The sequence below is a fragment of the Bdellovibrio sp. BCCA genome, assembly GCF_037996825.1.
Lineage (GTDB): Bacteria > Bdellovibrionota > Bdellovibrionia > Bdellovibrionales > Bdellovibrionaceae > Bdellovibrio.
In genome coordinates this window covers 108767-166437 of sequence record NZ_JBBNAC010000002.1, presented here as the reverse complement: position 1 = coordinate 166437, position 57671 = coordinate 108767, and the positions used below count along the sequence as shown (strand labels likewise).

The following is a 57671-nucleotide window of genomic DNA, read 5'->3' as shown; positions in this document are numbered from 1 at the left end:
TCATAACGGGAATTCTATCGCCTGCTAATGCCGCAGAAAAGCGGTATCCAGAGGTGTATGGTCTCGATGAGGCTCTTGATATTTGCAAGAAGTCTAAGGATGCCTTTCATATGATAGTACCCATCATCAACCCAATGGTGATAGGCCTTGAAACAATGAAGGCTCCACAATACGACTATTGCGTAATGCTCAATGATGTCGTCCGCGACATTGAATATGCGCGTCAGCTTCAAAAGAAGATGAAGACCATCTCCTTGAATGAAGAAAAGATGAATCAGGCACACGCCCTGGCATTGGCAACTTTTGCGTTATCTCAAAGTCCAGTCGACTTTAGCGACATTAACGCTAAGGATGTTGCAGAAATTCGTCGCAAACGTGCCGGAAAGAAAATGGCAAGCTTCTATTCCGTTACTAAAGGCATCAATATTGTCGACCCAAATTATACTGGCAACGAGAATGTTGAAGATGCCCAACGACTTACCCAAAACTTTTCTGATCTATCTAGAAGGCGTGGTGTTTTACGAGAGCTTGTAAACTGTCCGGTTCCGAACAATGAGGCCGAGAAAACTGATGCCATTAAAGTAAGTGCCGAAATTGAAGAGGAAGATACAGCTCGTGAACTAAGAGAGTTGTATTATCAAAAGCTCACCGATGCCGGGAAGCTTTTTGATAGGGAATATCGCAAAGATTTAAAGGCACTACATAGACGAGCATCTGTTATTAAGGTTGAAACGAAGACGACTGTTGAAAACAATCTCCACACTGATACCCAAGTGTTCTATCCGTTGATTGATCAAGATACTCGAATGTTTGACGTGTTTGCAGAGAAGTATGACAAAAGATGGACACAAATAATTAAGGGTGTTCGCAGTGGAATTTTTAATTCGATGGAATCTGCCACTCGATGTGATGTGATAAAAACAAAAGTGGATTTTGATTTAAAGAATCGTTCTCTTAAAGATTTTAGCAATAAATGCTTGATGGGGTATGTTGAAAAAAGCGATGGATATCAACTTCAATACTTTCGCAACAATCTTGCACAGTACAGAATGTGGACGATCACTCAAATAAAGCTTAAGGCCTCTATTCTTACTCGTGAATCTGAAATTCTAAAGGCTCCGATATTTTACTCTGAGTCAGTAACCAACGGACAATCAACGGTTCCAAAGCCTGGAACAATGTGTGATCGAGAATTGAGTTATGCGGCAATGCAAGAAGCACGGCTAAAATCAAAGGCGATCTCTGTAGAATATCGCGCGGTGGCCGCAGAAATGATTTCTCGAAACATGACCATTGAGCAGCTAAGGCAGGAGCGTGCGCAGAAAGAAGCAGCAAGGGCTGAAGAGGAGCTACGAGCAAGAAAGAAAGATCCTAAAGCTTACTGGCAAATGTTCATGGACCTAAAGAGCCTTCAGAAGGTCTATTAGCTACTCGAATATTTAGACGCCCCATTTATATAATAGAGGTCGAAATGAGCAATATTAGAGGTTCATTTAAAGTAGTTTTGGCGGTCCTTGTAACAGCATTGATTGCAGGCTGTACAAAGGAAGAAGACGGAGGTCTTGAGGATCTCTATTCTCCACCTATTGTGAATGAATTCGACGCCGAATGGGCATTTCCTGCAAATGACCTCACTGAGCCATGTCAGGGTTCAAAGGAAGTTTCCGGAACTCTATTCCGATGCTTTTCAATTAAGTCAAACATCACAGTTCCGAATTCTAACTGTTCTGGATTGGAGCCTAAAAAAATCAATCACCGCTCACCAGCTGGAACTTTATTGAACCAAAATATTACTTGTGGAGCTGTAACTTGCGGCGTTCGCACAATGACTTGTGACATCGGCGTTACTACAGGTCCGTACACAATCACTTGTCATAATGGCTATCACGCGGTTGGTGCGACTTGTATTTCCGATATTGCGATGTGCACATCGGCGGAACTATTTGAAGCTAATGCTACTGTCGGAACAAAGCTTTGGGAGAATGGCGCATATACTCGCTGCACTCCTGTAAGTTGTACGAGCGGATACTATATGGTGACTGATGGAATTGGTCAAAAAAGCTGTGTGGCAGTCGGATACAATTATTATTCATTCGGCGAGACTGATCGTCGTGCCTGCCCAGTGAATTCCTCTACGGCTGGCGATAAGTCAGTTTCAATTGATGATTGTATTTGTGATCGCCATTACGAAAAGAATGACAGCGTCTGTGCACCCGTTGCAGCTCAACCACCAAAAGTTATTCGTTTGAATGATGCAATTGAAGGAATTAATCGCTTCTTCGCGGCTGATACTGGTTACGAGCTTGTTCTTGAAGCTCATCCAAGTTCGCAATCATCAATTCGTATTTTTGATAATCCGTCTTGTGGATTTAATGGTGTTCCACCTATCGGCAATCTCGTTATCGATGATGGAATGACTTCAGCAAAACTTAGTCTTTATCCATATCCAACAGTTACTACAATCTACGCTGTGGCGGTCACTCTTGCTGGAGTTACTTCAAGCTGCGTGGAACTATATGACCTTGAGCGTGATGCGGCTCCTCCTGCTTTGAATATTGTTGGATTTGGTGATTCTTCGTCCGGATACATCGATCTTTCTGACAATAAATCAGGAGTCAAAACACCTCTCGCTACCAACCTAATTTCAGCGGTTGCTAATTTCGCTTCTATTGGGCTGATTGGTTCAGAAAATGTAATTTTCTCTGTGACGGCAGATAATACACCAGGAGCTGAGCGAAGCAATATTGTCACTGGAGGGCCTAGCTTCTTCACGAATATCAACATTGATCTATCCATTCCCTTTGGTTCGTTTGAGGATAGGGTGGGAAACAAATCTGAAGAACTAATTACCACAATCCCAATGAAGGCATTCGGTGCCAAAAAGATTGTTTCCGGTGATGACTTTATTTGCATCCTTACTCACGGCGGAGATGTTCGTTGCCACGGAAGTAACGTATATGGACAGATTGTACCAAGTTCTTCTTCGACATACATTTGGCCATCCGTGAGTGCTTCACCAGTTGGTGTGAAAATTACTGATATTGCAGCGGGAAGTAATCATTTATGTATGTTGGGTGATGATCTATTAATTCGCTGCCAGGGAAACAATTCAGAACTTCAAATTGGATCATCTACCGTAACTAATAAAACATTTATGGGAGGCATTCCGTTTACATCAATTTACGCCGGATTTAATAATACGTGCGGAATTAGTGCAAATGATGGCTATTTATATTGCTGGGGAGCAAATGCTGCTCATCAGATCGGTAAGATTTCAGGAACTCCAGCAGTCAACAAAACACCTAAGGATTTTGCGACTAGAGCCAGAGCTGATAGTGGGCACGGAGTTATTTCTCAAATCAAAGATGTTTCTGTGGGTAATGGATTTATGTGTATAGTAGCGGGTCCTCTAGGCTCTGAGGAAGTTTATTGTGGAGGTGCGAACGATGTAAATCAGCTTGGGCTAGTAACTCCTAAAACGGTTGCGACACAGGAAGCTGATGGCTCGTGGGGTATCAAATACAATCTAACAGATTCCTCAAATGCGACAATTAAGCCAGTACAGGCTGTCTCGGTCAATACAAGCGGTGGGTGCATTTTAGTCGGAACTCCCGATAAGAAGCTTTACTGTTGGGGACAAGAATTAAACGACATTTACAACTTCAGTGGAACAAATACTAACGTCAGCCGGGCGACTGAGATGCTTCTAAACACTAACGGTTATTCTGATCATCCTGTTACGTCGGCAAAGGCTCTTTACCTGGACAAACGCGGCTATGGCATGTGTCTGGTTTCCGCATATCAATCGACCTGTTGGGGAGGGCCTGTGATCGCCGGAAGCGGCTATTACGGGAATCCGACATTAACTCATGTTGTAGGGACGGATGCCTATTTAACGGATTCTCGCCCGACGCTCATGAATAAGATCGTTGGGTATGCCACGACCCAGAAAGAGATGTGCGCATTTGCTGAGGATGGCTCAGTAAAATGTTGGGGTTCATTTGGTGGAACTTTCCGCCCCAATTCTGGAACTGGGGACTGTGGGACAAATTTGTCTGATTCTTGTTTAACCCCTCAATATCTTTTGCGATAAACTGACTAAAGTTTTCCATCAAATTTACGATATCAAATAAACCTGGGTTTGATCGGCAGACCCAGGATCTCTCTTTTTGAGACACTTTAATCTGATAACTTGCAAAACATGGTAAACATGGTAAACTGTTTACGAGACTGTGACCATTTAAGTAGGAGGAATAGATGAACAACCTAACAGCAATCAAAACCATGTTCTTGATGATGCTTGCTTTTTTGGCCGTGTCTTGTTCTGGCGGAGGAGGGGGCGGTGGAGGTTCCTCTGCGGGTTCATCATCAATTTCTTACACAAACACGACGGTTACGATTAATGAGAACTCCATTAAAGATGGTCGTGAGATTCAAGTAATCGTTTCTCCAAAAGGTACGGACGGCAGCGCCTATAGTATTGAAGGAAAATACGACCTCAATATTCAATTTTTACCAAGCTCAGGAACTACATTCAACTTAACTCAGGCCGACTTCCAGAAAGTCGGTAACACTTATGTCGCCCGCATCACTCCTGATGCTTCAGCGGATGCATTGTTTTATCTGGTGTTGAATGGCGCTGCCTATGGTAACGCCAATCTCGGCGACATCAGCAATCCAAAGCTATCTTCTGAAAAGTGGACTGAGTGCAAAGATCCATCTCCAGATTCCGCAAATACGACGCAAATTTGGAGAAAGCGCAATGGTTACAATTTGATTTGTGATTATGATGACCTCGCTCGCTTATATTACAACGGGCAAAACGACATTTCAGGTCTTACTATCACAGTAGATAAATATCTTGTATCTGGTAGTTATGTTTTTGATCGCGAAGGACTATCTTCGCAGTCAAGTAATCGCAGAACAGCTTTTCAAAACAGTTTCACTGAAGACTTCGTTCTGATGATTGACGTGAATAACTTTTTGAATCCAATTTACAACAATGGTACTGACAGTAATCGAAACAGATTCTTTACTGAGTGGAGAACTGGCCGAGTATATCTCAATGGTAAGAATGGAAATAACAGCGTGATTTTTGGTATCTCTGTAACACCGAATAGTTATGAGCCAAACTTGTTTAATCCTGCAAACATCATCTCAGGAGTTCCCGTTGGTTTCTAACAACAAGGAGGACTAATAGGTTCGTAAAACTATCATCAAAATTTGATATTTCTTTCAGAAGGTCCACTAAAAAGTGGACTTTCTTTTTTGAAAAATCAACTTTGGACGTGAAGGTCTTTGGAAGGGTTGTTTCGATCATTTTTTAGGTCGATCCATTTATATCGTATGGAAACAAAATGCTCGCCTTTTAAGTATTTGAAACTCTTCGTTTTGGTTGTAATAGCCGCAATGACGCTCGTCTCTTGTCAGACCGAAGAGAAGAACGAAGATTTGGTGCCTCCGAAGTTCTTTGATCGAGACGTGTACTTTGGTGTCTCAGATCTATCCATTTCAGGCAACGAAAACCGAAATCATCCAGCACATCAAGAGATAGTAAAAGCCGCACTTACAGAATTGGCCGTCAACACCAGACTCGGAGAGAAGTATTTCCGTTTTCACGAGATCCCTGAAAATCAACTCTCGATCATCACAAAAGTTTCCGATGGCGCGACAAACTTCAAATCGTTCGTTATGATTTATCCAGCTGAGGTTTTCCAAAATTTCGTTCTGCAAAATTTCGGTTCTTCAAATCCTGATCCTCATGCAGTACTTGTTACAAACTCTCTCAATAAGAGACAGTTCTACATTATTTTTAACGCTGCCTGCTTTAGCGGAACAACAATTTGCGGCTCTGTTTCTCTTCAGGGAATGTATGCGTTGGTGTTCAGACAAATGGGCTTTTTCACGGGCTTCGGTGGGGTAGATTGTAACTCAAAACCCAACAGCATGATGTGTATCGCCCCATCAGACGTTCAGTATAACTTCAAAAAATCTTTCTTCCTCGACTTTGATAACATGCTTCAAACAATCGAAGAAACAAAAGATTTCTATTCATACTAGGTGGTCAGTGTGAAGGTATTGCTTTTGCTGACAGCATCTTTAACTCTTCTTTCATGCGTTTCAGCGCCGACCAGGGAAACGAAGATTGAAGGTTATGACTTGAACGAATTTGTTCAAGATGAAGGTAATCAATACATTCAGGCTCAAAACAGTATGATAAGTGCATCGGCAGCTCCGGAGCTTTTCGATCCAGCAAGTCCACCTGAAGTAAAAGTTAACCCAATTAAGAAGTCTGCCCTCAAATTGCACCTGAAGGCCACCGGGTTCTTTGAATGGCCAATAAAAAAAGCAAGGTACATTCGAGGCTTTCAACCTTTTGCAAAAGAGGGTGATCGTCACTTCGGATTGGATCTAGCGGCTCCCAAGGGAACCCCAGTGTATTCAGCAAAAGACGGGGTTGTCATCTATGCTGGAGCCGGGTTTACTGGATATGGAAAAATCGTCATTATTGAGCATTTAAACGGACAATACGCCACTTTCTACTCACACTTAAGCCTGATCCATGTCCAAGAGGGGGATGAAGTTACAGTCGAAGATGAGCTTGGGGAGGTTGGATCTACCGGGCGCTCAACCGGGAATCATCTCCACTTTGAGATCAGATCGATTCAAGATGGGCCACTTGACCCCCTAGAATTCTTGAAAAAGTAGTTTCGAAAAAACCGACCTCGCACTTAAGCCTTTGTATGGCAAGAGTTAATCTAAAATCTAAAGAAGTTTGGCTCCTGGATGGTGGTGAGGCAAAAAAGCCCAGCTACATCGTTCGGGTTACCCATGTTGGCTATCAAATTCATTATGAGAAGAAAGATGGATCGGAGCACGTTGCGTGTGCCAATTTATCGGACTTAAAAGACCTTGAACGCCAAGTTGCACGGATCAGGAAGTATGGCGGAAAGGTTGTTAAAACCTGTCGTATATTGAAGGATCGCTTTCTTGTGCGTCTATATGACCCATATTTCAGAACTGTCCTAATGAAATCTTCTCTCTTGGAATCGTTCCCCACTGATGGCATCGCCGTAGGCTATAAAATGCTTAAGGAGCGCGAAGCTGAAATTAGCCACAGAGAATATGGCTACATCAATCCAGCACCATTTCAGAAGGCAGGAAGACGCGGATCCCACGGGTAACTATTGATCGTTTTTTGACTCGAGCCATTGAGTATTAGAGGTATCAAATGAGTGAAGCTAAAAAAACAAGTTCCTCTCTGTTATGGGTTGTTTTGATTTTAATCACCATCGGCGGACTTGTCGGTGGTTCTCTTCATTTCGAAGGAAGGATCACGGAACTATTCAGCACTTCAATGTTCAAGCTTGAAAGTGTTAAAAAAGGTGACGTGATCTCCATCACTGGTGTTTGTGAAATCATGGGGGACATTCGACATCCACCATTTCTTACGACCAACGTAAAAGTCACAAATATTGACCTTATGAAGAAAACTGTTAGTGGGGTGGTTGAAGATACTCTTGAACCAATCGACTGCAATCTGGAAGTTGTCAATGTTGAGGCTGGTAAGGTTTTGCCTCCGAACTATGAAAAAATCAAAATTGGTGAGCGTATAAAGAAGAATGTTCCCGTGGAAGTGCGCGTGGATGTCTACGAGCACATCGGTCGCGATGTTATCGTGAATGGCATTTGCAAAGGTCGCAATGACAAGGAAGATACTCTTGTTGATGCCAAATCCGTTGTAGTCGGCGCTACAAAAATTGGAGAGGTATGGGAACTAAAGATCGTTTCCAAGACTCGCAAGGATAACTTTACATGCAGAACTGATTCTGCCGCCATTCAGCCAATCGTAACCGATGAGCAAAAGCAGGCGAAGGAAGAGGTTGTTGATTATATCAATAAGTATCTCATTGTAACTGGTGACTGCCCAGTTGTGACGGCTCAATTTAGAAATTTAAAAAGCAATGAGAAAGTTGTTACCGATGACAGCGTCTCAACAGAGACAATTGCCGCGTTAACCACTTCAAAAATTCAAGTCAGGTCCCAAGTAATAAAAGAAGGAAAGCTTGCTCGTTTTACGGGTTTATGGCGTGAACGAAAAGATGGCAAAGGCGATCCGCTGATCGTGGATTGCGATCTTGAGAAAGACCCAAGTATTCGTGTTGTTTTAGACAAAAAGTAATCAAGGAGGAATTTTATGAGCGATACAAAAAATGTTGAAAATAAAGAAGGTTTAAAAGAACTAACGAAGGGGCAAGAGATTGTTGTGAAGGTCGCTGAACATGCTGACGTTTACATTCTTTTAATCGTAGCGGCAGTGATGTTCACGGGCGGCGTCACTATGTCTCACGTTTTGATCGGTGCCCTAGTGGTAACTAAAATCTTGCGTGAAGAGATGGGTGGTGGGAGTGCCGTGAAGAAAATCACGAAGGCAGCTAAAGACACTTATCAAGTTGCCCGCAATGTCGTTTTGATTGGCATTGAAGCCAAGAAAAAACGAGACGTTGAGAAGGCCTCTAAGGCATCCGGGCAAAACAGAGTAAACGTCGTAAATGAAGAATTTCACCAAGTCAAAAGCGACAACACTCAAGTGTAATTTCGAAAGGGGTGGAAACACCCCTTAGCCAATATAAGGAACAGAATTATGTCTGAGAATGATCAATATGAGCAAAATGGTTTTGGGATGGATCACGACATTGCAGAGGTTGTGGCTACCGAGGAATCAAGTAAAGCTCTTCTTTATGTGATCGCGATCACAATTGCAATCTCCCTGGCAGCAATTGCGATAAACGTATCTCAGGCATTCTATTATTCTTCAGATGAAACCATTTCCATTGTTGAAATGCCAAAAAGATCAACAAATGATTCTGTGGTTCTTGCAAGACCAATTGGTATGTGGAACGAAAAGGAGCTCACTCGTCACATCAAGGCTTTCATTCGCACATATATTCGCGCTCAATTTCCTCAATCAGGCGACGAAGTAAAGCAAAAGTCAGAGATGCTGGTAAATATGTCCAGCGGAAGCGCATATCGCGAATTCCGCCCACGTCACCTTCTTTCTGATGAGTTCGTAAGGTCCATTCAGTTAAAAGGTAAAGAAACATTCTATCCAGATTCAATGCTGGATAAGGTTTACATTAAGAAAGTATCTGGTTTCACTGATGAATGGGAAGTCCGCGTTGAAGGATCAATGATTAAGGTTCTAAAAGGTGTGGAATACAGAAGTAAGCCAGTGATCACGTACACAATTCAGAAAAAGAATCCGACGATTCGGAATCCTTGGGGATTGACCGTTACGAAAGTATCGGTCTCTACAAGAGGGGGAAAATAAGATGAAAAACGTCATCAAATTCTTCATTTCACTGTGTCTGCTTATGTCGAGTGTGACATTTGCACAGAGTGCTGATCATGATCGGCTTAAAGCGCTATTACAGAAGGAAGTGGAATCACTTCAAAGCGGCAAAGGCCCCCTCCAGTCAGCTGAGGAAAACGAGAAAATCAACCTCACAAACAAGGTTGGTGCCATGGAGGCTCATAGGCTAATGACTGAAGCAGTCCTCGCTGTAACTAAAAGCCCACAATTGAAAGAGGTCAACGAATTCAGCAAGCAGATTGTAAATTCAACTCCTCCACAGAATCATGTCGAGAAGCCAAAAGAAGATCCAAACAAGCCTCAATCTGTAAAAGATGTTGTTGCTAATGCTGATTTGGAATCTGAGGATGAAGATGCCGAAGCAAAACCTGCACTAAAAGCAGCCTCCATGAACAGTCCGAACTTCAGTGAGGAAGAAAAAAGTAAGATGCTGAAAAAGGTTGAGAAACCAGCAGCGAAGAAGACGGAATCAGTAGCAGTTGGCAGAGATGTCGCAGTAAAGTTTGTCGCAACAAAAAACAAGCTATACGAAGGTGTTCCAAAAAATGGAATCGAGAAATCAGAATTTGGTACTGAGCTCACCAGAGGCAGTATGAACGTAGTTTACGACGCGATGAGTGTCAATGATGATTTCACAATTCATACTTGCGTAGACTCCGCCGTATCTATCTATTTTGAGACAAAGCGAATGGCGATCATGGATATTCACCTGGTTGACAGAGTATATTTTGACGCTGAAAAGAGAAGCGAGAAGCTGATCATGCTCCGACAGATTCAATCTGTTAAGAAGGGTTTCTTCCGAGAAACAACTCTGTTTGTTTTCAGACAGATTGATCAGAAGCCATACATCATTAAGGTTGTTGGAAATCCGTGTCCAGCTGGTTCCATCAACTATCCTAACATCATTTATTTAAAAGATCGCGATGATAAGGAAAACGAGCTTAAAACCAAGGTTCTACCTGCTGAGGACATGACCGTATCACTTACAAAGGGCCACCGCAGGGTGGATGATGCTGAATTCCATGTTTATGATTTCATGAGTGATTCAATTTCAGCTAAATCTATGCTTGCCATTGAATTAGTGAGTGAGAAGAAGCTTGATGTCGATAGTATGGAATTCAAAATCTCCAATAACACGGGCACCGAAGAGATTGAATTGAACCCATTAACTGATGTTGCTTATCTGAAGGCTTCTTCGGAGATTAAATCTAGGCAGGAAAAGAAGTATGTCTACCGATTCTTGATTTATCCGAAAGTCGCCAAGACGTATATCGTTCATAAAAGACACATCAACTTGTTCATCATCAACAATAAATCATCCGAATACCAGCACGTTCAAATCGACCTATTGCCACTATACAGTTCCCAAAGGTCTGGGGGGTAGTATCTATGGAACAAGGTAAGCACGGCTTAAGTAAGCTGTTCAAACAAATGAAGAAGGCACTCATTTGGGTTTCTGAGAAGTCCAGATGGATTTGGGAGGCTATCTCGAAGCACTTCTTTGATAAGCGCGGAAAACCAAAGGTCGGATACAACACTAACAAGCTAATGATGGTTTCAATTGCGTTTGTTTTCGTGTTGAGTATGTTCGCATATTCAGTTTTTACAGACAAAGTTTCAAACTTCGCCTCTTTGACAAAATACGAAGAACAAATGGCGGAGACTGATGGAATGAAGGGGAGAAAGATCACGAAGGATCCAAACTCCCTTAATACATCAGTAAGTGAAAAGGTCGGCACAATGTATGGTGCTCAGAGTGGATCTCTTCCAGTGAATTCTTCAACTGGGACTGCAGGGCAAACATTTACTAGATCTCTTACTAAGGAAGACTGTTTGTCATTAATCGAGCGAGCAGCGAAAAACGAAGAGTTAAGCTTGGCGCAAAAGGATGAGCTTTCGACATGCATCACTGAAAACCCAATGGGTTGGGACGAGGACAAGTTAGCAAATGCTCGAATTTTGACAGGTCCTAATTCTCCACCTGAAGCTAAGAAGCTTGCCCAAGATGCTATCCTCGGTAAGGGACCAAATGTTCTTGATGGAATTAAGCCAGAGCTGGAAACTTCTGGCATTTCTTTGCCAGACATTTCTGGACCTGATTTAAAGAACCTATTTGACAAGAACGGGAAACCAAAGAAAGGTGCCGTTGCAAAACTCGTAGAAGAGAAAAAGAAGCAAGATGAAGCTGTAAATAGTTCGTCTATCCCAACATTGCCGAATATCGGTGATTTGCGTGACCTTGGAGATAAGATTGATCAGAACAATCGCGATGCACGAAAAGTAAAAGAGGAAAAGGATAGAATTCAAAAGAACCTTAAGGAAAACGATACGAAAAACAATCTTGCAAATGGCGGAGAACTTTCTCCTGAAGAAGTTGCAAATCTTGCCAGGCTAAATGAGCTTAACGAGCAGATGAAGAATCTCGAAAAAGAGAGAGCTGCTTTATTGGAACGATTTGGTGTAATTAAGGCTCAAATTGACGATTTGTCGACGGATGCGAATTTGATGAATGAGGAGATCAGTGAAAATGGCTATCTCATCACTCGCACTGTAAAAACTGACAAGCGCGGCAGTGGAGTGGCGTCTATCGAAGAAGTTCCATTAAATGGATCTTCCACTTTGAATCCGATTGATGTCCTAAGCAAGAACGATAAAAAGCTCAAGCGAGCAGCGCTTCGTCGACAAGAGCTTGATGACAAAGTTAAGCTCACAGTAGCTGCTGGGTGGGTTACTAATGGACTAGAAACTGGTTCATTGCAGATTGCTAAAACTAAACGCATCGCTGGAATTATGGAAAAGTTTGAATACTGCACTGATGCTAATGGGTTGCGTATTCGTGCTGTTATCCTAGAAAGCATCATAGACTCGAGAACTGGTCTGATCGCAATTCCCAAGAAATCGGTTCTTGTAGGTCAGGCTGGGTCATTCAGTGTTGAAACTGGAAGAATGAACATCATCTTTAACGAAGTGTGGATGGGACAGAAATCCATGAAGGTGAATTTCACAGTTGGCTCCGGTGACGGCACTGTAGGGTTGGCTGGGGATATTTACGATACTCGCGGCAGAAAGCTTATTGCAACGTGGATCGGTGCATTTACTTCGGGGGTAATGTCTTGGTTCTCTGAGGCTGTATTGCGTGAGTATGAAGACACCAAAAACATGACTACGGCGCTCATTGGAGCGACAATGAATGGTCTTAAAGACGTAGCCGAGAAGCAGACTCAAACAATGATGTCTGATCTAAACAATGCTCCGGTATGTTTCAGACTACCTGCCCATACTCCAATTGTTCTATTCCCTTAATCTTTGATGGGTCCGGTAAAACTCGGACCAATTGGAGGATCCATGTTTAAAAAGAAGCGAAGACAGCCGGAAAGGAAGAGAATCATAGATCATATTCCTTGGTATGCGCGTCCCTTTGCTTCATTCATCAAGAAGGTGGATATCGGTGATGGTAGGTATCGAATTGAGTACCATCTTTCTAATGTGAAGATAAATCACGCCCTCTCTCCAATCTACGCAATCATCATTTGGTTAACATTACACTTCTTTTACAGTACTTCGCTTGTTGATGCTCTCATACTTTCGGCTATTTCCACTGGTTTCTACTATTGGACGAGTATTTTCTTTCAGCCTGACCTGGATCAGCCTGCAAGGCTCCACTTATTTCCTTTGAATCTCGAGGCGAACCTTCGCAAGAGAAAGGTTAGTTCATTCATTCCTTTTCTCGGGCGAGTCGGGAACTTCAGACTGTTTGAATTTCTTCATTTGATAACTGGGCCTTTGCGATTCGTATGGAGTATGATCTGGATCCCTTTTGCTTCGTTTTTCACACATCGCGGAGTTATCCATTGGCCACTAATTGGTGTCTGGTTGAGAGTTTACTGGTTGGTTATGATTCACTTCATTGTGCTATCAGTTATGTCGGTGATTGGGGTCGAGCCAACCTGGGTTAATGGCGCCATCCACTATTGGTGTATGGCATTCTTTCCGTGGAGCTACAATTTTGGTGGTAAGGTGTTTTTAATGTATTGCTTCCCGGTTTACATCAGCGATTTCTTTCACTCGCTGGTAGATTATTTGGAATCTAAGAACTCAGGGAATCAATTTTGCGGCCCATCTCAAAAAAGAGGACTTTTCGTCAAAGCTTATAGATTTTGCATAAATGGATGGAAAGAAGTCGTTAAGAGGACTCAAAAGTTCGACCAGTAAATCTACCATGATAAACTGGTCGATCAGAATTTAAGCGCCCGTGTCCAAGGCAATTCTTCGCCCGAAAGTGCGCCACTTATCTAATAATTCAACCATTTCAGATTCGCTTATCTTGTCGCCGTAAGCAACCTTCAGTCGTTCTCTGATATCATTTTCTTTTTTGTCCATATAAGCATTCACGATGCCATTTGCGCCGCTGAATGCATCAATAGTCTCACGTTTCGAGTCACTCTTGATCACTTCAGTCGTGATAATTCCGCGATACCCTGACGGGGTCTTATAGCCAGCGAGCTGTTCTTCTGTGCCACGGATACAAACAACAGTTTCAACTCCCATTTGGTATTCCCCCTCCGGAATCTCCGGAAGAGGATCTCCAACATCAATTTTATAAGATTTGTGCATTGTCAGACCAGTTTCGATCAGTTCCATTTCGAATGTGTCGAAATCGAAAATGCCGAAATATTTGATTTGGTTCGCCTCCCCATGATCAACGGTTGCTGGTGAACCGAGATAGGTGATTTCGATTCCGTTCATTTTCTTTACTTGGTACTTATGCCAGTGCCCTGAATAGATCTTCACGAGACTCGACAGCTTTTCAAAGATCGAAGCGTCACACCAAAGGTCAACTTCTTCGTAACCTGTGCCGAGTTCAAATTCATTAAGAGCGAAATGGCCAAATAGAACCTTGATGGTGTCCATGTTTAGCGAATCCAGGTTCTCATTGAATCGCTCAAGCGTTCGAGCATATCCCATCAGGCCGACTTTCTCGGTGATCATGAGTGATGAAGCGACGACAGTGACTTTTGGAAACTTGCTTTTGTCTTCGAAGTGATGAAGTGAGTGCAAAGTATGCTCAATACACCAGTCGTGATTGCCGGGGGCGATGTAGATGTGGATAATAAAAGGAAGTGCACTAACTCTCGTTAAGAACCAACCGAATTGAGCTTTGACGCTCTCATAGGTGGCATCTTTTGTGTGGTTGATGTCACCCGGAATAATTACAATCTGAGGTTTATGTTCAAGAATTGATTCAAAAGCTGTTTCCAGGAGAACTGCGTTGAAGCCATAACGAGTCTTCATTAAATGAAGATCGTTCATCACAAAGGCTTTCAGTGATTCCCCAGGCTTTAAAAACTGTGCGTACATACTTTGGGAAAGTGCAACAGCATTTGCCAAATTTTCCTTACTCACAAGTCCTCCGGTCCATAGTTAAATGATGTCACTACCATAATATAACTCCGTTAATGCGGTAAACAAGGTAAACCTGGTAGTGTGTAAAAATGATTCAAATGAAACTGAAATTTGTCTCGTTACTGTACAAATAGAGATTTTCTTCACATCTTTACTAGAAATCTATGTCTGGATTGACTGAATCACCTTTTCCTGGGGCACTATCGCCCTCCTCCTTAGTAGATTTTGGATCTGTGGCGGTCTCATCTTTAGAATGAACCTCAGCGCTGGCCTGTTGTTGAACGTCTTTAGATGTCTCAACGACAACATTTGGTGGGTTAAAAGGCTGCGCCTCCGCAGCCCGACCAAATCGAACGGCATAGGCCATCAATCGAGTTTCAAGCATGGTTGCATTGTAGTTGTCGATTTCAGGCTTCGTCTTAGCACCTTTCTTCAAGTCCTTATTCGACTTTGTCATTTCCTCAATCAGAGCCTCTGTTACTTGTGGATACAGAACTCTCGCCAACTCGCGAGCGTCCCGTAGTATTGGGCCGATTTCTTGTTTTAAGTTATCAAGAAGCATTCTCTCTGCGCGATATTGTTCAGAGTGCCTGTCATCAATGGACTTGATGATCTCCTCGGACTTCTTGATATCGCTTCTGAGAGACACAATCTTTGAATCAAGTTCGATCAGCTTTTCTTTTGCTTGTGCCTCACTGGTAGGCGCATTTTTACGCTCTTGATTACCCTGTTGTGGGTTGGGGCGGACATCTAGGTCCATTGCGACAGCCATTGGATTGTAAAACTCACCTGTAATGAACACGGATTCCGCGAGGCATGTTTTAACACCAACTACAACTCTTGACTCACCCTCGCGAGTTTTAACAAGTGCAATCCTTCTCAGGCCCTTCTTAAGTTCCTCCTCAGTAGCATTAATACTAATGATCGCAGCAACTACATTCGGAATCTCTTGCGAGTTACCAACGTCGGTCAAGTTCATTACGAAATCCTCGGGAGCTTTTGTTGTCTTAGAAGTTCCATTATGAATCTTTTGAGCTTCACGAGTAGCCTGCGATGGACTCACCATGCAAATATTGTTTTTTGCAGCGCACGACTTTAGTACGTTCGCGACATGACCAAGCAACTCATTCTTTTTTGAAAAGAATTTTGTAGAACCGAGTTTGTCGAGATAGTCTACGATAATAATGTCAGGCTTCCATTCCTTACAAAGCCTGTTCATATCAAGAACGATTTCTTCGACTGGGTCTGGATAAGAGAAGTCTTCGATAATTCGAAGGTTGTCTTCCGTAATGGTCTCCGCAGCTTTTTTAACCCGAGCCATCTGCTCCGCAGTAAGCGTTTTACGTGTAATACCCTTTAATGGCACTCTAGCAGCATTGGCTGCTGCACGCCTGGAGATTTCATTTGGCGCTGAATCCAGGGCATAATAGGCCACTTTAAAACCCATTGAGGCCCAAACACGGGCTCTTTCTACGGAAAATGCTGTTTTGCCGACATTTGATCCGGCGAGAACTAGGTTGAACGTGCCTCTGGCAACGCCACCAGACAGTTCCTCATCGATTTCTGGAATTCCAAGAGGAAAAGTTTGAACACTTTCATCTTCGAAATAGTCAAATACTGAAGCAATGGTTTTATAACTTTTTTGTCCCAGTGCGATGGAGTTGAATTCTTCAACTCCAATGTTCCACATTCGATGAACTGCGCGATAGTCTTTCTTACCAAATAGTTCAGAAGAGATAACGAAGACATTAAGAACCGTCATCATCTCAAGATATTTTTGAAGATGGTCTTTATAAACTTGAGGTTCAGGAATCTCCAGACGCTTGATCTGATCAAAGACCTTTTTTGCATTCTCTGCTTCAGTTGCAGAGTATTGATCATTGATCCATTGTTTTAAGGCACCCTCGTCAATTCTAAAGATGTCGTTTGAGCAGAAGTGATACATTGCTGCCCAAATATGACTTAGCTCAGTGCTCATAAAGAACTCGATGTCATTCGTCGTCGAATTCTTCATTGCTGTACTAATCTTCAGTCTTTTAAATGAGAAATATACTCTTGCCAGGACTTTTTCGTCCATCCAACAAAGCTTAAGGACACCTTTTTGATAGTTGATATCAAGCTTTGGGACCTCGTTATTTACGCGTTCTTTAATGTTCGCTTTAAATTGATCTATATGAGGGGTTAGCGATTGATCTTCGTGCTGGCTCATTACTTCGCCCCCTCGGAAGAATCATCACTGGTAACGATGAGTTTGATCTTTTTATTTGAGGCATTATGAAGGGTGACCTTCTCTCGTTTGAGAGTCAGTTGTTGGCCACTCTTTAAAGTGACACGAAGGCCCTTTTTATTGGGTTTGGACATCTTATCCTCGCCTTTCAATACATTTAGATGCAAGCAATCTTGCTTACATAGGCCTTAATCCCCATGTCCGTTTTTCCATGAATAAAAAGTTTTGAAAATAATGTTCTCAAAAAACGCCCTTTGTGAATGAAGGAGATTTGTAAGGGTCATTCGATGATGACCTTCGGGGGTTCCATGAACGGAAAAGAATCTAAAAACGAGCACAATATTCCAGAAGATATCATAGAAAACTATGGCAGTCGGAAGATGAGTGACATCCAATTTCGAGAGCTGCTTCTGAAAAAAGTTGCGAACTACGAACGCCGTCTGCGCGTGAAACGTGAAACGAAGGCGAACAGAAAAGTTGTTGAGGGCATCAGAGCTGTCCGAGCAATTCTACGAAGAGCAACTAACAATCATAAGATTCTTATGGATGCTGCGAATAGAAATGTTTTGAAGAGAAACATGAAGCATTCAACGGAATTTGAGCGTCTTATAACTCATATCATCATGCAACTTGAAACCAATGAGCGGTATCCAACGACTAAAGCTTATCAAAATGATATTGAGACAGCTTTAAAGTCTATCAATCTTCGTACTATTATCATTGCAGATGCATTCAAATTGGCACAACTCAATGGACATCTTCCGAACCTAATCGATCTCGCTAAGTATATGCAGGAGCCGCGTTCTACGTTGCGTGAATACTTCAAGGACAACCATGAGCTTTATGCTGGCATGAAGGAATCAAACGCAAAAGAATACAATACGTTCTTTACGGATGAATACTTCAGTACCGATAATCAGCGCGAGCTTCTTGCGAAGCTAAGAGGGAAAAAGAGATATTTTATTACCTCTGTTGCTTGTGGAGGGGAAGTTAGTCACAACGGCAAGGTGCTGAGCTCGATTGAGAAATGGGCCAAAAAACGCGATGCCGAAGTGATTTTAATGCCTTACGGAAACATCGGAAATGATCTCCTGAAAGTTCATCGTGCTTTTAGAAAGTTCAATTTGATTGTGTCTGAGGTTCACTTAAACACGAATTTAATGATCATTCCATTTCAATCCACACTAACACTCTACAACCCTCAAGCTTCACTCTTTCGTATCGCTTCACGATACAAGAGCTCTCTGATTGCTCCAGCACCTAAGCTTACCAAAGGTGCCGTTGCAACAGATATTGGGAAGTTGGCCCACAGAACGTGGACAACTGGATCAATTACTGAGCCACGCTATCGTACTGGCGACAGAATTCTTCCAAGCAAACACCAGCATTACGCTGGAACAGAACATGAAATTTCAGGGATGATTGTGGAGATTCGTGATCAAAAGATCTTCCACACGAAGGAAGTTATGTTCGACTTGGATGGTTCTTTCGTTGAATTAAGGCAGAAAGGTTCATTCCGCTATTTCCCTGATGGGAGAGTTGAAAAGGAACAGATGATTCACTTCTCAGTTCCAGATAGCCATGTGGAAGAATGCGATCCAAAAGTTGAAAAAGGATTTATGGATATCGCGAGAATTAACAAGGTAAAATCTGTTACTCTTCATGATGTGATGTCATATCGCGGTCCAGGTCATCACACTCCATCTTTGGTAGATCAGGCGAAGATTATTGAAAGTGGTTGGAACTACAATGAAGACATGAAAATTCTTGCAAGTTTCCTGAGTAAATGGAGCAAGATTGCCGATCATGTTCGCGTTGTCCGTTCAAACCACGATGAGCATCCAATTAAAGCACTGAAAGGCAACCACCTTAACAACCAGGCTACACTTCGACTCCACTACAAACTAGGGTTGATGGAGCTCGATGGAAAGCACGTATTGGAAGAGTCATTGAAAGAAATCGGATATGAAATTCCAGACAACGTGATCTTTCTTCGTAAACGTCAGCGATACATCTTACGCAACAAAATCGGTGATATGGCCATGCATAACCATGGAGACAAAGGATCGAACGGGGCAAGGAGTGGCGCCGGAAATACTAAAGCCAGCCTTTCAATGAGCGTTGGCTGTGGTGTTGCGGGTCATACTCATGAGGACGCAATTTGGCCAGGTGGCTCATTTGGCGGTCTTGGTAACGGCGGAATGTGGTTCAATGGAACAACTGACCACCTTGGAAAGCTTGCTCCCGACTATCAAGAAGGTCCATCAACACATGGCAATACTGGAACAGCGGTATATTGCCGTCCTGATGGTCGATTCCTGAGAACACAGGTGTCCATCGTCAACGGCAATTACTGTCTCGATTAACGACAAAGGGGTGAAGAAAATTCACCCCTTTTTATCAAAAAGGGACACTTTTAATTCTTTTCTCCAATAAACAGATATACCAGGGTATATTATGGTAAACATGATTACCATGGTAGTTGCGTAGATTATCAATATTTTCAAAAAGAGGGGTACTTTTTGGACAATATTAACGAATTCACAATTAAATCAGCACGCGCCGAACGCTTTCTTCGCTTTGTTAAGATCGAGGTCGGACAGAATGACTTGATTCATCCTGGACAGGTTGGCGCCATCTTCGCTCGCGATATCACTCTCAATACTGACAACGGTATCGGTAAAACAACTTGGATGAGGATTCAGTATTACACCATTTATGGCAAAGACATTTACGGCGTAAAAGCTGACGATTTGTCTAATGACGACATCAATGGCGGTCATTTCACAGAAGTGATTTTTTCCTCAAAAGGTAATGACTATCTTGTGCAGAGATTCTGTGACTGGGTTCCATATACTGGTGGACCAGTTATGGAGAATTCAGAGAAGAAGAATCGTCAATCTGGTGTACGCTTCTACCTCGTTAAGGGACATGATCTTCTTCCGCTGCGCGGAGGAACGGATAAAGAAACTCAGAAAATGATCGATGATATCGTAGGCTTTTCAGCTGATACGGCTAAAACGATCTTCATGACAGCGCAGGGAGAGAAATCTCCACTTCTTGAAGCTACGGCAGCTAAGACTCAAGAAGTATTGATGGAGCTATTTCCACTTGAATTCGTTGATCAATCTCACGATAAAGTGAAAAAGCTTGCTGACGAACAATCTAAAGTTGTTACTGAAATCAAGCAGGCAAAAGAACGTCTTGACGAGAATCTGTCTGCAAAAGAGTCGGATGTTGCTAAGTATGAGGAATTGAGTCATAAATTCGCTCAAAATATCGCTGTCCAGATTGATGAATTACGTCAAAAATTTCGCGAGCAAAAAGAAAAGAAGGAAAAACTCGACGCTCAGATATTAAATTCAGGAATTAATGAAGAAACAAGAGCTGAGTATAAGACTCTTAATGAAGATCTTGTAGCTCTTGGTAATAATCCTCGCCTTATGGAGCTTCCTGATCTTTATCGCACAAAGCAAGACGAATATAGAGAAGCTAATAAGCAACTTAATACAATCAAAGATGAGTCAAGAACTTTGGAGACTGATGTTAAGGTTATGGAGTCTGAATTGGTCCTTGCAAACAAGTCAAAAGTCGCTTCTGACCTTGATGAAGTTCGTAAGATGATCAAAGAGAATCCTGAAAAGATTCGCGCGGCAGAATTGCGCAGAAACGAAATTGATAAACTTATCAGTGAAAATAATCTTTCGTTGGCCGAGATCAATACAATCAAAAAACAAATTGAAGGCCATAGCGATTCCCTAAAAGTACTTATTGCAAAACGCCCAGACGTAGATCGTCTTGAAACAGAAGATGTGGATTCGCTTAGAAAACAACTCGCTGAAATTGAAGCGAAAAACCAGCTTGCTAAGTCTGAACTTTCAGATCTTGAGAAGAGTTTGAAAGAAACGCAAGCTAGTCTTAGTGTGCTTGGTATTGCGGAAACTGAAGACCTCGCTGTTGCGGAGAGTTCGATTGAATTGAAGCAAAAACGCGATTCTGTGTTGGAGAATCTAAATAGTAAAAAGCATGATCTTGGCCTCAAAAAAGCAATGCTGACACTTCAGCAAGGTGAAGTCGATAAGCTAGCCAAGAAGCCTGAGGGCGATGTTGAATCCTGCCCTTATTGTGATCGTCCATATGGCGAACATGAACACACAAACCAGCAGCAGGCCAAAGAGAAGGCTGAAAAAGCAGTTTCGGACTTGCAAGTACTTAAAGTTGAAATTGAATCGCTGAACTCTGAGATGGATAACCTGAAATTAAGCTATGAGGAGATTGATAAAAAATATCTTTTTACAGAAAGAGTTGAAAAAGCTCTTGTCCTAAAAGGTCAAGTAACAAAGATCTCCGCGAAGATTGTAAGTTTAAAAGTGGATCCAAAAATCGAAGAGGATCTGAAAAAACGAATTGCCATTTCGGTCGATGTAACTACTTTCAATGATTTAAGTCATAAGATTGATTTGGCCAATAAGGCACTTAAGAGCCTCAAGTATGATGAAAATCTTTCTTCAAAGTTGATGATTGAAAGACAAGAACTTTCGTCGGTAAGATCAATGGAATCATTGGAGTCTGAAGAGAAAGATCTTTCTGCAAAATTGGATGTTTTAGTTCAAAAAGAAAAAACATTGTCAGAGCTGAAAGACAAGCAGTTGTCAGTCTTGAAATTGTTAAACACGAAAACGGAAGAGCTTCAGAAAATTACCGACGATGGAAAATTACTATCAGCCGAACTAAAGGAACTTGAAACGCAGAAGGCAGAAAAGACTGCGAAGATCCAAGTTCGCTTAGCTGATTTGAAGCCGAAAATTGAGGCGGTCGAGACTTTGGAAGAAGAATCTCGCAGCGCCCACCGAGAAATGTTGTCTCTAGATGCACAAGGTAAGGCAAAGAAAGCTGAGAAAGACCCTTATGCTGAGCTTATTACTCAATCAAATGATAAAATTGAGGAGATTAAGGCTCGCATTAAAGATACCGAAGATCGTCTTCTAAAAGCAGAGCTTGAAATGGAAATGTACAACTTTTGGCTTGAGGGATTTGGAAGAAAAGGAATCAAGGCATTCGTATACGACGACACTATCAAGGTTCTAAATAGCCGCATTCATACAAAAATGTCGAAGTTCGGCTTTGACGGCGTGATGTCTGTAGAATTTGTTCCTGAAGTTACGCTGGCTAATGGATCTGTTAAAAACGAGATTCGGAAGGTCTTTAAATTGAATGGTCGTGAAAAGCCATGGCATTCGTTTTCTGGAGGGCAGAAGGCTCGTTTTATCTTTGCGACTAATTTAGCGATCCGTGAAGTGGCAGAAGAAAGATGTGGGGTTCGTTTCAACAACCCATTCTTCGATGAACCATTTGATGGATTATGCTCTACAAGCCAGCAGATCGCAATGCGCTTGTTGATGGATGTTGCTAAGGACCATACTGGCGTTAAGATCATCACTCACGACACGGGCCTTCAGGCTTTGTGTACAAGAGTTTTGTATCTACTGAAGAAAGGAAACTTCTCATATAAAGTTTCAAAAGAGACTTTTGAGAACCCTATGACCTTCAGTCCAACTCCTCCGGATCGAATTGAGGAAAAGGTTCGCAAGAAGAAGGCTGCTACTCAAGTCGAGTCAAATCACAATGAAGAAGACGTGGCAGGTTAGCCATGTCTTTCTTCGATGAGGTTGTACCGGAAATTAAAGTGTCAGCAGTTCCAGGGAAGATAGTCTTTTCACCTGAACAAGAGGCAATCTTTTCAGCAATTTCGAAGACATCAAGATCATTGATTGTTATTGCCAAAGCTGGATCGGGAAAAACATTTACTATTCTTGAATCTGCAAAACGAGTCCCCGCTGGACAAAAAATTGCTTTTATGGCGTTCAATAAAGATATCGCTGATGAATTAAAGAGACGCATTCCTCGTGATGTTGCTACCGCTGTAACTATTAATTCGCTTGGAAACTCTTCAATAAGAAAAGCAATGCCTAAAGCGGAATTCGATGAATTGAAGCTATTTAAGCTATATTCAAAAGTTGAGCGGCTTTTGGGACTTTCAAAAGATTTCTCAAAGAACAACAAGAGAACAATTCTCAATCTTGTAAAGATTGGTAAAACCAATGGAATCACGCCTAATCTAAAGCTCATTAAAAAGAAGTTCCTTGAAGATACGCCACAAAACTGGAAGAAATTCTTCTTTGAGTACAGTTTGAAATGTGAAAATGGTGATCTTGATAAGATTGTCGAAGTAGCGTCAGTTATCACAAAAGAATCACTGAAGATTGCGCAAAACATGACTTATGATTATACTGATCAAATTGTTATGCCAGTTCTTTATGGTTGGGAGTGTCCTAAGTTCGACATTATCTACCTAGATGAGACTCAAGATATTTCCGACATTAAGCTTGAACTTGTTCTATCAGCTCGTCACGAAAAGAGTCGCATTATTGCTGTTGGGGACCCGAATCAGTCAATATATGGTTTCGCAGGGGCTCGCAGGAGTATACTTGATAAAATCAAGACTCAGTTCAACTGCCTTGAGTTCACTTTAACCAGGACTTTCAGGTGTGCAAAGAGCATCGTACTTGAAGCAAATCGCGTCGTTCCTGATATTAAGGCACTTGATACAGCTCCGGATGGACTTGTAAAGGTGATTCCCGATGCTGATCCCGAGAAGCATGTGTTGGTCAATGACATGGTAGTTTGCAGAACGAATGCGCCATTAATGACTCTTGCAATTCGACTATTTACCATGGGAACTCCATTTAGTTTCCGTGGGAACGAAGAATTTATCCAAAAAGCTCAAGAAATACTCAAGGGCGCTCGCGGTATGTCAGGAAGCCAGGTGGCTGAGGCCTGCAAGGAGACTATCAAAGCACTTAAAGAATCACTCAATGAAGGTGTGAATGTCTCCGGCGATTTAGATGTTGCCAACTTCATTAAATCAATCGGTGAGGCAAATCCAACTCTTTCTGAGACTCAGTTGATCAGAAAAATTACCGAAGTGTTTTCATCAAGCAAAGCTGGCGGGAGTGCGGTTCAGCTTTACACTATCCATAAAGCAAAAGGTTTGGAAGCTGATCGTGTTTTTTTCTTAAATGCCCACGAAATCCCTCATGAGAGAGCAAAGTCAGAGTGGGAACTTGAACAAGAAGAGAATATGAGATACGTAGCAATCACAAGGGCCAAAAGAGAACTTTATTACATTAAGATCGATTCTGAATAGTGCGGATCCCCTCCTTGGTTTACCCCACTTGCTGGGGAGGGGATTCTTCCTTAAATCTTGTTTTGTTGTAAGCTCTGACTTCACCGTCGTCAGCAACAATGTAAAACATATGGCAAAGTTCTTCCACAACCTGATAGACCTTACCTTCTTTTAAATGTGGTAGCATGGTCTTTATACAGACCGCTCTCCGCTCACTTGAAATTACATTTAATAGAGCATTGGTGTTATCGCAATGGTTCAGATCTTGATTCGTGGACTTCTGTTTGTTCATGTCTTAATACCTTTTCTTAAAAGGTCTGCTCCCGAATTTCTGACGTGTTTTGATTAGTTCGGTGATCCGGTCGATGATCTCAGGTATTGGCTTATTAATATAAGATGCAGCACTAACTTGAAATTTAAGTTCAATTTGTCTCACGTATACTCTCAGCATGTCCTTTTGCATTGAAAGTGCTACGCCGCGAGGAAAGAATGATTGGACTGTCAGTGACTTATCAATCTTCTTGGGTTTTGCTGCACTAAGCACTTCTTTAAATAAGGTGTCTTCAACCCACTCACGAGTGGTAGCGTAAATCTTTTGTTCGGGCATACTTCCTCCGGATGCATCTTATGGCCCGTCATGGGCCCTCAGACTTTAAATGGGAGGACTTGAAAAATGAGTTGATTATTTACAGCGGGAAAAGACGAATTTGTTGCTCTTGCCTTGGATTTTGCTGACGATTGTTTCTCTTTCGCATTCCCAATCTGAAGGTGGGTAGGTTTTATCCCAGGCCTCCACAAGCTTTCGATTTTTGGTGGAGATAATTCCGTGTCCAGGATATGCATCATCCATGTACAGGTATACTCTCGCCACTAATCCCTTATTTAATTGAGGCTCAAACTTTTTATCCTTAATCTTCGCCTTGCAGGATCCGAAATCATAATTACTACCTGAGAGTGCGGCGATAGGAAAGTTACTGCGGAGACCATTCAATTCACCGATTTCAGGCCAAAGATTGTGCATATCTCCTTCAATTTGAGCAAACCTATCGTTGTTCTTTGCGCATGTCCGGCCTTTCTTTGAACCACATAATGCCTTATTCCCATTGCGCCATTCCGAAAAGGACTGACCAATAGCACTGATCGGGACAATGTGTTCCCACTCAAGTCGCGAGGCCCTTTTCGCGTTCTTTTGGGTCTTATATCCACAAGACTTCAAATCAATCTTGTTTCCACTGTATTCACAACCACAATAAACGGTTTTTTGCTGGTCGTGATCACGATGGATTTTAGAGAGCATTTTCTTGGCTTCTTGGAAGTCCAGGGCGTGAGTGGTATTTCCAAATATAATGAAAGAAATGAAAACGACACATTTCCTCATGCTGCCATCACCTTCTTGTGAGCCTCGTTCGCCGGACTCACTGTAATCATTCCGAGATTAGTTTGAATAATTTCAACTTTGGTAAGATTCCAAATTGCGTCAGAGATCTTTTCCATCACTTCGTTCTGAACGGCTCTTTCCATAGGGCGAACACCCATATTTGTGGTAATGGTGCTATGAAGAATGTATTCCTTGATTTTCGAGTCGACTGTGAAATTTACGTGGTGATTTTCACGAATAGCAACCTGATATTTCTTAATTACGACATCGAGAATGCGACGCATGTCATCCTCAGTGAGAGAGCAGAAAGTTAGGACTTTAGAAAAGCGATTTACAAATTCGGTCTTGAGGGCAAGATTAACACTCTTCTTAATATCCGAATCAATTGAGGAGGAACCTTTCATGATCTCAATTCGATTTCCAGTGGCTTCTTTAGCGCCAAGATTTGTGGTAAAGATGAAAATAGACTTAGAGAAGTCAATCTGTTTACCTTTACCATTTGTGATTGTTGAGTAGTCCAGCGCTTGCAGGAAGATGTCCATAACGTCCTCGTGCGCCTTTTCCATTTCATCAATAATGATGACGTTAAAGGTATTCGAACACTCGTCAAGTACGCCAGCTTCGCCATGGCCGATGTATCCATTCGGAGCACCAATGATCCGAGCGACGTTATGCGGTTCTCTATATTCGCTCATATCCAAACGAACACAGTTAAATCCAAGCGATGTGGCTAGCTCTAGGCCGAGCTGCGTCTTTCCAGTTCCGGAAACTCCTGCGAAAATAAATGACGGAGGATTTTTGCTATTAAGATTCAGCCTTCGATATTTTAGGACCTTTATGACTTCGTCGATGTTCTGATCGTGCCCGATCACTTTTGATTTCAAATCCAGTGCAAGTAGGTCAAAGTCAGTTTCTTGCATGACTTGCGAGAACTTGATCGTGTTGGTGTCTGGCTGATTTTTTGGTAGGACTTTCGCCTTAGCAGTATCTTCAGAGGGGCCGCGCTGGATCTTGTTTTTGATCATGTCCGTGTAAGGATTTTTTGGAGTTGATTCTAGGTAACGGAATGTTTCTTTTTCCGTCTCGTTACACCTGTTCACAAATGTATTGAAGATTTGATCAAACACTTCGCGATAGAGATCAATTGGGCGATACTCTGTTTCTTCAATGTATGCTTCGTTGCTAGTAATGAAGATCATTTGATAGCCGTCGCAATATACCGGAATCACAGCTTCGTCGACGATGAACTTGGCAGCGATTTCCACATGTGTCTTTATAGCATGTCGGACCTCGTCGGGGAGTGAATTATTCGGCCTCACCGGAGGGTGTAACATAAACTTTGTTAAATCATGGCGGTAGCTGTTCTTATCTCGAATAACGACAGCTTTGTCAGTATTCAGGTCCTCTGCAAAGAATGGGAGTAGAGCACGAGTCTCCAGATGCGTTAATTTCCCGTCTGTTGTGATCATTAGATTGAACTTAGGCTCAACATAGTCATTTAAGTGAATCGAAACAAGATCTCTGATCGTCAATTTACCCATTATTACCCCGCCTGATCATACTACCATGGTAAACATGAATAACATGGGAAACTAGAAAAACGTGAGAATTGGGCTAAAATGATACACAACATTTTCTTAAAAAAGTAAGGCCCGTATTGCGCGGGCCTGGTGGATTAGGCGGTTTTATTGAGGCAGTTTGCATGTTTCCTTAAATATGTTGGAAATTCCTTTTCTGACTGGTCAAGCATGATTTTCTCAATAAGTTCTTTTACTCCAGATTTATAAGCGCTGTATTCCTCATTGATGATGGTGTGATCGCAGCCTTTGCCCACTTCAAGCACATTTTTTTCGGAAGGATGGGCGGATTCAAGATCTTGAGGTGTTTTGTCGGGCCTTAGAATATGAACGGAGGTAAAATCATATTCGCCATTTTTAAACCACCCAAGCTCATTTGCAAATCGGATATCTGTTACGATGTTGATTTTAAACTGATCCATTTTTTCAATTGCTTTTTTAATGTGAATATCTGGGTCGATACAGTCGCGCATGACTTCAGTACCAACAAATTGAGCCATTCTTCGTGGGGTAGGGAGACGATTGCCAATGGTGTGTTTGGTTTTTTGGAAAGACTCCTCGTCTGGATAACCAAAGATCTGAAGGATCACACGAAGTCTTTCTTCAGTAAGAAGGTCTGCGTCTGGACCAGGATTTTCGAAGATCGCAGGCTTTTCTTTGAAATTCTGATCATCGAAATGATTTAGCGGCACTCCGAAAGCGACCGAGCAAGCTTGCTTTAGGCGACCCGCAAGCATGATTTCCTGTACTGGATACAAGCTTTGAGCTACGTTAAAAAAAGTCGATTTACCAGACTCCTTCAGGGCTACAAGCCCAACCACCATTAAACGCATGTCAATGTCCTCTTTTCTTCTTTTGATTTTTCAGATTTTTGTTGTTCAGACACGGTAATTGAGGAATCTGCTTTGATGACAATCTTCTTTCCTCGGTACAGAAGTGGATTGAAATGGACCTCTTCCATTCTTCTTTCGATTTCAACTTCAAGGCCTCGTGCGCCAGTTTTTCTTTCCATGGCGTCAGTAACCACTGCTTCGATAAAGCAATCGCTGAATTCAATTTCGATATCATCTTGAGCGAGGATTTTTCGTTGATTATCTAGGGGGCTTCCTTCAACGTCCAAAAGAACTTTGATAAGATCATCTTTTGTGAGGTCCTCAGTTCCGCAAACAATACTCATTCTTCCAATAAGTTCCCTTAGAAAGCCGTACTCAATTAGATCATCAGTAGTGACTTGACGATTTTTGTTGTGTGGAGTTGGTTCTTCACTCGCAATGCCGATTACCGGACGTGCCTCATCTTTTCCATCCAAAAGGCCTTCACAGGCGCCCGATAAGATGAATGTGACGTGAGTGGTGTCGAACATGATGTTTTGTCCATCTGTTCCTTTTTGTGACAAATTTAGTGTTGTACCTTCAATGATCTTTAAAAGTTGCGCTTGAACGGTAACGCCAAGTCCAGATCGCTCGGCAGAATACTTTTTTGTAAATTTATCCACTTCATCCAGGTAGACGACGCCTTTTTGAGCTTTTGCAACATCTCCCCCTGCTGCCATAACAAGCGCCTTGAAGATAGATGTGAATGAATCACCTTCGTATCCGTTAGGAGTGAGTTCCGTTGCAGAATATTCAACAAATGGAATCTCAAGTGTTTCCGCTGCAACCCGTGAAATCAGGGTTTTACCAGTTCCTGATGGTCCGTGAATGAAAATATTTGTTTTCTTAATGGAGGTGTCGTTCATCACTTTGTGATGTCGCGCGATTGCTTGAGCAATGCCTCGCTTTACGCGATCTTGGGAGACCGCTCGTCGATTTAGGTGGGCGTAGATTTCATTAGGAGTGTCGTGCAGTAGAGTCACCTTTGCTGGTTTATCCACCGTTTTCGACAACAGGCTTTTCAGGCAGTTGTAGCAGACAACAACATCTTCACCTTTGGTAGTTTTGAAAAGTGCGACAGGGCCGCTTTTCTCGTTTTGATTCACTTCTCCAGGGCAAGTACAGCATTTTTGTGACATCTAGTTCTCCCGTTGCATGGTCACTTCTTACTGCCTTAGCTATGTGCGCTGGTTTTTCCGGAATAAAAATTTCTTATTGTATCCATTCTTTGGTTTTTCTCGTTGTTTACAGAATTCGTTCCTATTTAGTCGAGTTAGGAGCTTAAAGGGGTGTTACACGCCCATCGTGGAGAGCTTTAAGTGTTATACGAGATCTATTCAATTATTGGAGATCCCGCCTTCGGGATTATTGTCACCACTTCAGTGGTGCTTTTCTTACTGATTCTACGGGTTTCCTGGGTTGCCATTTGTAAACAGGAAGCGTCGATCCGTAGTGATCGCATGAAACGACGAAAATGATGAACTGAAAATCTATCTCGTCCCTATTTACTGTTGGTCGCAAAAGAAGCGTCAAATTTTATTCATGGAGGAAAAATGAAGGTAGTTAAGAGAAGCGGTAAAACAGAAGAGATGAGCTACAACAAGATCACTGCGAGAATCAAGAGGTCTGCCAACGGTCTAAAAATTGACTGCGCTCTGCTCGCTCAAAAAGTTATCAATGGAGTACGCGATGGAATTTCCTCGCGTGAAATTGACGATTTAGCAATTCAGGAAGCTGCCAATTCAATTGGTTTAGACCCTGTATTTGGGCGACTAGCCGCAAATCTTCTATCTTCAGTGATTGAAAAAGAAGTCGCATATCAAGGCATCTCAAGCTTCTCTGGGGCTATTAAAAATGCCTTCGAAAACGGTCTAATCAACGAAGAAACAATGAAATTTGTTGAAGAGAACATGATCAAGCTGGATCGTGCAGTTAACAAAGAGGCGGATGGCAACTTTGAGTACTTCGGACTTAAAACAGTCTATGACCGATACCTTTTAAAAAACCCTCAAAGTCGTCAAGTAATTGAGACACCACAATACTTTTTCTTGCGCGTAGCTTGTGGTTTGGCGAAAGATGTTCGTGAAGCATTGGAATTATACGGCCTTCTTTCAAGCCATTCTTACATGGCGTCTACGCCAACACTGTTCAATTCCGGAACTCGCCATCAACAAATGTCCTCTTGCTATTTACTTGATTCTCCACCTGACAGCCTTGACGGAATCTATAAAGGCTATGCTGATATCGCTCGCCTGTCTAAGTTCGCTGGCGGAATTGGGGTATCTTACAGTCGCGTCCGCGCCGATGGTTCCTTGATTAAAGGAACTAATGGTCACTCAAATGGCATTGTGCCATGGCTGAAAACGCTTGATTCTAGCGTAGCGGCTGTAAATCAAGGTGGAAAACGTAAAGGTGCTGCCTGCGTATATATCGAGACGTGGCACGCGGACATCGAAGATTTCCTTGAATTGCGCGACAACACAGGTGACCACAACCGAAGAACTCATCATATCAATATCGCAAACTGGGTCCCTGACCTCTTCATGAAACGCCTTGAGAAAAGTGCTTCTGGAGAGAAGGTACTTTGGTCGCTATTTGACCCAGCCGTGGCTCCTCAATTGGTTGACCTATATGGCGATGAGTTTGAGACTGAATACGAGCGTCTTGAACAAGCTGGTTTGTACAAAAAACAGGTTGATCCGTCAGATCTGTATGCTCGCATGATGAAGACACTTGCTCAAACTGGCAATGGTTGGATGAACTTTAAAGATGCTGCAAACAGAAAGTCCAACCAGACAAAGAACAAAGAGAACGTGATTCACTTATCAAATCTCTGCACCGAGATTTTGGAAGTGACTTCAAACTCCGAGACAGCAGTATGCAATCTGGGATCCATCAATTTGTCTAAATTTGTTAGCTCAAAAGGAAAATTCGATTTCAAATCACTGGAAGAGACAGCGAAGACTGCAATCAAGTACCTTGACCGTGTGATCGACATCAACTTCTACCCAATCCCTGAAGCAAAGGAGTCGAACCTCAAATGGAGGCCTGTAGGTCTAGGTATTATGGGTCTTCAAGATGTTTTCTTCAAAATGCGCCTGCCGTTTGATTCGGCGGAAGCGCTTGATCTTTCCAACAGGATCCAAGAAGTTATTTACTTTTCAGCACTTCGTCAAAGCTGCGATCTTGCGAAAGAACTCGGTGCTCATCCAAATTTTAAAGACACCCGCGCCGCTGACGGCGTTCTGCAACATGACCTTTGGGGCGTATCTTCTGTCACCAAGATGGATAAGAAGGCACTTAGAGATGACATTAAAAAGCACGGACTTCGCAACTCATTGATGATCGCAATTGCTCCTACTGCAACGATTGCTTCAATCGTTGGTGTTTATGAGTGTATTGAGCCACAAGTGTCGAATCTCTTTAAGAGAGAGACTTTGTCCGGTGAATTCATGCAAGTGAATCGCTATTTAATTGAAGATTTGAAGCGTTTAAATCTTTGGAATGAAGACATTCGCATTGAGATCGTAAAGGCTGACGGCTCCATTCAAAATATTGAACAAATTCCTGGCGATTTGAAGCTGCTTTATAGAACAGCGTGGGAATTGAAGATGAAAAGCGTGATCGATCTTGCTGCTGGAAGGGCTCCGTTTATTGATCAGTCTCAGAGTCTGAATCTGTACATTGAAAACCCAAAAATGGGTCAAATTTCATCCATGTACGCGTATGCATGGAAGAGGGGATTGAAAACGACATACTATCTTCGCAGTCGTGGAGCTTCGAAGATTGGTAAGACGGTGGAGACAAGCACAGGAAAGCAGTACACGGATTCTGAGGCGGTTGTTTGCTCATTGGAGAATCCTGAAGCGTGCGAAGCTTGTCAATAGTAGCCTTCTGCGGGCGCCTAACTTATGGGCGCCCGACCTGTTTAATCTTTTTATATGGTGAAAATCAATGAATAGACAAAAAATTATCGTATGCATCACAGGTGGCCCAAGTTCTGGAAAATCGGGCACTGCTCATTCACTTACCGGATACCTCAAGGACTGTGGAGTTTTTGCTGAGATTTCTCAAGAAGAATTCAAGAATTGGGTTCTTGAAAAGCGTCCTTTTCACCCCGGAGATCAAAGCTATGTCTTCGAGGTCCAAGCGAAGAAAGAAAGACACCTCATGGCCAGTGGCGTGGGTGCAATCGTGACTGATTCTCCGCTCATGCTCGGAATCCTTTATGGTCGTTTGAATGATCCATATGAGAGAGAATTTAAGGTGTGTGAACTTTTATTAAAGAAACATCATAAGATCGCCAAAGATCATGGCTACAAAGTGGAACATTATTTTATGATTCGGCGTGAAAATGACTTTGAAGACGAGGGGAGAATTCATGATCTCAAACAAGCAAAAGTTATTGATAGTGATTGCCTAGCGTTGATGAATGAACTCGGAATAAAATATAAGTCAGTAAATGGCGCATCAGATATTATTGAAGATTTGAAGGAGAAGGGCCTAATCTAGGCCACTTTCTCTCTCCATTTTTCCGCCATGTGATGAATCGTTGGGTCGTTGTCATAAAAACCTTCATTGCCGAGCTCTGGAGCCAACAGCATTGTTCTTCTGTAAGTTCCTTTTGGTTGAGAGCCGATTATTAGGGCTGCCTCTTCATACCGACACACTTCAATTGTCGTAAACTTAGAGATCTTTTGTCGTAGTAGTTGAAGCTCCATTGATTCTATCATCGACACGTTGTCGAGGATGATGAGGTCATTCAAGTCAAAATCATCAACGGTTCGTGGAACAGACTTTTCTGTATCAATTCGGTGACACTTAGGCAACAAACTCCACCCCAGTAAGACTTTAACGGCAGCGATAAAAAATCTGTAAAATACAGTCATGGATCCAAGAAATACTTTCTCACGTTGAGTAACAAGTGCCTCAAGGAATGGATCCAATTGTTTTCTGTTTTTATAAATGACCAATATTCTGGAAGATACTGCCATGTTTACCTCCGCAAACTAATAATATCATGGGAAACATGGTAAAGATGGTATTTAATATTTATGTGTCTCATAGTGATCGATTTGATGGTTTGAAGGCTTGTTCCTATTTACCAAAATGCGGAAATGAATGTCTGAAATCCGAAGATATTGGAGTTAAGGAATATGTCACGATCATTCAGGATGCCGATTGCAACCCATGGATACGGCTCAAAATGGAAATCTAAGGCAAAACGGTTGGCAAATAAGGTGGTTCGTAAAACACAAGGAGCGATTTCGGACGGTGGTTCATTTAAGAAAGTGTTTCGTTCCTATGCAATTTGTGATTTCAAATTTGAAATCATGGGAAATCAAACTAAGGCACGAGCAAAGTAAAAGGGGATATTGATGAGCAAAAAGCATAGCATTCTTGATCCAGGGTTTGATCTAACACTTCGTCCAATGAAATATCCATTGTTCTACGAAATGTACGAAACTGGAATTAAAAATACTTGGCATGTTGGTGAGATTAGTTTCGAAACAGACATCAAGGATTTGCGCGGAAATGCGATGACTGACAGACAGAAGCACCTCATTAAGAGGCTCGTTGCATTCTTTGCTACGGGTGACACAATTGTCAGTAACAACCTTGTCTTGAACCTATACAAGCATATTAACTCACCAGAAGCTCGTATGTATTTGTCTCGACAATTGTTTGAAGAGTCTGTTCACATTCAATTCTATCTCACACTTTTGGATAATTATATTCCAGACCCTAATGAGAGATCGCAGGCTTTTGCAGCAATCGAGAATATCCCTTCAATCAAAAAGAAGGCAGACTTTGCGATGAAATGGATCGACAACATTAATGATCTTTCGGAGATAAAAACGGACAAAGACAGAAGGCAGTTTCTTTTGAATTTGATCTGCTTTGCTGCGTGTATTGAGGGATTATTCTTCTATGCAGCTTTTGCATACGTTTACTTCTTGCGTTCAAAGGGGCTGTTGGCTGGTCTTGCCTCAGGAACAAACTGGGTTTTCCGAGATGAAACCTGCCACATGGACTTTGCTTTCGCCGTCATCCGCGTTGCGAAGAAAGAATATCCAGGGTTGTTCGATGAGGACCTGATTAAAGATGTTAAGGAAATGTTGGCTGAAGCTATCGAATGTGAAATGGCTTTTGCTGAGGATGTTCTGAAGGAGGGTCTTACTGGCATGTCCATGAAGGGTATGCGAGAGTACCTTGAGTACTGCGCCGATCAGCGTTTCACGGCCCTTGGTATTGGCAAAATCTACAATACTAAAAATCCTTTCTCATTCATGGCACTTCAAGATGTGCAGCCTGTAACGAATTTCTTTGAGAGGAAAGTAGCTGAGTATCAGGTCGGCATGGAAGGCAAAGTTACGTTAGAGGAGGATTTCTAATATGAACAATAAATCGAAGAGCGAAAGTGAAAATCAAGGAGGTCAAGATGAATAGACTTGCTGATGTGATAAACCAAGCAGTTATTCGAAGGACCGTTCGTGATTTGGGTCCTGAACGCTTAGAAGAAATTCTTGAGCAGCATGGTAAAGATTGTCTTGATAATGTTACTGCCGATGATGGTTGGTTTGAGTTGAATGCCAAAATAGAGGACGTATCTCATCAGGAGTTCATTGTGGATGCTATTGCTGCCGCTATGAATGTTGATCCTGAGCACGTCGTCGTTGAAAAGGAGGACGGCGTACTTGTTGCGCGGTCTGAAATGACATGTGGATCGAGTGAAGAGTGGGCGTGGCCATTAACTGCTCTTCGAGATTTGGAAGCTGCGCGTTCGAATCTGGGATCGTTATCCCATTTAGTCAAATTGGAGTTCTAATAGTCATGAGATCAACTGTGCGCGTGAAAGATGTTTCACAACCGGAGATCGGCCCAGGTAGATTTACCTGGGATCTTTTGTTCGCTAAAACGTCTGAGATCATCACCAATGCGAGCCCAGTGCCTTCCGGTAAGCTTCAAACGGACGCCGGAGAATTCTGGTTTACGGACAAAACAATTATCAAGCTCATTCCTAACAAGGAACCAAGCACCACTTTCGGTTTGCACCCAACGGTAGCAACCGTGAATTCCACAACTAAAGAAGTCATCGAAGTGGAATTTGTCATGAATGCTGCATAAGGAGTAGGTAGTGCTTTACGCTGGAATCGGTTCACGTAACATCTCCAAGAGAGCTGAGGAAGCTATCGAGGCACTTTCTCGTTTTCTAAGTTACGAAGGTTTTGTTGTTCGTAGCGGTGGTGCAAGAGGTTCAGATAGTGCATTCGAAAGTGGCAGTAGAGGAGAAGCAGATATCTATCGCCCTGAGGGGGCGACCGAAGAATCTATTGATTATGCTGGCAGATTTGCAGACAACTTTTCACATTTTAAAGAATACACGAAAAGGCTTTTTGGGCGGAATGCACAGATAATTCTCGGCGCAGATCTTAAGAGTCGTGTTGACTTCGTTATTTGTTATACCGAAACACCTGATGCTGGTGGCACTTCTCATGGTATTAGAATAGCCAAAGCCAACGGCATCAAAGTTTACAACCTATTTAACTTTGAAGATTTTGTATCCCTTGAGTCAGATTTAGGTCTCAACTTTATAGACCTTTATCCAAAATTCGACGGGGTGAATCACATTAATGTATATTCCAAGGGAAGCACTGAGCTCGGAAGATTTCTGTCGAACTTTGAGCGCACTGAGATCAATCTTCCCGAAGGTAGATTTCAGAGTCTGGAAGGATACTGGTACTATCTGAACTGTCCAGATAGCGAGGGTAGAGAAGTACTGAGGGGTCTGTATGGATATGATGCGAAAAGAATCGGGAGAGAGTTAAGAGCTACCGACTGGAACAATGATGCCTCTTTCAAGGCCAAGATAAAGTCGGCAATGTATGTGAAGGTTTGTTCTAATCCATTGTTCTACAAAAAACTATGCGAATGTAAATTGCCTCTTAAACACTACTATCTCACGGAAAATGATAAAATTGATGTGCCGGAATGCGATTGGATTATGGAGGCTTGGGCCGTGATTCGAAGTCACGGCCTCAAGAGGTTAAGATAGTCTTATTCAAACTGACTTCTTATTTTCTCTTTAATTTCTTCGATTTCTTCTTTTGTAAAGTAACCTTTATCTCTAAGGTCATCAAGTATGTCACCAGCTTTCTCAGCTGTTTGGAACTTGATATTCAGCTCACCCATGAGATCGATACAATTTTGGTCTAGATTCTTTGCCTCACTTTCAGTTTGATATCTTCCAGCGGGGTTATAAGCTCGGTTGCCCCGGTGTATAAGATAATGCTCCACTTTATATCCATGTTTTTTACAGAAGTCATGGTGTTGAGCAAGCATCTGCTTACAGCTCGCACCGTCTTTATCGAAAGGATCGTACTTTCTGGCGTACATGATTGAGAGAGCCATAGGTGAGTCGGTAATGATAACTTCGACACCCTCTTTCATTAACATTCTCTCTACACGGGATTGCTTAGCGAAGATATAGTTCTGATCACCTGGTTGAATTGCTCTACCTTCCCAAACCCATGGTTTAACGTACTCCCTGTTAAGCTCAAGGTTGTAGGACGCGGTCTTAAAGGCTGCGCCTAGTGCGAGATTGGCCGTAGTTTTACCGGATCCTGGACCTCCCCAGCAACATATAATCAGTTTGTTTTTTCCTCTGTTTCCTTTACTCATCTAGAAACCACCCTTCTGCGCTTTTTTAATGATTTCAACTGTTCGACATGCGTAAGTCCTGGACCGTACCGATACTCTGCTTCAATGCGCAATTCCCTAAGGTTATCAAGATGTGAAAGGTATTTGATCATCAATGGTGTCTTAGAGTCGATAGCTCGCATCTGACTTATCGTCAAATTGCCAAAACCGTTTTTTATTAGCGCTGTTTCAAATTTTCTGATTCTTCTTGAAATTCTATTGTATCGTGAGACAAGAAGGGAGTTGGATATCTCACCAACCCCCTTGTCATTGTTCTTCTCAGAGCTGATATTAAGAAGCTTTTTTGTCTCTGACACGAATCTCTGCCTTGTTGTAAATTTCTATTGCCTTCTTTGATACTTTTGCGGTTACTACACCAGTATCGTCGATAAGATCATAGAGTTCCTGAACGCAGTCTTCGAGATGACGTTCTCGAATTTCCGCATCATCTTCTGAAGTTTTGCCATTTTGTTTTTGCCCGTCTAACAACGTAGGAGGAATGTCTGATATACCCTGTGCGAGAACAGTTCTTTCTGAATTTGTGTCGCGATTGATAGCCTGAGACTCACTGAATCCACCATTTTTATATCGCTTCAAAATTAGCTTCTTCGAGTTTTTAGCCATAATAACTTCATATCTCAAATTCAAGAGATCGAACAAATTTGAGCTGTACCAGAAAACATCCCCGAACTCTTCGCCGATGTTCACCAGATCTATCTCGCCGTTATGCATGTACTTAACAACTGACTCCATGATTTCCCCAGTTTCAGTTCCTGCACCCATCGTATAGTGAATGACGGCAGAAAGGACGCCATCAATCTCGAAATTACCGTTTTTGTCTTTTTCGAGAATTTCAAGAATGGCTTGTTCAAGGAAGAGTTCACCAGCCTTGTATGCGGCTGCTTTCTTTTCGTACTCTGGCGTGCCTGGGCCAGTGCCATAATATATTGTTCGTTTTACCTTCAAGTCCATTTGATTGGCCGCTTTAACAAAATCAAGGAAAGAGCAAAGCATCGATTTAAGGTTCTCTTTGATTCGCTTTTCGAGAACTCCAGTTCCGTAATCCTTTCTATCAGTGGCTTTACTTAAGGCAATGTGCATGTCAGGGGTGATTTCGTCGGTGTTACTGATTAATTGAACTGTTTCTTCAAAAGGCATAGGCATACGATTGAGTTTATCGTTCATTTGTTCTCCTATTAGTCCGTGCAAACTTTCGACTTTAAAAAATTTTCCGATAGATCTTAAGTTTACCCGACCATGGTCCGATATGTAAACATGAAAAACATGGTAATCATGGTAACTATGATTATGGCGGTAAAAGCAGTATGAAAAGCACTACGCGATATTTCTTTACGGATTTTGAGCGAAAGCAAATGGCAGAAGCGACTGGGGATTTTAAAGTTGGTGATATGGTTGTTGTTTCAAAAGGATACGACTCTAACAATCCACATTGGCGCGGCACATATCGAGTGTTGGCGATCCGCGAGTGTTCCGAATACCCAATCATGTTACAGAACGGCGAAAGGGAGCTAAGAGGCTTTAATTGTAAGGAGCTATCAAAGGCCATAATCGAAACTATTGATGAATCAAAGACATTTTCTGCTAAATAGTGCTCATTTTCAATGTCACCCCATTTAATCAAACAAGGCATGTAAGTAGGGGGTCGGATGATAAAACGGTTTTTCAATACACCATGGGGTAAAGCTGAGACACAGGAACTATTGAGTGTGCCCGACGTTTTCGTCGTGACGGCAGAGGGCGGAACTGGCGTGTACATCCCTAAGAAGTACTTCAAATTTCTATCAGAGAATTGCATCAACAATTTCGCTTACAATCCTGACATAAACGCTGAAGGAATGTGGTTTCCGGAATCCGTCGCGCAACGGCCAATGCTTGAAATCAAATCACATGTTGGGCAGATCGACCCTGAAACTCTTGGATCAAATCTTCGAACTATTCTTTTCAAAGATCTTAGCTTCATAGAAACCTCCCATCCACTTGCTCGCGAGATTAATACTCAGATTAGCCGTGGAAATAGGGATGTAATTGCTGCCATAAAAGATCTTCAGAACCAAAACTAATTTTCCGTCATGGAGGACGCCTATGTTTCTAGAAAAGAAGCCAGAGATTATTGACGCTCTTGAAAGACACGAACTGACAGAAGCTATGCTTCGAGAGCAGTTTGGTTATGAAGGTGGGGAAAAAGGTGAAACTGATCTGGTCAATTTCGCTATCAATAATCACCTCGTCATTCAAAAGATAAATAAAAAGGGCGAGAGATTTAAACTTGCCGAGAGTCCCGGCGAAGAAGTTCAACTCATTATCGGGATGGATGAGTCATTCTATCGAGAACGTGGTTTGTTGGCAGCTGATGAACAGTACAAAGCTCTATGTAACCGCATTCTTCAAGAAGCCAAGGAACGGAAGGATCGAACAGGGGTAGGTACGCTTTCTGTATTTGGTCACCAGATGAGATTTGATTTAGAGGCAGGTTTTCCTTTGTTGACAAGAAAAAGGGTTCATTTCCCTTCAGTTCTTAAAGAGTTGCTATGGCTTATTAGTGGATCTACAAATAATAACGATCTCCTTGCACGAGGCTGTACTATTTGGAATGAGTGGGCAAGAGAAGATGGCGATTTGGGTCCCGTTTACGGTAAGCAGTGGAGGCGATGGCAAGATAAAGAAGGGAAAGAAATTGATCAGCTTGCACAGGCAATTTCAGCAATTAAAAACAATCCGACGAGTCGACGAATCATCGTTAGCGTCTGGAATGTGGGGGAAATTGATCAAATGGCTTTGCCACCATGTCATTCATTCTTCCAGTTCTATGTAGATCCAGAGGAAAGAACTCTTAGCTGTCAGATGTATCAAAGGTCTGCTGACGTTTTCCTTGGACTTCCATTTAACATTGCAAGCTATGCGCTTTTGACAATGATGGTGGCACAAGTCTGTGGCTTAAAGGCTAAACATCTCGTACATACGATTGGAGATGCTCACATTTATTCAAATCACATTTCACAAGTTGAGATGATGATCTCACGTAAAGCCTCGCCAATGCCCGCTGTAACAATTAACCAAAAAGTGGTCGATATCGACCAGTTTCAGGAAGAAGACATAGTTCTGAAGGGGTATCTTCCTAGGCCAACAATTAAGGGAGATGTTGCAGTATGAAGAAGCAGTGGAGAGTTCTTTTCTCGTTTTTTGGATTCTATCTTGTTAAAGGAGTTGAAAAAAATGAGGTGGCGTACCGATTCGACATTTTTGGACGATCTATCTCAGTGGCCAAGAATCTAAAGAGCAGTACTTGTTGGAATCTTTGTTTCCCTAAAGGATACAAGCGTCCTAGACAAAGAATGGATTTAATCTTCTCGGTTTCCCGCATCTTCTTGAGGGGACCAAGAATTTATGTCATAGCGATCTATGTTGGACAGGTTAAAATTCTGATCAGCAAAACAAGTGATAGTGAAAGAGGAAAATCTGGTATTGAGTCAGACAAAAGTTCATAACGGCTTTGCTCTCGCCTCAATCATCTCAATAAGAAACACTTTCCTCATTAACATGGTAAACATGGTAGAATATGGCTAACCTGATAATAGTTTGGAGGATTTCATGGAGAAAGCTATTATGTCAGTGCTCGGCCTTATGCAAATGAGTACCTTCGGTCTCGGAGCTGATCTGAATAAAACAAAAAATCAATTCGGCGTTATGATGATGTTTATCAATATAAACATTTATCTCGCCATTCTGCCAGTTACCTCCAGCATAACATTTCTTTCTCATCTATCCGGATCCCAGGTAGTTTTATTGGCCGCGTGGATGACCTTTACCTTCGCACATTTGATGATGGTTGCGTCGGACCTTTACTTTGTTGGTTTGATGTACTCCTACGCCAAACTCGAACAAATAAAAAATCGATAGAACTAACATTCGCGCCGGGAGAATATCGTGAATTTTAATGAGGCCAAATCTCGTTATTCTGAGTTAGTTAAAGTCATCAACCGCCATAACTACAACTATTATACGCTCGATGCTCCTTCGATCACAGATAAAGAATATGACGTTCTTTATGCTGAACTTTTGATGCTTGAACAGGAGTTTCCGGAGCTTATTGAGTTCGACTCCCCATCAAGACGCGTTGGTGGCCCTGTCCTTTCAGGGTTCAATAAGGTTGTTCGCGATGTTCCTATGTTGAGCCTCGGGAATACCTACAATGTGGAAGAGCTACTTGATTTTCTAAAAAAGGTTGGAGATCGAGAAACAGTCACCGAGTTTAAACACGATGGCCTTTCAATGGAAATCAAGTACGTTGGAGGCTTTTACCATCAAGCAGCAACAAGGGGCGACGGTACAGTAGGTGAAGATGTCACCGAGAACGTAAGGACGATCAAGAATCTTCCTTTGAAAATCGAATCTTTGGTTGGCACTGGTAAGACAGTCACGATTCGCGGGGAGGTGGTAATTGATTTTGCTTCCTTCGATTTGATCAACAGACAGCAGGCAGAAAAAGGCGAGAAGATATACGCTAATCCGCGAAATCTGGCGGCTGGTTCAGTTCGTCAGCTCGATTCAACCATTGCTGCAAAACGGCCTCTAAGGTTCATTGCGTACCAAATTCTTGAACAGGATCAGTTTGAGCAACAAGACGAAGTGCTGTCGACTTTGGCCGAATACGGTTTTCAGACCACAATCAATACTCCGTTAGTTAAGCTTCCATTGGTAACTAAAGACCCTAACAAGATTATCGAGATCTATAATTTACTCCAGAAGGTACGTGCAGAACTACCATTCCCCATTGACGGCCTCACAGTTAAGGTGAACAAACTCAAAGAACAGGAAGAGCTTGGGATGATTTCAAAGTCGCCGAAATGGGCTACAGCTTTGAAATTTGAGCCCGAGGAAATTGTTACTAAGGTCCTCGATATTATCGTGCAAGTGGGGAGGACTGGCGCCCTCACTCCTGTTGCGATTTTAGATCCAGTTCCGGTTGGTGGAGTGACGGTTGAACGGGCCACTCTCCATAACCAAAGTGAAATTGATGCCATGGGAGTTCGTATTGGAGGCTACGTGGCAATTCGTCGGAGCGGCGATGTGATCCCGGAAGTCGTGCGATATCTTCCCGAGCGAAGCTGCCCAATCCTGAAGGTCTATAAAATGAAGCCAGAATGCCCAGAATGCGGATCTGTTGCAGTTAGACCTGAAGGGGAGGCCATCATCCGCTGTACCAATAATAAGTGCACAGGCGTCGTTGTAGCTTCTCTGGCGCACTATGTTTCCCGTAAGGGAATGAATATCGATAAAGTGGGCGAAAGGCTCATTGAGGTACTCGTTCGTAAGGGATTGGTTAAAAAGCCATCTGACTTGTATAAACTTTCGGAAGAACAACTGCTCACATTGGAAAAACAGGGTAAGAAATCTGTCGAAAACATCCTGAAAAACATAAAATCTACCAAAAAGCATACATTATGGCAGTTTATTCACGCCATGGGCATTCGTCACGTCGGCGAGTCGACCTCTAAAGACTTAGCCAAAACTTTCAAGACGGTAGAAGGCTTCCTTTTAGGTGCAAGTAGAGCCGAAGAGCTCGCAAAAATCCCAGATGTCGGGGTAGTGATGCAAGAGTCTATTTCTAGAACAGTTAGTTCCGTCGATTTTCAGGAAGAAGTTCGAGAAATTATCAAAAACGGCGTCCAAATTGAAGAAATGGTTGAGCGAATCGGTGGACCTCTAAGTGGTAAAACATTTCTTATCACCGGGACACTTCCTATTAAACGAGATGCTGCTAAAGCGGTCATTGAAGAGGCTGGTGGTTCCGTACTTGGTTCCGTTTCCAATAAACTGAATTTTCTGATTGTAGGGGATGACCCAGGCGACAAAGTTGAAAAGGCAAAATCGAAAGGGGCCGTCGTTCTAAACTGGGATGGTGTGCTAAAGATGATCGCCGCATAAAGAAAAGAAGAATTCATTCTCAAAAATTGAGCTTTTCAAGCTAATTGCTCTGATGGTGGAGATAAACTATGAACACACTGAATGCAACTACTGGAGCTCTTCGAGTATTGAAGGCAGTCAAATCAGTAAAAACTGAAGCGAAGGCGTTCGCGATTTATTATGGATCCTACGACAACGATGTCATGGATGCCATTTCGGCATTAGACCTTGGCGCAATGGAAGATGACAACGGTTACGATATTGACGTTGATTGTGGCGGTCAACCAAAGAAAGTTCGTCAAGGGAATTGGATTGTCTACGATAAAGACAACAACAAACTTGAAGTTCTTGAGCCAGGGAAATTCAAAGCAAAATACGTCGTCGTTAAATCAACTGACAACAAGTAAGGCGCGGAACTTAAATGCCTGATGCAAAATCTGACCTGAAAGACGATGGAGAATTGAAAGAGTTCTTCTATCAATTGAAGACTCTTGAAAAAGATCATTTCTATGCCAAGATTTGGCACATTGACATCATTTCCGCCAAGGACAAAAAGTCAGCCAAGGCGCAGATTGAATCTGAACTAGATGTAATTCTTGCGGAAAAAATCACGAAAAAAGAAACTAAGGCTGAATTCAAAATCTTCATTGTTGAATTAACAAATGAATGGAGAAAACATTGGACAACCGTTCATGTTTGCAAAGTCTGCGAAACTCCTTACACACACCTTATGAAGAAACAAATGAACGAATATTGCAACTCTGAGGTGTGTTCTGATCGATGCAATCTTCTGGTGCGCAAAGATAAAATTGACGAGTATCGTCTCCAGTATGGGAAAAGCCCTCCATGCATTTATAAGATAACCAATAAAGAAAGCGGCATGGTCTATATCGGCCAGACGACTCAGCCAGTAACTCTTCGGTGGTATCAGCATATGTTCCACCTTACGGGCACAAAGTTTCATGAGCATGTATTGAATTCAAAGATCGATGATTGGCAGTTTGAGGTAATTGAGGTTGTAAAGGATGTCAAAACTCTAAATGAACGAGAGCAGCACTGGATCAACCACTACGATTCAATCAATAGTGGTTACAATACAGCTACCGCCAAAGCGGAAGATAAATCCAAAAAACGTCAAAAGAGCCAAGACGCGAGCTCCAATAATGACGATAAGAAAGAGGAAGAAAATCATGAATACAAACAAAGTACAGAAAATCTATAAAGTAACAACTGAAGACAATGGAAGAATTAGTACGGCCATTTTCAAAAAGAATGCTCAAAAACGCGATTTGAAGTCTGGTGATCTTGTCACTTTTGATTCTCGTCCACAATTACCAAAAGGCGCGGATCCATTCCAAGTTGTGGGTCCAACGATTGTCAGCCACTTAACGACTTTCAAAGGTAAATGTAAGGTCACAGTTCACGTAAGAGGAAAGAAATTTACCAAGGTATACCAAGGGCTTCAGAAGTAGCTAATAGAGGAGTGGCGATGGTCCTTAGGGAAATATTACTCTGCTTATTATCAAGTCTGATCACTATTGGCGTTTATACCTCATTGAATATTGATACAAAAACGCCGATAGCGGCTGCTAATAATCTAAAAGTACCATCGCACACCGCAGTCTATTCGAAAGCGAAGGTAGAGGTAAAGTCGACGCAAACCGAACCATTCGTAAATGAATATTTTGAGAATGAGAATGCGTCATCTTGTGACATGGAAATTGAACCGAAAATTGTGATATCTGATGAAGATTTCGAGAACCCTTACTTTTGTGACAAAGGTGAATTTTACGGTTTTCGTCAAACAATGGACCAAGTCCAAGAACTTAAGAACGAAAAAATCCCGGTTATCTGTCCAGTTCTTGAGGAAGATATTGTCGAATTCTTAAGGGACAGCGGCCTTCAATCAGAACATGCGCCTCATCGGGACGATACAATCTGCTGGAACTACACTAACACTGATCAATACTGCGTCGTCAAACAGAAACATTGCCCGGTGATCGGATCTCAGTTGAGTAAGTTCACGAGAACCGAATTAAAAGAGATACTAGATAAAGGTGCGATGCTCGAATACACCGATCTTGTTATCCATTATGAAGAAAAAGAAAAAGAAGCTCTGTTGAAACAATACAGGGAAGACCAGCGCAGAGAATATTGTCAAGAGAGGGGTCAATAATGTCACTTGAATCAATTGTTCTATCAACTAAAGAAATCAGAGAACTTTACTCTAAGCGGCGAATTGAGATTCTTCGACCCCTAGACATCTTTCTCATCCCTCCATGCAATGATGCCTATTTTGACCGATACAACAAAGGATCACAATGGAGTTGGTGGACGAAAGATAACAAGCAGAGCCTTTCCCAAGTTGTAAATTCACCATTCTTTGAAGGTCAGACGTTATGGATTAAAGAGACCTTCAGTACGTCATTTACTTGTATGTATCCGTGCCCTAAGGCTTGGTATAAGACTGACTTCTTCGGACGTTTTGATGAGCCTCGCGATCCCGTTCATATAAAGGGCTGTCCAGGAAATTTTTCCGATTGTGCAGCTTGCGCTCAGGAACGGGAAGGAAATTTTAAGTGGTCAGGCCCATCAAAAATGCCCAAAGAATTATCCAGATTCACACTTCGCGTTGAAAAAGTTGAAGTTGTGGTCGGGAAAAAGTCTTTTTGGAAGGTTGCCTTGACGAGCTTGGATTGGTGATTCCCGAAATGATACGGCCATCATCTTTAACTACGGTAAACATGGTAAAGGTGGCAGTGAACTGATATCATGAGTATATCATTTATTTCATCCAAAAAAAGGTAATTACTCATGAACTACAGTGAGGTTTTCTATGCTGGCTCAGGAAGAATCGTGCGACACCTACATTTGATGACTCTTATCCTTCTACAGGCACAACTAAGATCTCGCGATATTTTTATTGTGAATCCTCTACCAACTGAAATTACACCATCCGACGTGCGAAGTGGAAACATGTCAGTAAATGAAAGTATCAAAACAATTGAGAGCGTTGATTTCGGGGCACCTTCCTTGATTGAAGTGAATACATCTGTTTTTGATAAAGCGGAAGAGAATATTCCTCACTATCGGAAAATGAATAAGAGAGATATTTTCAGGCCAAATCACGGATTTCAGCCAAAGAGCAGAAAACGGTAGGAACAATTGTTATGATTGAAACAAAAGAAGAAAATAAGGGAACGGCTATCCTTAGTGAGTGTGGAAAATATCGATACGTTCTCACGAGAAGTTTAAATTCCGTCTTAAGGTGGCATAAGCCAATGCTTTTCATTATGTTAAATCCTTCGACGGCAGATGCTTCTGTTGATGATCCTACAATCAGAAGATGTATTGCGTTTGCTAAGCGTGCTGGGGCCACTCAGCTCACGGTAGTTAACTTATTCGCTCTTAGATCGCCGGATCCAGAATCTTTAGCTAAAAGTTCCGACCCAATCGGTCCAGAGAATGATCGACATATCGCAGAACAGATCGGAAAACATAAAGGCCTTCCAATTATTGCAGCGTGGGGAGCTCATAAGTTCGCTAAAGATCGCGCGACACAGATTGTGGGAATGTACAACGACCTATTCTGCTTAGGTAAAACAAAGAACGGCGAACCAAGACATCCGCTCTATGTTAAAGGCGATCAAGAATTCATTAAGTTGACGGAGTGATTATGAATCATTTTTTATATCTTTTTTTATTGTATATGGTTTCGGGCGGAGTGGTTATCTACACACTTTTCAATCACGCGCCGACTTTGCTTGCTAATTTTTTGGTTCTGGCTAAAAAACATTCCCCGCGCGATAAAATTAGCTCTAGCTCCAATACAATGTTCGATTACTTTATCTTTCTGCTACTGTGGCCAATAGTTGTTCTTTTGATCATATATGCTGAAGATGTTTTTAAACTCTTGGAAGAAATGAACACCGAATTGAAAGCGGAAATTGTAAATTCCAAGCCGTTCTCTTCGGACTATCAGAACGGCCTTGTTGAGTTCAAAGAAATCAAGGTGTACCTTGCAAAGCTTAAAATGTCCGGACTTGATATTAAAGAATGGGATTATCTCGGGATCTCCGAGGAAGAATATCGCCAGTACTTATTGAATCCGGAGATTCTGAAGATAATTTTGGATGAAAGAAGGAAAAACCAAACGAAACAGGAGCCTGCATGAGTCTTGCGTATATCCGAAACTATTATCAAGTTCCAGCGAAACGTGGTGCGACGGTCAAATTCCAAGGTAAAGAATATAGAATTACCTCTGCTAAAGGTGCATATTTGCGAGTGAACGATGGCGCGAAAAAGATTACGATCCACCCAACTTGGAGGGTGGAATATTCATGAAGGGTAGAAAGAAACTTACAGCATGGGACCAAGGATTTATATGTGCTGCTTTAGTGCAGGCGAGACTTGACGGTCTTGGTTCACAGAACGCTCAGGAACTTCTTAAAAATGGTGGATATACCAGAGAAGACGTAGAACGCTCTAAAGCGTTAAGTTCTGACGAAGTGGAATTCATCTATGAGGACACGAAAAGAAAAAAGAACGGTCAATCATAAGCCACTCAAGACACGGATAGCAGTCTTTAACCAAGACTTCGTGTTCTTTATCGGTACTGATCCAGAACTGGTGACATCATACTGCAAAAGACACTTTGCTTCGGACTTATCCTCCCAGTCATGGGGCCTTGGTAAGTGTCTTTCTTTTGATTCGAATTTTGCAAAAACAATTGTAATTTGGACCAAGAGGGATCTTTCTAATCCATATGGAATTTCAGCATTAACTCATGAGTGTGTACATGCAGCAAACCGGACATTGGCTGGAATAGGGGCCAGACCTGATGCTTTAAATGATGAGGTTCAGGCATACATCGTCTCTTTTTTAATAGAGGCCGCTCTCGGCCTAAATCCAAAATAGATAAATTTGAATCATTTCGACACATCTCCCTATTTACCATCGCAGAAACATGGTAAACATGGTTACCATGGTATTATGGAGGCGCAATGGTTGTTGGAAAGTGTACTGATCTGAAAAAGGGTGAATATTACTATGTCGCTGGCAACGGTGTGTGTCTCTACAATGGGACTGTCAGCCAGGGGCATCGTATGATGTTCGCTTTCATAGCAGTGAGTACAAAAGTCACCTTTGCTCTTGAATATGAGAATGTGGAGCGAGATGCGATAGTTTCAGAACTTCCTAACCGAGAGCAAATTAATGCATTCTTCGAGGTTCTCAATTTCAGCTCACCTCCAAATCTTTCTCTTGCTCCATTTGAACGATACCAAATGGTTTCCAAAGCTCTTTTAACTTCCGATATTACTACCGCCGCGCGTCCGATGGTTGTCTTGTTGGATTTTATTGAAGCGGTTGGAATCGAAAATATTGATAAGACCGACAAACGCCTTTTTGAGCAGCTTGGCGAGCATTGTTACAACCTGATTGCTCTTTCAAAACACGCGACCCGAGATCAAGTTGAGCGAGCTCAGCGATTTATGGGCAAAAATACAGCTGCCGCATAACCAGGAGGAAGTATGAATCGCTTGGTAAAATTGGATCACAAAACAATCGTTTCTTTACAAGAGGTTGTTGCAGTTATGTGTGCCACTCTAAGTCTTTCAAATCGAAGGACTCTTCTTTCGATGAAAACTGGGTCGCCAATTGTTTTGGATGCCTCATATCGCGAAGTGCTTCAGTTATGCATCGCGAATGGCATGACTCATCTCAGTCCTGTTTCTGACTCCATCTCGGTCGACAAAGATCAAATCGTTTCAATCGTTGATTGCGGTGAATATTGTCAACTTTCCTTTACAAACGGCGCAAAATTTGAGGTAAGGGCTGATCTTAATGCCGTAAGCATGTCACTCGATGGGGTGGTAAATTCAGAAAGCTTGATCATTGGGGCGCCGTCTTCGTCTGTCATGCAGACGACGAGTGGAGATCCTCAATGATATGGTCCAGTTGTACATTTTTTGATCATTTTTAGTGCCGATCCATTTATAATTTAGAAGGGCGTGCCCAGAATAGGAAGTTCTGGGTGCTCTATCTCTAATTTGAAGTGGAGGTCCAAGGAAGTGACCACATCTGCAATAAATCCCATTCAGTTCGTCGAAATTAATCCTTGTGATATCAATCTATCTTTCTTGAAAGCTAAGTTCCCGCAAGATCAAAGCGTTTACACATTCGTTATCGATGGTAAGGCATACTGCTTCATTACTTTAATGTTGTACTCTGAACTAAATGCCATTGCTGAAAAAAGGGATAAGGGAGCTGAGCCTGGTGTTTTCACGCTAAAGGACAATGCTGATTGGGACAGGTTCTTAGATAAAACGGTTGGTGAATGGGAGCGCTCTGGCTCTCCGGATCCGTTTGCTTCACTCAATCTGACAGTAGTGAGTTTTTCGGATTTTGCTGAGATGTTGGAGAAGAGTCAAGCGTCCGAGATATGTCGAATTAGTGATGGAATAAACCAAGACAAGGTATTTTTGCCAAAGACTTCTCTGTTTGAACTTATTAAGAATGCCTACGCATAAAAACAGGGGAGTGGAATTCACTCCCCCTTTTTTGTTCTTTCTTAGAAAATCGGCGCCCGTTTGTAGACAGCACATCGTGAATAAACCGTTACTGAAACCCTGAATTTAGCTGAAATCATACCGCCAAGGATCTTATGTTCCTTGATGTGCCTTGTAAGATCAACGATGATCGAATTCGTTTCCCATGCTCTGTCTTTAGAATCAATGATCTTGTACTTGGAAATAGTTTCGCCATTCTTAGTTTCTTGTTCTTTATGAACAGTTACTTCATTTTCGAACAACTTTTCATGAGAAAGCATTTCAAGGCCGATCCCCTCAAACTTCACACCGCGATATGAGCCTTTGGCTGGGATGAAGCTTGCCTTTTGCGAGTTCTTATAGTCCTTTAGGAACTGACGATACTCCGCCTGAACAAGCTCCTCATTTTTTTCCATTATGCGCTTTAGCTCTGATGCTGAAGATTCATCTTTGTTAAGAGTTAGGGCATTCCGCCTTGTTGATGCCTCGATGATCTTTACATATAAATCTGCTGGATTCGGAGTGCGTTGAACAAAACCAAGATCTTCAATAACGTAGTCCTTCAAGGTGGTCATAGCTAAACTTTTTTCTCCTCCCGATACCACTTCCAGGAACTTTGTCATCGCTTCATATGCAACAAGATAGTAGAGCTCATCACTTACTTCTTTTAGTTTTTCAATCGGGACAATGCCTTCGCCGATTTCCGGTAGAATCTTTAGGAGCTTGTCAGAGATGTTTTCAAAAAGGCATGAATACTTTAACGATTCAATTTCTTGATCAATTCTCTTTTTGATTTGTCTTGCTCGTGTGATGGTCAACTCCTGCTCAGACATTAAATCATCAATCGTGGATTGACAGATGTTGATGAACTGGTGGAATTGGCTCGGAATCTCTTCTTTCACTCTCTTTTGCAGATGAAGCTTAAGCTCGGTGCTTTCATTTGTGAGCTCATGAAAGGCCTTGTGGATGATGCCGGATTCATTGATTTCGTTTAGTTGCTTGAGAATACCATAGCGAAGAGACTGCTGAATCTCTTTCGTGTTCGATTTAGAGCTCTCACTCTCAATTTCAACAAGGGCGTCACCAAATCTACCTTTGAGTAATGTTAGTTTTGAAAGGGGCATAAGCTCAAGAACAGTCTTTCGGAATGATTCCTTGAAGCTGATATCCTCTGAACTGTAAATTGTTGCAAAGTCAATTTTTGCATCAGCTGCGGAGCTAATGATTTGATTGATCGTCGGAAGTAAAATTTTATCATTTTCGCGAATATTCATATTATCTCCATCTGATAGCTAAATGGGGAGAAGTCGAAAACCGATAAAATGCCTCAACAAGCTTATGGGCGAACCGTATAAGACCGGAAGAATTCCGCTGAGCCTGATATGATTCTCACCTCGCCTGAGGATTCCGACGCAGTTCCGGCAGGCGCTTTGATTCTGAAGATGAAATTATTTGTGCTCGTAATTGCGATTGTGGATCCGCTCGCGATTGGCGTGCCGTCTTGGAGCTCGACATCCAAGCCAGAAAACTGTATTACGCCAGTCGTTCCCTCAGGTACAATATTCCCGTAAACATCGGTAACAAACAAAGTCTCAACCTCTTTAGGGCCGCCAGATAGGGTAACTTCAGTAAGGTTGTTCTTTTGACCAATAGTGCCCGAAGGATCAGCTGGAATCACAGTGAGGGAGACATCGGCGATCAAACTTTGCTCGCTGGTGCTGATGACGATATTTGATTGTAGTAGCCCTAAATTTACCGTTGGACTGAAGTTTACAGTGATGTCGCAAGCCTCTAAAGGATCAAGCTCCCCATCACAGCTCACTGAGTTTAATAGAGCATAAGATGGAACTCCAGCTAGTGAAAATACTGTGGGAATGCCGCCTGCATTTCTTATGCGAATGACTGTACTGCGATACTCCCCGGCTTTGATGGTTCCAAAGTTAACGATGGGATTACTATCAAATACCAGGTCAGCTGGAGCAGTCGAAGTAAACGGAATTGTAAAAGTTCTGTCGCCATATGAGAAACTAACGCTATGAACACCGATGTCTGTCCCTTTAACAACAGCATCAAATAGACACCTTGTCTCTGCTGGAATCAATGGGAAGGCACATGAGCCTTCTCGGACCGTCACTACGACATCGACAAGCGCACTTGATGTCGAATAGGATAAGACGCCACTGGAACTTGAATCATTCACGACAAGGATCTGCGTTGCAAATGGGGTGTCATACTTTGTGGTTGGAAATGCTTTTGTTCCAAGAATAGACATACCAACCGCGTTGTAGCCACCTTGATCAGAGGCGCTATCGGAGTTCTCCTGTGAACAGCTACAAAGCATCAGAATAAAAATGAGGATTATAGTTAGTCTAATCATGTTTTTGAGGCTCCAGGCCCTCTATCTATTCAATGGGAGGACCTAGAAAATGATCAACTATTGAAGTCTCAAACGGCTGAGGTCTCTGATTTCTCCATTGTTGCTTTGGAGGATTATTTCGCATTTACAAAAGTGTTTCTGTTTTGCTCCAGTTAGGTTAATCATGCCGCCGTTTACGGGCTCTGGTTGACTCACCATTTTTAGGGAGTTTTCGATCAACTCAAAAAAGAAGTACATAAGGCTTTTCATAGCAATTCTCCTTATTTCATTTGGATGCGTTTATTTGCCGCGACAATGGTTTCTTTGCTGTTCAAATATGGGTCATACCAATCATCGTAAATTTCGGTTTTTGAGGCCGTACTTGACCAATGGCACTCGATTTTTTCGAACATTTGATCGACGAAAATGGTGGATGAATGTATCGGAAATCCCATAATCATTGATCGTGGTTGCATTCGACCAGCACTGTTAATCTCGATCACTGTTAACCCGTATCTGCTGCCCTCAGAATTTAGTCCGGTAACGGCATAGGTAATATCCGGCGTGAACCTATGCTTGATGCACTCCCCATTTGAAAAGCCAGCATACGTCAAACTTGGAAGTGAGATGACGATAAGTAATATTTTCAGCACTACCACGGTAATCATGTTTCCCATGGTTCCATTCTAACAAAATATGACAAAGATGGTTGCCGAAAGTAACATAATGATTCAAAGTGGGACGCTGTCGTTATTTATGACTAAAAAATTGGCTTTGTAAGCTAATGAGAATGGGAGACGACAGATGAGAAGAAAGATCTTTCTTGTTAGACATGCAAAGTCCGAGGGTAACTTGGTGATTCATACATGCCACAGCGAGGGCGTTGATTATCCAGAATCATTCAGGAATCACGTCGACCGAGAAACTCGCGTCCTCCTGCCTGAAGCGGAGAGCCAAATCAACGAGATGGCAACTAAACTTCTGTCAATTCTTGATAACGGGGTTCGCATTCTCACTTCTGATTACGCAAGAACTCAAGAAACGATACAACTTGCGGGCGTAGCAATGGGTCGAGAAATTTCATTTACGGTGGATCCTCTTCTAAATGAAAGGAACTGGGGAATATACGAACAGCTACCGCTTTCTGAAAAGAACTCCCTGAGAAGGAAGAAAGAAGCTGATCCGTTCGGCGTGATTATTCCAAACGGGGAGAGTCTAAATCAGGTAAAATCTCGATTCACAACTCTTCAATTGAAGTACGCGCACGTTCCAATTGTGCTTGCATTTACTCATCAAGAGTTCATTATTGCAGCGATTTGCGAATGGCTTGATATTACCACTGAACAATTCAAACAGATGAACCTATATGTGGATACTCCGAACTGCTGCATTGTTGAAATGTGTGAAAATGTAATCGGGGTAAGAAATGTTAAGATTCACAGCGACGGAGTTGCAAAGGTAATTGCACCCTCGTCTCATGATCCAAATTCATATCAGCATTACGAAAATATGGCCGAAATTTTCAGATCCGAACTAGCTCAAATACTCGCGAAAAAAGTTGCCTAGATAAAGCCTGGAAAGTTTATAGGGGATATTGTTTTTCTAAAAGGCGAGAGATACAAACTTGCCATGAAAAACGGATATATTTCACACGGACGATATCGTAAACGCATTAAAGAGACTGAACTTAGGGATCATTTGATCACTCCGCAAATTTCTTTTTTCAAAGAAGACAACGTCGCAGCAGCGAGATCTACAATTACCGAAGCTATATATTTGTATTTTGAAAAGAATGAGAGTGTAACGCTGACTAACATCATTATTTTTCATGCGACTATAAATTCAATCAAAGAACTCTATCCAAAGGAAGTTCAACGGGTACTTTCCGATATGAATCTCAATATTGACGTAATAGATGCTCATACTCATCCAACCAAAGCCTTAGAGAGGCATTGCTTGCTCGCAGGGAGTGCAGCAATTCGAATCTACATTCTTATGGGCGGGCTGATCACCCGTGAAATGATCATCTTCCTTATTTGGTCAATGGTTTGTGTTTCAAGTTTAAGGAAGGTAGCAATTCACGGCCCAGAAGACCAAATTTTTGAAGTGATGCCGGAAGTATCCATTTTTGATTCAAAACCTACGATGAGGCGTGAGCTTTTTCGAGAACTTAAGAAGGCTGTAAAGAAGAGGTATCAACCATTTCCACAACTCATCCGCGAGAAGAAATCTGCCAAATAGATCACATTATTTCTGTTCATAAATTGTCAGATTGTTCATCTCACCTTGGTACGCTTGCCATGTAATTCTTTCAAAAACATGGTAAACATGGTTACCATGATAGAGCGATGGAGGTATTATGAACGGTTTAATGCTTATTCAAATGGTTCTCCAAGTGATCGGCCTTATGGCTATTGGATCCGCCATCCTTAATGTTGTTGAGATTCCGGACTTCGATGTGACGGTTAAAGAACAGAATCCAATCCGCTGGACTTATGTACGAATCCGTCAGATGTGCTTTGATTTAAAGAAGAGATTCAAAAAAGAGCAACACATGGCTGAAGTTGTAGATCTCGCAGCCTATCGTACACGTCGAGTTTCTAACCAGATACAGCCGAGCGAGTCAAAATCAGCTTAATGATCCTGACCGTCTAGGCACGAAGAGATATCAGACTCATATTGTTGATGCCTCTTCGCCATCTTCTTTAGCTTAAAGGCGCACATAATAGTCAATAGTACTGCGAATCCATGAGCGCAAGGCCAATCATTGGCATATCCTTGATATGCTCCCAAAACAAGAAAACAAAAGAATAATGCCGAGATGACTTTTTTGAATATTTCCTTATATTGATCGCCCAAGAATTCTCTCCAGGTAACGGATTATCTTGGACCTTTTCTCCTGTTCGCGAATAAGTGCAATAATCTTGCTTTCAGAGATTGGGTATCCGCCCAATGTATCCCAACTTACATTGATCTCGTTGTCATGAACCAAGGGGCCAGCGTGATAGTGCCCATGAATGTGCCACATAGGAGTGTATTTGGGATAAAATTGATGATAGGTTTTCGAATCCTCTCGGAAGGCTCCAAAAAGCTGGGCAACCTTGTTGTAAATTTCCCGGAGTGGATGCCAATGATAGGGATAGTGCTTAAGGTGCACCGGAATTTTTCGCGTTGTCCCGTTTTCGTTAACGGAAAACTTGATCACGTCCTCATCCATTATGTCACTAAAACCCATTTCGATATAGTCACGGTATTTTAGTAGGCGCTTGGATCGTCGGTCATGATTTCCAACGATAAGAATCTTCTTGCCGTTAAGTCGCGACAAGAACTCCTTAGTTTCCTCAAATTTACCAAAAGAGAAATCGCCGACAATATACGTCGTATCATGCTTAGAAACCACTTTGTTCCAACGATAGACTATAATTTCGTGCATATTTTCAAGCGAAGGAAAATTCCTGTACTTTTCATACAGTTGCAATTCATGAAAGGCATGAATATCAGAGATAAAGAAGCGTGACACAGCGAACCCCTTACCTTTTAGTGATCTGTCTTTTGTAGCAATCGAGGTGGACCGTAATTTTGTTTCCCTTCTCGAGAGTTCTGAAATACCAGCCACCTTTAACTTTCTTTACTTCACCGACCACCATGGTTTGATAAAGCTTCTCGCCATTGAAATCGTAACAGGTTACCTCACTAACTGTTCCAATGAGAATGTTAGGAAGAAGCGTGGTGGCTTTACTCATGTCGGATAGTGGAAAAAATACTAGACCGACTACAAGGACAATAAGGAATCTCATTATGTGCCTCCTGCCATTCATTATAGCGGTAAACATGGTAAACATGGTAGTTGTATGATAGGATGTATCATATTGAAATTCCGTATAAGGAGATCAGTAATGCTGCCGGAAATCGTTGCTCAAAAAAGTGAAAATCAAATCGCGTCTGATGTATCCGATCTGTTTAACGAATATCAAATTGAGCTTGCGAAAATCTCGGAACTAGGAAAACTGCTTAAGAATTTTGAAGGGCCTTTTCAATATTTTATCAAGGGTAACAAGCTACATTCTTCCTACACTCGCCACATGGACCCTGATCTGGCCGTAAAAGCCTTAAACTCCGAATATTGGGACCGAGCTATCAAGAAGACCGATATGCTTGACTATATGTCGGCACAAGAAAGATCCGAGTGGCATAACATGATTTCCGAATTCAAAACACCAGAATTCAGCGCGAAGAATCTCTATGCCACACTTGATCAATTCATTAAAAACAAAGATCAACTTTTAGCTAAAAAGGTCGATGGAATTTTTCGATCTTTATCGGGTCATCACGTTACCAATAATCCAATGGCGTTTTCAAAGAAGATGATCATTTCAAATGCTTTAGATAGCTTTGGCTCTCCAAATTATCGCACTTGCGAAACTCTTGATGATCTTCGCCTTATTGTTGCTAAGTACATGGGTCGGGATACTGATGATTATGATCCAAGAACGCGATCTACTTTGCGAATTACGGAATTCGGTCAAGAAGTTAAGATAGATGGGGGAGCTCTTACTTTGAAGATATTCAAGGTTGGGACCATTCATATCCAAGTTCATCCAGAGATTGCGATATACCTTAATGATGTTCTTTCGAACTTGTATCCTGCGGTTATTGCTTCATCTAAAGGTCGACCTTCTAAGGCAAAGAAAGCATACGACAAACCCCTTCAGAAGAATTTTTTGAGCGATGAAGTTCTTAGAATATTGATGGATATTTCCGAATATCGGAATCGTTCAATTTATACCAAGAATCAAGTCGTTAAAGAGATCCTCTTATACCTTGGCGCTATTGAAGAAAGTGGGACATTCCATATTCCTGAAGAATCCATTGCAGGACTAAATGAAATTATCAGAATGGGTTGTTATCCAGAAAAGAAATCAAATCAGTTCTACCCAACGAAATCCGCTCTCGCTAGCATGGTAATTTCAAAACTTGGTTACATTGAAAGTTGGGACCGAGTTCTGGAGCCATCTGCCGGGCAGGGTGGATTGTCTGATCGCCTTCCTAAAAAGAGAACTACCTGTGTGGAAATTGACCCGGTGAATTGCTCCATTCTAAAAGAAAAAGGTTTCAGCGTAGTTGAAGGAGATTTTCTTTCTCAGAGTTTTGAGCGCAAGTTTCAAAAAATCGCAATGAACCCACCATTCTCTGACGGAAGAGCTCTTCAGCATCTTAATAAGGCCATTGAACTGCTAGATGATGGTGGGACATTGGTCGCCATTCTTCCTTGTTCGTTAGTTGGGAAGGTCGATGTGAGTGGCGCTGCAATCGAATGGAGTGAACCTATTGAGGGACAATTCGACGATACAAACGTAAGAGTCACAGTGCTGACTATTAATAAATAAGGGTATGGATGAAGCACTTTTGGAAGAATATTTTTAGCGGAATAGGTTCGATAATTTACCTATTCCCAAAAAAGAAGAATCGAAAGTTCGGTCATCATGAACTATTTCTATCAAAGGATGTCGACTTTTTCACAATAACGGACGATCTTAACTTGAGTTTGCATGAAATTGTTGACCGTGCATTAGAAATCGCATCTAGGCGGTCTTCTGCAAACGGGTGGCAGTCTCACCTTCTTTTTAAGCATGATTTAGTGGCCATTCAGCCCCACGGGAATACTTATCGTTTCATATTGATCAACGGAGAAGTGGAAAAATCAACTATCGACGGTCTTCTTGATTCTTCCTCGTTTTCAAAAGTTGAAAATCCATAGAAATTTCATTTATTAGGACAAATAGTATCTAGAAAGCAGAAGATCTGCATTAAGCCTCTGTATGCTCGAGAAGCTTCTGCAAACAATGTCTCTTGACGAGGCAAAAGATTTTGATGGCCAGGTGGTTCGAAGCGATAAAAATTCAATCGCTATCGACGCGCGTCCTCATGTTATGCAGAAGATTCGCCCCTTCTTTAAGGCGGATGTCAGTCAAATTAAAGGTATCTTCACTCACGAAATTGTTGAAATCAGCCTAACAAGAAGTCAGTGCCGCGATCTAGAAATGTTCTTGTCTCGGTATGACTTCTGTATTGATGAAGATCTTCTGGATGAAATCCTTAGCAAGGCTCGCGAGTTTGACGAGGTTC

Annotated in this window: 62 protein-coding genes (2 of these 62 running past the window's edge); 46 read left to right on the top strand and 16 right to left on the bottom strand. The window is 42.1% G+C overall.

What is annotated here, in order from left to right:
- From AAAA78_RS19460 to AAAA78_RS19405, 12 genes are all read left to right on the top strand, one after another.
- Positions 1-1427 carry the 3' portion of a hypothetical protein gene (locus AAAA78_RS19460; RefSeq protein WP_340593934.1) on the top strand. The gene continues 40 nt to the left of window position 1, outside the view, so 1427 of the gene's 1467 nt are visible here — the last part of the coding sequence; the start codon falls outside the window, past its left edge; the stop codon is at positions 1425-1427.
- Positions 1428-1471: 44 nt separating this feature from the next.
- Positions 1472-4093 (top strand): RCC1 domain-containing protein, encoded by a 2622-nt coding sequence (locus AAAA78_RS19455; protein ID WP_340593933.1) that lies wholly within the window; start codon positions 1472-1474, stop codon positions 4091-4093.
- 164 nt (positions 4094-4257) lie between these two features.
- The gene (locus tag AAAA78_RS19450) at positions 4258-5181 is read left to right on the top strand and encodes a hypothetical protein (RefSeq protein WP_340593932.1); all 924 of its coding nucleotides are present in this window, start codon (positions 4258-4260) and stop codon (positions 5179-5181) included.
- 228 nt (positions 5182-5409) lie between these two features.
- Complete coding sequence (locus tag AAAA78_RS19445; RefSeq protein WP_340593931.1) at positions 5410-6060, top strand: hypothetical protein; 651 nt, start codon at positions 5410-5412, stop codon at positions 6058-6060.
- Between the two features lie 9 nt (positions 6061-6069).
- A complete protein-coding gene (locus AAAA78_RS19440) occupies positions 6070-6708 on the top strand; it encodes a M23 family metallopeptidase (RefSeq protein ID WP_340593930.1) in 639 nt (212 codons plus the stop codon).
- A 35-nt stretch (positions 6709-6743) separates the two neighbouring features.
- Positions 6744-7184 (top strand): hypothetical protein, encoded by a 441-nt coding sequence (locus AAAA78_RS19435; RefSeq protein ID WP_340593929.1) that lies wholly within the window; start codon positions 6744-6746, stop codon positions 7182-7184.
- Positions 7185-7231: 47 nt separating this feature from the next.
- Complete coding sequence (locus AAAA78_RS19430; protein ID WP_340593928.1) at positions 7232-8182, top strand: hypothetical protein; 951 nt, start codon at positions 7232-7234, stop codon at positions 8180-8182.
- 15 nt (positions 8183-8197) lie between these two features.
- The gene (locus AAAA78_RS19425; protein WP_340593926.1) at positions 8198-8596 is read left to right on the top strand and encodes a hypothetical protein; all 399 of its coding nucleotides are present in this window, start codon (positions 8198-8200) and stop codon (positions 8594-8596) included.
- Between the two features lie 48 nt (positions 8597-8644).
- Positions 8645-9331: a hypothetical protein gene (locus tag AAAA78_RS19420; protein WP_340593925.1), complete on the top strand. Its 687-nt coding sequence runs from the start codon at positions 8645-8647 to the stop codon at positions 9329-9331.
- A 1-nt stretch (position 9332) separates the two neighbouring features.
- A complete protein-coding gene (locus AAAA78_RS19415; RefSeq protein ID WP_340593924.1) occupies positions 9333-10757 on the top strand; it encodes a hypothetical protein in 1425 nt (474 codons plus the stop codon).
- Between the two features lie 5 nt (positions 10758-10762).
- Entirely contained in the window at positions 10763-12676 is a 1914-nt protein-coding gene (locus tag AAAA78_RS19410) for a TrbI/VirB10 family protein (protein ID WP_340593923.1), read from the top strand.
- A gap of 42 nt (positions 12677-12718) precedes the next feature.
- Positions 12719-13585, top strand: coding sequence for a DUF2227 family putative metal-binding protein (locus AAAA78_RS19405; protein ID WP_340593922.1), 867 nt, complete (start codon positions 12719-12721; stop codon positions 13583-13585).
- A gap of 30 nt (positions 13586-13615) precedes the next feature.
- On the opposite strand, the gene AAAA78_RS19400 is transcribed toward AAAA78_RS19405, so the two are convergent.
- Together AAAA78_RS19400 and AAAA78_RS19395 are read right to left on the bottom strand one after the other, a co-directional pair.
- Positions 13616-14776, bottom strand: coding sequence for a metallophosphoesterase family protein (locus AAAA78_RS19400; protein WP_340593921.1), 1161 nt, complete (start codon positions 14774-14776; stop codon positions 13616-13618).
- A 154-nt stretch (positions 14777-14930) separates the two neighbouring features.
- Positions 14931-16985 carry a DnaB-like helicase C-terminal domain-containing protein gene (locus AAAA78_RS19395; protein WP_340593920.1) on the bottom strand — a complete coding sequence of 685 codons (2055 nt, stop codon included), beginning with the start codon at positions 16983-16985 and terminating at the stop codon, positions 14931-14933.
- Positions 16986-17311: 326 nt separating this feature from the next.
- Here AAAA78_RS19395 and AAAA78_RS19390 point away from each other — a divergent pair, with 326 nt between their 5' ends.
- The 3 genes from AAAA78_RS19390 (at position 17312) to AAAA78_RS19380 (ending at position 24210) form a co-directional block, all read left to right on the top strand.
- Entirely contained in the window at positions 17312-19369 is a 2058-nt protein-coding gene (locus tag AAAA78_RS19390; RefSeq protein ID WP_340593919.1) for a hypothetical protein, read from the top strand.
- Positions 19370-19525: 156 nt separating this feature from the next.
- Positions 19526-22651: an SMC family ATPase gene (locus AAAA78_RS19385; protein ID WP_340593918.1), complete on the top strand. Its 3126-nt coding sequence runs from the start codon at positions 19526-19528 to the stop codon at positions 22649-22651.
- 2 nt (positions 22652-22653) lie between these two features.
- Positions 22654-24210, top strand: a complete 1557-nt coding sequence (locus AAAA78_RS19380) for a UvrD-helicase domain-containing protein (RefSeq protein WP_340593917.1) — start codon at positions 22654-22656, stop codon at positions 24208-24210.
- Between the two features lie 19 nt (positions 24211-24229).
- Here the strand turns inward: AAAA78_RS19380 and AAAA78_RS19375 are convergent, their stop codons facing one another.
- From AAAA78_RS19375 to AAAA78_RS19350, 6 genes are all read right to left on the bottom strand, one after another.
- Entirely contained in the window at positions 24230-24376 is a 147-nt protein-coding gene (locus AAAA78_RS19375; RefSeq protein ID WP_340593916.1) for a hypothetical protein, read from the bottom strand.
- A gap of 108 nt (positions 24377-24484) precedes the next feature.
- The gene (locus AAAA78_RS19370) at positions 24485-24796 is read right to left on the bottom strand and encodes a hypothetical protein (RefSeq protein ID WP_340593914.1); all 312 of its coding nucleotides are present in this window, start codon (positions 24794-24796) and stop codon (positions 24485-24487) included.
- Between the two features lie 75 nt (positions 24797-24871).
- Positions 24872-25567: an endonuclease gene (locus AAAA78_RS19365; protein ID WP_340593911.1), complete on the bottom strand. Its 696-nt coding sequence runs from the start codon at positions 25565-25567 to the stop codon at positions 24872-24874.
- Complete coding sequence (locus AAAA78_RS19360; protein ID WP_340593909.1) at positions 25564-27108, bottom strand: AAA family ATPase; 1545 nt, start codon at positions 27106-27108, stop codon at positions 25564-25566. Before AAAA78_RS19360 ends, AAAA78_RS19365 begins: the two co-directional genes overlap by 4 nt.
- A 134-nt stretch (positions 27109-27242) precedes the next feature.
- Complete coding sequence (locus AAAA78_RS19355) at positions 27243-27977, bottom strand: hypothetical protein (protein ID WP_340593907.1); 735 nt, start codon at positions 27975-27977, stop codon at positions 27243-27245.
- Positions 27968-29155 carry an AAA family ATPase gene (locus tag AAAA78_RS19350; protein WP_340593905.1) on the bottom strand — a complete coding sequence of 396 codons (1188 nt, stop codon included), beginning with the start codon at positions 29153-29155 and terminating at the stop codon, positions 27968-27970. Before AAAA78_RS19350 ends, AAAA78_RS19355 begins: the two co-directional genes overlap by 10 nt.
- A 414-nt stretch (positions 29156-29569) precedes the next feature.
- Between AAAA78_RS19350 and AAAA78_RS19345 the strand changes: the two genes are divergently transcribed.
- Together AAAA78_RS19345 and AAAA78_RS19340 are read left to right on the top strand one after the other, a co-directional pair.
- Positions 29570-31903 carry a ribonucleoside-diphosphate reductase subunit alpha gene (locus AAAA78_RS19345; RefSeq protein WP_340593904.1) on the top strand — a complete coding sequence of 778 codons (2334 nt, stop codon included), beginning with the start codon at positions 29570-29572 and terminating at the stop codon, positions 31901-31903.
- A 67-nt stretch (positions 31904-31970) separates the two neighbouring features.
- On the top strand, positions 31971-32528 hold the full coding sequence (locus AAAA78_RS19340) for an AAA family ATPase (RefSeq protein WP_340593903.1): 558 nt from the start codon (positions 31971-31973) through the stop codon (positions 32526-32528).
- On the opposite strand, the gene AAAA78_RS19335 is transcribed toward AAAA78_RS19340, so the two are convergent.
- Positions 32525-33010 (bottom strand): hypothetical protein, encoded by a 486-nt coding sequence (locus AAAA78_RS19335; protein WP_340593901.1) that lies wholly within the window; start codon positions 33008-33010, stop codon positions 32525-32527. The two genes, AAAA78_RS19340 and AAAA78_RS19335, sit on opposite strands and share 4 nt — an antisense overlap.
- 162 nt (positions 33011-33172) lie before the next feature.
- Here AAAA78_RS19335 and AAAA78_RS19330 point away from each other — a divergent pair, with 162 nt between their 5' ends.
- Genes AAAA78_RS19330 through AAAA78_RS19310 form a run of 5 tightly spaced genes read left to right on the top strand, consistent with a single transcriptional unit; the run spans position 33173 to position 36072 of the window.
- Positions 33173-33382, top strand: coding sequence for a hypothetical protein (locus tag AAAA78_RS19330; RefSeq protein WP_340593898.1), 210 nt, complete (start codon positions 33173-33175; stop codon positions 33380-33382).
- Positions 33383-33394: 12 nt separating this feature from the next.
- Entirely contained in the window at positions 33395-34411 is a 1017-nt protein-coding gene (locus AAAA78_RS19325) for a ribonucleotide-diphosphate reductase subunit beta (RefSeq protein WP_445292011.1), read from the top strand.
- Positions 34412-34458: 47 nt separating this feature from the next.
- Positions 34459-34845 (top strand): hypothetical protein, encoded by a 387-nt coding sequence (locus tag AAAA78_RS19320; RefSeq protein ID WP_340593894.1) that lies wholly within the window; start codon positions 34459-34461, stop codon positions 34843-34845.
- Positions 34846-34850: 5 nt separating this feature from the next.
- Positions 34851-35144, top strand: coding sequence for a hypothetical protein (locus AAAA78_RS19315; RefSeq protein WP_340593892.1), 294 nt, complete (start codon positions 34851-34853; stop codon positions 35142-35144).
- 10 nt (positions 35145-35154) lie between these two features.
- The gene (locus tag AAAA78_RS19310) at positions 35155-36072 is read left to right on the top strand and encodes a hypothetical protein (protein ID WP_340593890.1); all 918 of its coding nucleotides are present in this window, start codon (positions 35155-35157) and stop codon (positions 36070-36072) included.
- Between the two features lie 2 nt (positions 36073-36074).
- Here the strand turns inward: AAAA78_RS19310 and AAAA78_RS19305 are convergent, their stop codons facing one another.
- Both AAAA78_RS19305 and AAAA78_RS19300 read right to left on the bottom strand, forming a co-directional pair.
- The gene (locus AAAA78_RS19305) at positions 36075-36698 is read right to left on the bottom strand and encodes an ATP-binding protein (RefSeq protein WP_340593888.1); all 624 of its coding nucleotides are present in this window, start codon (positions 36696-36698) and stop codon (positions 36075-36077) included.
- Positions 36699-37007: 309 nt separating this feature from the next.
- Entirely contained in the window at positions 37008-37901 is an 894-nt protein-coding gene (locus AAAA78_RS19300; protein WP_340593886.1) for a hypothetical protein, read from the bottom strand.
- 140 nt (positions 37902-38041) lie between these two features.
- Between AAAA78_RS19300 and AAAA78_RS19295 the strand changes: the two genes are divergently transcribed.
- From AAAA78_RS19295 to AAAA78_RS19210, 18 genes are all read left to right on the top strand, one after another.
- Complete coding sequence (locus tag AAAA78_RS19295) at positions 38042-38326, top strand: hypothetical protein (protein WP_340593884.1); 285 nt, start codon at positions 38042-38044, stop codon at positions 38324-38326.
- A 57-nt stretch (positions 38327-38383) separates the two neighbouring features.
- The gene (locus tag AAAA78_RS19290) at positions 38384-38797 is read left to right on the top strand and encodes a hypothetical protein (RefSeq protein ID WP_340593883.1); all 414 of its coding nucleotides are present in this window, start codon (positions 38384-38386) and stop codon (positions 38795-38797) included.
- A 247-nt stretch (positions 38798-39044) separates the two neighbouring features.
- A complete protein-coding gene (locus AAAA78_RS19285) occupies positions 39045-39887 on the top strand; it encodes a thymidylate synthase (RefSeq protein WP_340593975.1) in 843 nt (280 codons plus the stop codon).
- A gap of 438 nt (positions 39888-40325) precedes the next feature.
- Complete coding sequence (locus AAAA78_RS19280) at positions 40326-40634, top strand: hypothetical protein (RefSeq protein WP_340593881.1); 309 nt, start codon at positions 40326-40328, stop codon at positions 40632-40634.
- A 27-nt stretch (positions 40635-40661) separates the two neighbouring features.
- Complete coding sequence (ligA, locus tag AAAA78_RS19275; protein ID WP_340593878.1) at positions 40662-42662, top strand: NAD-dependent DNA ligase LigA; 2001 nt, start codon at positions 40662-40664, stop codon at positions 42660-42662.
- Between the two features lie 68 nt (positions 42663-42730).
- Complete coding sequence (locus tag AAAA78_RS19270; protein WP_340593876.1) at positions 42731-43048, top strand: hypothetical protein; 318 nt, start codon at positions 42731-42733, stop codon at positions 43046-43048.
- 14 nt (positions 43049-43062) lie between these two features.
- Positions 43063-43863, top strand: a complete 801-nt coding sequence (locus AAAA78_RS19265; protein ID WP_340593874.1) for a GIY-YIG nuclease family protein — start codon at positions 43063-43065, stop codon at positions 43861-43863.
- Positions 43832-44113 (top strand): hypothetical protein, encoded by a 282-nt coding sequence (locus AAAA78_RS19260; protein WP_340593872.1) that lies wholly within the window; start codon positions 43832-43834, stop codon positions 44111-44113. The genes AAAA78_RS19265 and AAAA78_RS19260 overlap by 32 nt, the downstream gene beginning before the upstream one ends.
- A gap of 11 nt (positions 44114-44124) precedes the next feature.
- Positions 44125-44817, top strand: a complete 693-nt coding sequence (locus tag AAAA78_RS19255) for a hypothetical protein (protein ID WP_340593871.1) — start codon at positions 44125-44127, stop codon at positions 44815-44817.
- Positions 44817-45344, top strand: a complete 528-nt coding sequence (locus AAAA78_RS19250; RefSeq protein WP_340593869.1) for a hypothetical protein — start codon at positions 44817-44819, stop codon at positions 45342-45344. Before AAAA78_RS19255 ends, AAAA78_RS19250 begins: the two co-directional genes overlap by 1 nt.
- Before the next feature lie 467 nt (positions 45345-45811).
- A complete protein-coding gene (locus tag AAAA78_RS19245; RefSeq protein WP_340593868.1) occupies positions 45812-46315 on the top strand; it encodes a DUF1643 domain-containing protein in 504 nt (167 codons plus the stop codon).
- Between the two features lie 2 nt (positions 46316-46317).
- Positions 46318-46815 carry a hypothetical protein gene (locus tag AAAA78_RS19240; RefSeq protein ID WP_340593867.1) on the top strand — a complete coding sequence of 166 codons (498 nt, stop codon included), beginning with the start codon at positions 46318-46320 and terminating at the stop codon, positions 46813-46815.
- Complete coding sequence (locus AAAA78_RS19235) at positions 46812-46985, top strand: hypothetical protein (RefSeq protein ID WP_340593866.1); 174 nt, start codon at positions 46812-46814, stop codon at positions 46983-46985. Before AAAA78_RS19240 ends, AAAA78_RS19235 begins: the two co-directional genes overlap by 4 nt.
- Positions 46982-47200: a hypothetical protein gene (locus tag AAAA78_RS19230; protein ID WP_340593864.1), complete on the top strand. Its 219-nt coding sequence runs from the start codon at positions 46982-46984 to the stop codon at positions 47198-47200. Before AAAA78_RS19235 ends, AAAA78_RS19230 begins: the two co-directional genes overlap by 4 nt.
- Positions 47163-47558: a hypothetical protein gene (locus AAAA78_RS19225; RefSeq protein ID WP_340593862.1), complete on the top strand. Its 396-nt coding sequence runs from the start codon at positions 47163-47165 to the stop codon at positions 47556-47558. The genes AAAA78_RS19230 and AAAA78_RS19225 overlap by 38 nt, the downstream gene beginning before the upstream one ends.
- A gap of 86 nt (positions 47559-47644) precedes the next feature.
- Positions 47645-48160 (top strand): hypothetical protein, encoded by a 516-nt coding sequence (locus tag AAAA78_RS19220; RefSeq protein WP_340593860.1) that lies wholly within the window; start codon positions 47645-47647, stop codon positions 48158-48160.
- A gap of 12 nt (positions 48161-48172) precedes the next feature.
- Positions 48173-48589, top strand: coding sequence for a hypothetical protein (locus AAAA78_RS19215; protein WP_340593859.1), 417 nt, complete (start codon positions 48173-48175; stop codon positions 48587-48589).
- 123 nt (positions 48590-48712) lie between these two features.
- Positions 48713-49171, top strand: a complete 459-nt coding sequence (locus AAAA78_RS19210) for a hypothetical protein (protein WP_340593856.1) — start codon at positions 48713-48715, stop codon at positions 49169-49171.
- 41 nt (positions 49172-49212) lie between these two features.
- Here AAAA78_RS19210 and AAAA78_RS19205 read toward each other — a convergent pair whose 3' ends face one another.
- The 3 genes from AAAA78_RS19205 to AAAA78_RS19195 form a co-directional block, all read right to left on the bottom strand.
- Positions 49213-50463, bottom strand: a complete 1251-nt coding sequence (locus tag AAAA78_RS19205; protein WP_340593855.1) for a hypothetical protein — start codon at positions 50461-50463, stop codon at positions 49213-49215.
- Between the two features lie 62 nt (positions 50464-50525).
- Positions 50526-51530 carry a hypothetical protein gene (locus tag AAAA78_RS19200; RefSeq protein WP_340593852.1) on the bottom strand — a complete coding sequence of 335 codons (1005 nt, stop codon included), beginning with the start codon at positions 51528-51530 and terminating at the stop codon, positions 50526-50528.
- 296 nt (positions 51531-51826) lie between these two features.
- Positions 51827-52222: a hypothetical protein gene (locus AAAA78_RS19195; protein WP_340593851.1), complete on the bottom strand. Its 396-nt coding sequence runs from the start codon at positions 52220-52222 to the stop codon at positions 51827-51829.
- Between the two features lie 127 nt (positions 52223-52349).
- Between AAAA78_RS19195 and AAAA78_RS19190 the strand changes: the two genes are divergently transcribed.
- From AAAA78_RS19190 to AAAA78_RS19180, 3 genes are all read left to right on the top strand, one after another.
- Entirely contained in the window at positions 52350-53111 is a 762-nt protein-coding gene (locus AAAA78_RS19190; RefSeq protein WP_340593850.1) for a histidine phosphatase family protein, read from the top strand.
- Positions 53112-53174: 63 nt separating this feature from the next.
- Entirely contained in the window at positions 53175-53786 is a 612-nt protein-coding gene (locus AAAA78_RS19185; protein WP_340593849.1) for a hypothetical protein, read from the top strand.
- Between the two features lie 118 nt (positions 53787-53904).
- Positions 53905-54183, top strand: coding sequence for a hypothetical protein (locus tag AAAA78_RS19180; protein WP_340593848.1), 279 nt, complete (start codon positions 53905-53907; stop codon positions 54181-54183).
- A gap of 204 nt (positions 54184-54387) precedes the next feature.
- Here AAAA78_RS19180 and AAAA78_RS19175 read toward each other — a convergent pair whose 3' ends face one another.
- Both AAAA78_RS19175 and AAAA78_RS19170 read right to left on the bottom strand, forming a co-directional pair.
- Complete coding sequence (locus AAAA78_RS19175; protein ID WP_340593847.1) at positions 54388-55065, bottom strand: metallophosphoesterase; 678 nt, start codon at positions 55063-55065, stop codon at positions 54388-54390.
- Between the two features lie 10 nt (positions 55066-55075).
- The gene (locus AAAA78_RS19170) at positions 55076-55342 is read right to left on the bottom strand and encodes a hypothetical protein (protein WP_340593846.1); all 267 of its coding nucleotides are present in this window, start codon (positions 55340-55342) and stop codon (positions 55076-55078) included.
- 72 nt (positions 55343-55414) lie between these two features.
- On the opposite strand from AAAA78_RS19170, the gene AAAA78_RS19165 reads away from it, so the two are divergent.
- The 3 genes from AAAA78_RS19165 to AAAA78_RS19155 all read left to right on the top strand — a co-directional run.
- Positions 55415-56932 (top strand): class I SAM-dependent methyltransferase, encoded by a 1518-nt coding sequence (locus AAAA78_RS19165; RefSeq protein WP_340593845.1) that lies wholly within the window; start codon positions 55415-55417, stop codon positions 56930-56932.
- A gap of 8 nt (positions 56933-56940) precedes the next feature.
- Complete coding sequence (locus AAAA78_RS19160) at positions 56941-57303, top strand: hypothetical protein (protein WP_340593844.1); 363 nt, start codon at positions 56941-56943, stop codon at positions 57301-57303.
- Positions 57304-57364: 61 nt separating this feature from the next.
- A protein-coding gene (locus tag AAAA78_RS19155; RefSeq protein ID WP_340593843.1) for an SNF2-related protein crosses the window boundary here: on the top strand, positions 57365-57671 show its beginning. It continues 1844 nt past the right edge of the window; 307 of the gene's 2151 nt are visible here — the first part of the coding sequence; its start codon is at positions 57365-57367; its stop codon lies beyond the right edge, outside the window.

Excerpts from the sequence above, each read along its gene's own strand:
- AAAA78_RS19330 (WP_340593898.1), top strand. The coding sequence starts at position 33,173 with ATGTCACGATCATTCAGGATGCCGATTGCAACCCATGGATACGGCTCA.
- AAAA78_RS19455 (WP_340593933.1), top strand. The coding sequence starts at position 1,472 with ATGAGCAATATTAGAGGTTCATTTAAAGTAGTTTTGGCGGTCCTTGTA.
- AAAA78_RS19375 (WP_340593916.1), bottom strand. The coding sequence starts at position 24,376 with ATGCTACCACATTTAAAAGAAGGTAAGGTCTATCAGGTTGTGGAAGAA.
- AAAA78_RS19450 (WP_340593932.1), top strand. The coding sequence starts at position 4,258 with ATGAACAACCTAACAGCAATCAAAACCATGTTCTTGATGATGCTTGCT.
- AAAA78_RS19325 (WP_445292011.1), top strand. The coding sequence starts at position 33,395 with ATGAGCAAAAAGCATAGCATTCTTGATCCAGGGTTTGATCTAACACTT.
- AAAA78_RS19245 (WP_340593868.1), top strand. The coding sequence starts at position 45,812 with ATGATTGAAACAAAAGAAGAAAATAAGGGAACGGCTATCCTTAGTGAG.
- AAAA78_RS19340 (WP_340593903.1), top strand. The coding sequence starts at position 31,971 with ATGAATAGACAAAAAATTATCGTATGCATCACAGGTGGCCCAAGTTCT.
- AAAA78_RS19180 (WP_340593848.1), top strand. The coding sequence starts at position 53,905 with ATGAACGGTTTAATGCTTATTCAAATGGTTCTCCAAGTGATCGGCCTT.
- AAAA78_RS19200 (WP_340593852.1), bottom strand. The coding sequence starts at position 51,530 with ATGCTTTGTAGCTGTTCACAGGAGAACTCCGATAGCGCCTCTGATCAA.
- AAAA78_RS19265 (WP_340593874.1), top strand. The coding sequence starts at position 43,063 with ATGCCTGATGCAAAATCTGACCTGAAAGACGATGGAGAATTGAAAGAG.
- AAAA78_RS19205 (WP_340593855.1), bottom strand. The coding sequence starts at position 50,463 with ATGAATATTCGCGAAAATGATAAAATTTTACTTCCGACGATCAATCAA.
- AAAA78_RS19270 (WP_340593876.1), top strand. The coding sequence starts at position 42,731 with ATGAACACACTGAATGCAACTACTGGAGCTCTTCGAGTATTGAAGGCA.
- AAAA78_RS19235 (WP_340593866.1), top strand. The coding sequence starts at position 46,812 with ATGAGTCTTGCGTATATCCGAAACTATTATCAAGTTCCAGCGAAACGT.
- AAAA78_RS19185 (WP_340593849.1), top strand. The coding sequence starts at position 53,175 with ATGAAAAACGGATATATTTCACACGGACGATATCGTAAACGCATTAAA.
- AAAA78_RS19360 (WP_340593909.1), bottom strand. The coding sequence starts at position 27,108 with ATGGGTAAATTGACGATCAGAGATCTTGTTTCGATTCACTTAAATGAC.
- AAAA78_RS19420 (WP_340593925.1), top strand. The coding sequence starts at position 8,645 with ATGTCTGAGAATGATCAATATGAGCAAAATGGTTTTGGGATGGATCAC.
- AAAA78_RS19335 (WP_340593901.1), bottom strand. The coding sequence starts at position 33,010 with ATGGCAGTATCTTCCAGAATATTGGTCATTTATAAAAACAGAAAACAA.
- AAAA78_RS19190 (WP_340593850.1), top strand. The coding sequence starts at position 52,350 with ATGAGAAGAAAGATCTTTCTTGTTAGACATGCAAAGTCCGAGGGTAAC.
- AAAA78_RS19380 (WP_340593917.1), top strand. The coding sequence starts at position 22,654 with ATGTCTTTCTTCGATGAGGTTGTACCGGAAATTAAAGTGTCAGCAGTT.
- AAAA78_RS19290 (WP_340593883.1), top strand. The coding sequence starts at position 38,384 with ATGATAAAACGGTTTTTCAATACACCATGGGGTAAAGCTGAGACACAG.
- AAAA78_RS19220 (WP_340593860.1), top strand. The coding sequence starts at position 47,645 with ATGGTTGTTGGAAAGTGTACTGATCTGAAAAAGGGTGAATATTACTAT.
- AAAA78_RS19260 (WP_340593872.1), top strand. The coding sequence starts at position 43,832 with ATGAATACAAACAAAGTACAGAAAATCTATAAAGTAACAACTGAAGAC.
- AAAA78_RS19215 (WP_340593859.1), top strand. The coding sequence starts at position 48,173 with ATGAATCGCTTGGTAAAATTGGATCACAAAACAATCGTTTCTTTACAA.
- AAAA78_RS19160 (WP_340593844.1), top strand. The coding sequence starts at position 56,941 with ATGAAGCACTTTTGGAAGAATATTTTTAGCGGAATAGGTTCGATAATT.
- AAAA78_RS19350 (WP_340593905.1), bottom strand. The coding sequence starts at position 29,155 with ATGTCACAAAAATGCTGTACTTGCCCTGGAGAAGTGAATCAAAACGAG.
- AAAA78_RS19285 (WP_340593975.1), top strand. The coding sequence starts at position 39,045 with ATGGATGAGTCATTCTATCGAGAACGTGGTTTGTTGGCAGCTGATGAA.
- AAAA78_RS19405 (WP_340593922.1), top strand. The coding sequence starts at position 12,719 with ATGTTTAAAAAGAAGCGAAGACAGCCGGAAAGGAAGAGAATCATAGAT.
- AAAA78_RS19365 (WP_340593911.1), bottom strand. The coding sequence starts at position 25,567 with ATGAGGAAATGTGTCGTTTTCATTTCTTTCATTATATTTGGAAATACC.
- AAAA78_RS19250 (WP_340593869.1), top strand. The coding sequence starts at position 44,817 with ATGTCACTTGAATCAATTGTTCTATCAACTAAAGAAATCAGAGAACTT.
- AAAA78_RS19320 (WP_340593894.1), top strand. The coding sequence starts at position 34,459 with ATGAATAGACTTGCTGATGTGATAAACCAAGCAGTTATTCGAAGGACC.
- AAAA78_RS19415 (WP_340593924.1), top strand. The coding sequence starts at position 9,333 with ATGAAAAACGTCATCAAATTCTTCATTTCACTGTGTCTGCTTATGTCG.
- AAAA78_RS19445 (WP_340593931.1), top strand. The coding sequence starts at position 5,410 with ATGACGCTCGTCTCTTGTCAGACCGAAGAGAAGAACGAAGATTTGGTG.
- AAAA78_RS19370 (WP_340593914.1), bottom strand. The coding sequence starts at position 24,796 with ATGCCCGAACAAAAGATTTACGCTACCACTCGTGAGTGGGTTGAAGAC.
- AAAA78_RS19225 (WP_340593862.1), top strand. The coding sequence starts at position 47,163 with ATGAGGACACGAAAAGAAAAAAGAACGGTCAATCATAAGCCACTCAAG.
- AAAA78_RS19430 (WP_340593928.1), top strand. The coding sequence starts at position 7,232 with ATGAGTGAAGCTAAAAAAACAAGTTCCTCTCTGTTATGGGTTGTTTTG.
- AAAA78_RS19435 (WP_340593929.1), top strand. The coding sequence starts at position 6,744 with ATGGCAAGAGTTAATCTAAAATCTAAAGAAGTTTGGCTCCTGGATGGT.
- AAAA78_RS19355 (WP_340593907.1), bottom strand. The coding sequence starts at position 27,977 with ATGCGTTTAATGGTGGTTGGGCTTGTAGCCCTGAAGGAGTCTGGTAAA.
- AAAA78_RS19395 (WP_340593920.1), bottom strand. The coding sequence starts at position 16,985 with ATGAGCCAGCACGAAGATCAATCGCTAACCCCTCATATAGATCAATTT.
- AAAA78_RS19240 (WP_340593867.1), top strand. The coding sequence starts at position 46,318 with ATGAATCATTTTTTATATCTTTTTTTATTGTATATGGTTTCGGGCGGA.
- AAAA78_RS19345 (WP_340593904.1), top strand. The coding sequence starts at position 29,570 with ATGAAGGTAGTTAAGAGAAGCGGTAAAACAGAAGAGATGAGCTACAAC.
- AAAA78_RS19170 (WP_340593846.1), bottom strand. The coding sequence starts at position 55,342 with ATGAGATTCCTTATTGTCCTTGTAGTCGGTCTAGTATTTTTTCCACTA.
- AAAA78_RS19305 (WP_340593888.1), bottom strand. The coding sequence starts at position 36,698 with ATGAGTAAAGGAAACAGAGGAAAAAACAAACTGATTATATGTTGCTGG.
- AAAA78_RS19410 (WP_340593923.1), top strand. The coding sequence starts at position 10,763 with ATGGAACAAGGTAAGCACGGCTTAAGTAAGCTGTTCAAACAAATGAAG.
- AAAA78_RS19280 (WP_340593881.1), top strand. The coding sequence starts at position 40,326 with ATGGAGAAAGCTATTATGTCAGTGCTCGGCCTTATGCAAATGAGTACC.
- AAAA78_RS19295 (WP_340593884.1), top strand. The coding sequence starts at position 38,042 with ATGAAAAGCACTACGCGATATTTCTTTACGGATTTTGAGCGAAAGCAA.
- AAAA78_RS19300 (WP_340593886.1), bottom strand. The coding sequence starts at position 37,901 with ATGAACGATAAACTCAATCGTATGCCTATGCCTTTTGAAGAAACAGTT.
- AAAA78_RS19230 (WP_340593864.1), top strand. The coding sequence starts at position 46,982 with ATGAAGGGTAGAAAGAAACTTACAGCATGGGACCAAGGATTTATATGT.
- AAAA78_RS19390 (WP_340593919.1), top strand. The coding sequence starts at position 17,312 with ATGAACGGAAAAGAATCTAAAAACGAGCACAATATTCCAGAAGATATC.
- AAAA78_RS19315 (WP_340593892.1), top strand. The coding sequence starts at position 34,851 with ATGAGATCAACTGTGCGCGTGAAAGATGTTTCACAACCGGAGATCGGC.
- AAAA78_RS19425 (WP_340593926.1), top strand. The coding sequence starts at position 8,198 with ATGAGCGATACAAAAAATGTTGAAAATAAAGAAGGTTTAAAAGAACTA.
- AAAA78_RS19195 (WP_340593851.1), bottom strand. The coding sequence starts at position 52,222 with ATGGGAAACATGATTACCGTGGTAGTGCTGAAAATATTACTTATCGTC.